Source organism: Enterococcus cecorum DSM 20682 = ATCC 43198, from assembly GCF_000407565.1.
In the GTDB taxonomy this organism is placed as follows: domain Bacteria; phylum Bacillota; class Bacilli; order Lactobacillales; family Enterococcaceae; genus Enterococcus_E; species Enterococcus_E cecorum.
This window is the reverse complement of the sequence record NZ_ASWI01000003.1, coordinates 57672-115342: the sequence shown is the minus strand read 5'-3', so window position 1 is coordinate 115342 and position 57671 is coordinate 57672. Positions and strand designations below refer to the sequence as shown.

Sequence of the window (57671 nt, the reverse complement as noted above, 5' to 3'; positions counted from 1 at the left end):
GTAGCAATTTTCATCAACGATATTTGTAGTAGCACTGAAAGTATGATCGCAATCTTTACAACGATATCGCTGCTTGTATAAACGAAGATAAGTGGGAACCATTTGATAGGGAATCATTTGAATTAGGCTAGCTTTGGGCGTATGTTTAATGACGGAAACAATTCCGCCACATTTAGGGCAACAGTATGGATTTTCAGGGTATGAGAGTAAGCCGGAAAAGACTTTAGAAGGAACACCATGTACTATCTCTTCAGAAAGTGCATCCGCAAAAGTAGAGAAAGTAATATTATCATCTTTAATCGAAAGAAGTTTTTTGATAAAAGTAGTTGTACTTAGACAGTTTTTTTTGATATTATTTAGTAAAGACATCTTGTTTTACTCCTTAATGGTTTTGGTCGACTTAATTATAGAGGAAACAGATGTCTTTTTCTATTATTATGATTATAAAAAAGATATTCAGTGTTATCCTCCATTTGAGTAACAACACTAAATATCATAGACTCGTAAAAGGTAGGTAGCTGATTTTTTATGAAAGGTGTGTGATATTTTTATTTGTTCCTACTTGAAAAATTTGTACCAATATGTTATAACTATTGTGTAATCAGAAAACGTTTGCATCTAGATGAAAGATGTGCGTAGGAGGAATTATTATGGCAAAAGAAACAATTATGTTATGTTGTGCAGCAGGGATGTCTACAAGTTTATTAGTGACAAAAATGAAAGAAGCTGCCGAAAAACAAGGAAAAGACGCAGAAATTTTTGCCGTTTCAGCGAGTGAAGCGGATCATGAATTAGATTCAAAGAAAATTGACGTGGTATTATTAGGCCCACAAGTTCGTTACATGCAAAACGACTTCAAGAAAAAATTAGCTGGCCGTAACAATGGCGCAGATATTCCTTTAGCAGTCATCGATATGCGTGCATATGGTATGATGGATGGTGCCGCAGTCGTTACTCAAGCCTATGAATTAATGGGTAAATAATTAGGTAAAGAGGGATAAAATGGCAGAGGAAAAAACAAAAGAACAACGCGACCAAGAACAATTAATGGCAACCATGGGGCTAATTATCAATGGTGGGAATGCCAAAAGTTTAGCATTTGAAGCGATTTATGCAGCCAAAGAAGGCAAATTTGACGAAGCACAAGAAAAGCTAAAAGAAGCTGATGAAGCTTTAGTAGAAGCACATAATTCACAAACAGAAATGCTAGCACAAGAAGCAGCTGGTCATCCAGTAGAAGTGCATTTATTAACAGTCCATTCACAAGATCACTTAATGAATGCAATTACTTTCAAGGATTTAGCTGGTGAAGTGGTGGCTATCCATCAAGAATTAGCTGAAATTAAAGCCAAATTAGCAGAATAAAATCAAATTGTAAAAGGGGGCAAATTTTTCGTCCCCTTTTTTGTTAGGAGGTATGATTTTGAAACGCGAATTAGGAGTTTCTATCTATCCAGATCACAGTGATGCCCAAAAAGACCGCCAATATCTCAAACGCGCAGCTGAATTAGGTTTTACGCGGCTATTTATGAGTATGTTAGAAGTCAGCGAAGGTAAAGAAGCAGTCAAGGCGAAGTTCCAATCGATTATCCATTATGCCAAAGAGTTAGGCTTTGAAGTGAGTTTGGATGTTTCACCGGCGATTTTCTCTCAGCTTGGTATATCTTATCAGGATTTAGGATTTTTTGCGGAACTAGGCGCAGATATTGTCCGTTTAGATGAAAGTTTTGATAGCGCTACCGAGGCGATGTTGACGTATAATCCATACCAATTAAATATCGAATTAAATATGAGCAATAACGTCTTACAACTGGAAAATATGCTTTCTTACCAAGCCAATCGCCCATTTATTTACGGCTGCCATAACTTCTATCCGCAACGCAATACCGGCTTAGGTTATGATTTCTTTATCGATTGTTCGCGTCATTATAAAGCACAAGGCATTAAGACCGCAGCGTTTGTTTCCAGTCATGTTGGCAATCTAGGCCCTTGGAATGTCAATGATGGTCTGCCTACTTTAGAAATGCACCGTGATTTACCGATTGACGTCCAAGCCAAACATTTATTTGCGACTGATTTAATCGATGTGGTGATTATCGGTAATGCTTATGCGAGTGAGGAAGAATTAGTGGCCTTATCGCAAGTCAATCGTTATCAAATCGAATTGACAGTTGAAACAGTGCCGGACATCTCGCCAATTGAAGAAAAAATTATTGATTATCCGCAACACGTGCGACGCGGAGACATCAATGAATTTGCGGTCCGTTCTTCTCAACCACGTGTCATTTACAAAGATGTGGCTAATCCTGCACATGACCATCAAGCGCCTTTTGCTTATGGGGATGTCGTGATTGGCAATGATGACTTTGATCGTTACAAGAATGAATTACAGATTGTCTTGACCGCGCACGAAGATTCTCGTAAAAATAAAGTCGGCAAAATCGCTAAAGAAGAGCAAATTTTACTACCATTTATTCAACCATGGACAAAATTCAAACTCAAACGCAAATAAAACCATTTCGGAAGTTTCTTTCAATAGAAGCTTCTTTTTTTGTACTGGGTGTTGTGAATTTTATTTTTAACCCTCTAAATAATGAAAACTGTTTTTTTAATATAATAAAACACATTATATAAAGCTTGATAATAGCCACTTGAATACTGATTATTTGATGAAATTTTATTTTTTAATTGATTAGCACTTGACTAATTTGTACCAATCAATTAAACTTATGGGTGTAATGAGAAAGCGTTTTACAAAAAGTGCTTAAGGAGCGAATTGTAATGACAAAATTACCAGAAAACTTTTTATGGGGCGGTGCGGTGGCTGCCCATCAATTAGAAGGTGCTTGGCAAGAAGGTGGAAAGGGAATGAGCGTTGCCGATGTGATGACTGCGGGTCGTCATGGGGTACCACGTGAAATTACTGACGGTGTCTTACCAGGTAAATATTATCCAAACCATGAAGCGATTGATTTTTATCATCACTATAAAGAAGATATCGCCTTATTTGCAGAAATGGGCTTCAAGTGTTTTCGTACTTCGATTGCTTGGACACGTATTTTTCCAAAAGGCGATGAGTTAGAGCCAAATGAAGCGGGTCTACAATTTTATGATGATTTGTTTGATGAATGCTTAAAACACGGCATCGAACCAGTCGTCACTTTATCTCACTTTGAGTTGCCATTCCATTTAGTCAAAGAATATGGTGGCTTTACGAACCGCAAGACCATTGATTTCTTTGTTCGTTTTGCAACGGTTTGTTTTGAACGCTATAAAGATAAAGTGAAATATTGGATGACTTTTAATGAAATCAATAACCAAGCAAATTATCAAGAAGATTTCGCCCCATTTACCAACTCAGGAATTGTTTATAAAGAAGGCGATGATCGTGAAGCGATTATGTATCAAGCCGCACACTATGAGTTAGTGGCATCAGCATTAGCAGTCAAAGCCGGTAAAGCAATCAACCCTAATTTTGAAATCGGTTGTATGATTGCGATGTGTCCGATTTATCCAGCTACATGTAAACCAGCTGATATCTTGATGGCGCAAAAAGCGATGGAAAAACGTTATTACTTCGCTGATGTTCATATCCATGGTTTCTATCCAAATCATATTTTGAAATACTGGGAACGTAAAGGGATCAAGGTCGACTTCACTAAAGAAGATGAACAAATCTTACGTGAAGGTACGGTTGATTATATTGGATTTAGTTATTATATGTCCTTTGCGATTGATAGTCATCGCAAAAATAATCCACACTTTGACTACCTTGAAACAGAAGACTTAGTGAAAAATCCATATGTCAAAGCGAGTGAATGGGATTGGCAAATTGATCCACAAGGCTTACGTTACAGCTTGAATTGGTTTACTGATATGTATCATTTGCCATTATTCATTGTTGAAAATGGTTTTGGTGCTATTGATAAGGTCGAAGAAGATGGTATGGTGCATGATGATTATCGTATTGAATATTTAGGTGCCCATATTAAAGAAATGATCAAAGCCGTGGATGAAGATGGTGTTGATTTGATGGGCTACACTCCTTGGGGCTGTATCGATTTAGTGTCAGCCGGTACAGGAGAAATGCGTAAACGTTATGGCTTTATTTATGTAGATAAAGACGATGAAGGTAACGGTACTTATGCGCGTTCACCTAAATTATCTTTCAACTGGTATAAAGAAGTCATTGCTTCAAATGGCGAAAATTTATTTTAGATTTTAAGTTGCTTCTATCTTTTAGTGAAGTAAACAATGATAAATGCTACTGGAGGAGTATGAGAATGGTTAATCAAGAAAAGATTGCTTTAAAACAAAGAAGACAGGAAACGAGCTTGAACACCATGTATTTCAATCGTTATTTGCTCATTCGCTACATGACGGCTGCTTACTTCTTCAGTAACATGCATTGGGCGTTTTTACTAATTGGTTATCATCAAATGACAGCCATTATACCAATCACGCTATTTTTAGTAGGGATTTTGGTGGTAATTGAACAAGTGAAAAAATATTGGCACAAGGAAAGTCGACTACCCTTTGCAAAATATTATTATTACGCTCAAGGTTTGGTCAATCTTGTGGGGATTTTAAGCTATTTGACGCCTTTTTCTGACCAACTATTTCCATTTATGTCTGCAAAAGGTATGCTACCGATGATTTTATGGCTTGGTTTAGGATTAGTTGGGTGTGTCATTTTAGAAAAAAGAATTCATGCGATTGAACAAAATAAAGATCGTGCGTTAACTATCATCAAAGAATATGAAGCAACTTTAAAATAAAAATTACAAAGGAGATTTTATTATGGAAAACAACAAGGCTTTTGCATTTTTAGAAAAGTACTTAATGGGTCCTATGGGTAAGATGAGTCAGTGGCGTATCGTACGCGGTGTGATGGCCGCTGGGATGGCATCAATTCCATTTACAATTGTCGGATCGATGTTCTTAGTATTGAATATTTTACCTGATACAATGGAATTTTTACGTGGATTTTTTGAAGCAACATTCTTCAAAGTAAGTTCGCTATACATGGTTGCCAATACCGCAACTATGGGTATATTGGCATTATATTTTTGTATTGTTTTCGCCTATGAATACACTAAAATTCATCATGATGAAGAAAAAGTAGATGTGAACCCTCTAACAGGGGCTTTACTTGCAATGTTTGCTTTCTTCATGTGTATTCCAGAATTGATTTTCAAAGATGGTACGATGACTTTATTACAAATTGTCGATGAAAAGAATGGAGCCTTCACCATTAACGGGGTAACAATGGGAAATACAATCTCTCGCTTAGGTTCAACAGGTATCTTTACAGGAATTATCGTGGGTATTATTGCTGTTAAAATTTATGTATTCTGTGTCAAACGTAATATCATTGTAAAAATGCCTGATACCGTTCCAGCAGGGGTTTCTCGGTCATTTACCGCCTTGATTCCAACATTCTTTATTGCTTTTGCGATGATACTCATTGAAGGAATTTTAGTCTTCTTCCAAACAGATGTATTCAAATTAGTAGCCATTCCATTTGGATTTGTTGTTAATTTAACCAACACTTGGATTGGGATAATGGTTATTTACTTTATTATCCATGCTTTATGGATTGTAGGGATACATGGTGCAAATATCGTAACTGGACTATTAACTCCAATTGTTTTATCAAATATGGAAGCAAACCAAGCAGGTGCACACATTCCGTTTGCTGGTGAATTCCAAAACTCATTCGTTGTAATGGGTGGTTCTGGTTCTACTTTAGGATTATGTATTTTTATCGCATTCTTTGCAAAATCAGCTCAATTAGGTGCGTTAGGTAAAGCGGCATTAGTTCCTTCATTCTTTAATATTAACGAACCAATTATTTTTGGGTTACCAGTAGTGTATAACCCATTTGTTGCTATTCCATTCTTCTTGGCACCAATGACAGCTGCTACAATTGGTTATTTTGCAATTAAATTACAAATGATTGCTCCTCCAATTGCGCAAGTGCCATGGCCAACTCCAATTGGTATCGGTGCATTTATTGGATCAGGTGGTGACTGGAAAGCGCTAGTTGTATCATTAATTTGTGGTATCGCAGCCTTCTTAGTTTACTTCCCATTCATTAAATTCTATGACAATAAATTATACAAAGAAGAACAAGCTGCAGCATAATGCTGAATTTGTTCAATAATAAAAGAGATAGCTCAATATCTGGGCTATCTCTTTTTTTACATAAAAAAACTTCTCATTATAAAACGAGAAGTTAAGATATTAATGTAAATAGTTACTAACATGGAAGTATATAGATAGTTCTTTTTGGAAGTAATAGGATATCGAATAGTTAAAAGCTTGTTCATTTTTTAAGTAATTTATTTCCTCTACCTGAATCGTAGCCTGCCCTGATTCGCTACCAGTTAATGCAGCTTCTTCATCAGTAATATAATGAATCGAAATGTATTCATCTCCACGTTGAACAGAGACATTATAATGTTGAAATATAAATTGGAAAATCGATTTTTCGCATATTTCAGCTGATAAATAAGGAATAACTGATTTAAGGTAATAGGCATTTTCTAAACAGATCAACTCTTTTTCTGTATATCTTAGCCGTTGGACATAGTATACAAGCTCACCCATTGAACAATTTAGATATTTAGCAATTTCTTCATTTGCAGGTATAACTTCCAAGTGTAATACTTTTGAGTAAACAAAAAGAGGATTGCCTATTTGGTTATGTCCGGATTTATTCGCCATATTCATAATAGTCGTGTTATTGTGAAGTGGTTGTGTGATAAAGTAACCACTTCCTTGAATTCGCTTAATAAGTCCTTGGTTATAAAGAATTCCAAGTGCGTTACGAATTGTATTACGGCTTACTTCATACTCTTCTAGCAATTCTCCTTCGCTAGGTAGCTTATCTGTATACGCTTTAGTAAATATTTTATGTGCTAAATCCTTAGCGACTTCTTGATATTTGAGAGCCATTTTTTTTTGACACCTGCCTTTTTTCTTTTGTTATACATTAATTATAACACAATATTGTTAAAACGCTACCAAAAAATTAAATTTGTCCCAACAAATTTAATTGAACCCCTTGACCTATTAAACTAAGAAAAGGTAAAATAGTATAGTAGAAAACGATTACAGATATGGAGTGATTCACTAATGAGTTTACGAGAAGATTTCTTATGGGGTGGGGCCACGGCAGCCAACCAATATGAAGGCGGCTATGACCAAGATGGGAAAGGACTAAATGCCATTGATGTAATGACTAATGGTTCGCATACCACACCTAGACAAGTCACTTGGAAAAAAGCAGATGGCCAAACCGGCACGACACCACTTGTTTGGGGCAAGCCATTTGCATTTCCAAAAGATGCCATCCCAACGATTTTAGATGACTATTATTATCCAAGCCACACAGGAACCGACTTTTATCATCATTTAGAAGAAGATTTAGGATTGCTAGCAGAGATGGGCTTTAAATGCTATCGTTTCTCTATTAACTGGTCACGAATTTTCCCAAATGGCGATGACGAACAAGTCAACCAAGCCGGACTAGCCTTTTATGATCGCGTGGTGGACACTTGCTTACGTTTAGGAATGGAGCCGCTGGTGACATTATCACACTACGAAACCCCACTAAGTTTGGTGATTCGTTATAATGGTTGGTCAGATAGAAAGATGATTCCAATTTTTGAAAAATATGCTAAAACACTTTTTAATCACTTCAAAGGACGCGTGAAATACTGGTTAACCTTTAATGAAATCAACGCAATGGATCATGCGCCTTATATGGGTGGTGGCCTGTTAGATACTTCCGCTCAAAATCGTGCGCAAGGAGCTCATAATCAATTTGTGGCCTCCGCATTAGCCGTTAAAGCAGCCCATGAAATCGATCCAAATATGCAAGTCGGCCAGATGTTGGCTTGTAGCGCGATTTATACCTATACTTGTGATCCAAAAGACGCGCTTAAAGTGATGGAAGCCCAACAAAATGAACTTTTCTATGCCGATGTGCAAACGGGCGGACGTTATCCAGAATACCGTTTGAAAAAATATGCGCGCGAAGGCATTGTGTTAGAGGATTGCCCAGAAGATTATGAACTTATTGCCAAATATCCCGCAGACTTCTTGAGTTTTTCTTGCTATGGCTCGCATGTAGTGACCACGCATGAAAATACCGCCCAAGCAGAAGGAAACCTAGGCATGAATGGGGTGAAAAATCCTTATTTAGAAACCAATGCTTGGGGCTGGACAATTGATCCTTATTGTCTGCGCCTGACCTTAAATACACTTTGGGACAGATATCATAAACCACTATGGATTGTAGAAAATGGCTTAGGTTGGAGCGATGAATTAACACCAGATGGCAAAATACATGATGATTATCGTATCAATTACCTCAAAGCGAATCTAAAATCAATGAAAGACGCTGTGGAAATCGATGGGGTTGATTTGCTTGGATATACGATGTGGAGTGCAATTGACCTAGTTTCTAATGGCACAGGTGAAATGAAGAAACGTTATGGCTTTGTTTATGTAGACCGTGATGACCGTGGCAATGGTAGTTTGAAACGCTATAAGAAAGATTCCTTTGACTGGTATAAACAAGTCATTGCCACAAACGGAGAAAGTTTAGATTAAAACATAAAAGAGGATTGTCAATTTTTGACAACCCTCTTTTTTATGCTTAATTTCTCACTTGATCTTGACCGTAGATGATGTATTTAATCGAGGTAAGTGCGTCTAATCCCATGGGTCCTCGCGCGTGAAGTTTTTGCGTAGAGATACCGATTTCTGCACCAAAACCAAAGACAAAGCCATCTGTAAAGCGGGTAGAGGCATTGACATAGACCGCCGCGGCATCGACTTCATTTAAGAATTTTTGAGCGACACTATAATTTTCGGTCACAATAGCTTCAGAGTGTTTGGTGTTGTATTGGTTGATATGGGCGATTGCTTCTTCAAGAGAATCGACTACCTTAATGGCTAAAATATAGTCCAAAAATTCGGTTTCCCAATCCGTTTCCGTTGCTTCACTTGCTTGCGTGAGATAGGCTAGGGCTTTTTGATCGGCACGAATTTCGACATTTTTTGCTAATAATTCTTTTTCCAACATAGGTAAGACTTCTGAGGCAATGTCTTTGTGGACTAGTAAAGTTTCAATCGCATTACATACGGATGGACGTTGTGTTTTCGCGTTCATGGTAATCTTCACCGCCATCTCCAAGTTCGCATCTTTATCAATGTAGACGTGATTATTCCCAGTTCCCGTTTCAATTACAGGGACCGTCGCATGATTTTTCACGTTTTGAATCAGACCAGCGCCCCCACGTGGAATTAAGACATCTAGATAGTCATTGAGGCGCATCATCTCTTGTACAACTTCCCGAGAGATATCATCCACAAACTGAATCGCCCCAGGATGAATGTCGTTTTGTGCTAAGACTGCTTGCATAATTTCCACCAATAACTGATTAGAGTAGAAGGCTTCTTTTCCTCCACGCAAGATGACCGCATTGCCTGTTTTAAAGCACAGACTCGCCGCATCGGTTGTTACATTTGGACGAGATTCATAAATCATGCCGACCACACCTAGGGGCACGCGTTTGGCACCAATCATGAGTTCATCGGCATTTTGCCACATTTTATCGACATTGCCAATTGGATCGGGTAAAGTTGCAACTTGGCGAATTCCGTTAGCCATCTCTTGAATACGCGCTTCATCTAATCTCAAGCGGTCCTTCATCGTTTCTTTAATCCCGTAATCATCGGCTTTGGCTAAGTCTTTTTGGTTCGCGGCGATAATTTTTTGGGTGTTTGCTTCCAGTGCCTCAGCCATTTGGTTTAAAATTTGATTTTTTTCTTTGGTCGAAAGCAGACTGAGTTGACTGGTGCTTGCTTTAGCTGTTTGTCCTAACATTTGAATATCTGTCATCGAATCTCCTCCTCATTAGTTATTTTTCATAAATAGTGTTCCAATCGGTGCACCCTCAATAATGTCAAAAATGATTTTCGGCTGTTTTCCGTTGGCTAATACCATGGCTAAATCATGGTCCAAAATGCGTTTGGCAGCTTTGAGTTTACTTGCCATACCGCCTGTGCCAAATTGACTGCCTTTGCCACCGGCTTGCTGGGTGATTTCCGGCGTGATTTCGCTGATATGGTGGTGCAAGGTAGCTTCAGGATTGGTGTTTGGATTATCGGAGTAAAAACCATCAATATCTGATAGCATCACTAATAGGTCCGCATGGGTTAATTGTGCGACGATGGCAGACAGTTGGTCATTATCGCCAAATTTCGTCAAGTGATCCAATTCATCGACCGAAACGGTGTCATTTTCATTGATAATCGGAATAATCTTCATCTGCAAAAGTTGTTCCAGGGTGTTGGTAACATTTTTGCGGCTTTCCGGATATTCAATCACATCGCGTGTAAGTAAGACTTGGCCAGCTAACTTGCCATAACTTGCGAGACGTTGGGAATAAATGTTCATCAAAGTGGCTTGCCCGAGACTGGCGACGGCTTGTTGCTCAGGAATTGTGCTAGGTCGCGTCTTTAACTGCAACTGATTCATTCCAACACCAATTGCACCAGAAGTGACGAGGAGGATTTCTTTTCCTTGGTTGCTCAAATCAGCTAAGACAAAGGCCAACGCATCAATACTAGATAAATTAATATTGCCATTTGGGTAAATCAGTGAACTTGTTCCTATCTTAATGACAATTCGCTTGCTATTTTTTAACTTTTCTCGAATCATTTCGTAATCTTTCCTTTATTATTGATTGTATCCATTTTACGCTAAAATCGCCCGTTCGTCATGCATTTTTTGCAAATTGTTGAAGAAAAGCAGATTCCCAATCAATTAGGAATCTGCTAAATACGTTTGTTTAAGATTGGTAGTCAATGCCAAGGATACAGTGATCATACATAAAATGAAACAGCTTTTTTTCTTGACTAGCCTGGTCGCTGTGGTAGTAATTGGATAGATATTTATTGAAAGTGATAAAATCAGTTTCAGGAATGGATAATAGTCCCATGCCATATTTGTACATCAACGCATTGGCTGAAATCAGTGCGCATCTTTATTTCCATCCCAAAAGATTTGATTTTTGCTCATATACAGAAATAATCGTAGGGCTTTTTCGGTGATAGAATAATCGCTATCTAATAATTTTTGAAAATCAGATTGGATAGTTGCTTCATCTTTCAATTTAGGGATATATTTTCCTTGTAATGTGCTGACCTCGACTCCTCCATTGCGAATTCGTCCCGGAAATAAGGCATCTTCACTAGCAACAATTGCGTTTATTTTTTTTGCTTTTTCCAGTAAAGGTTCATCCGTCGCTTTTAGCAAATACTCAAAGCCGCGTTTTAAATGAACGATGGTGAGGACTTCATCCACAGCGACATCTTTTGCCTGATTATATTTGATGATTTGTTTGATTTGTAAAGGAGTGGCTTTTAGATTTTCAAACTTTCCAGCCTGATAAATCCAAGTGACAAGATTATTTTTGAGTAAAAATTGCGATTCGTGCAAAGAAAGATGATACTTATCCATCAGCTTGTCGGTTGGATTCATTTTGACCCTCCTTTTTCGTCTTTTTCTCCATTTTAATCGTCATACAATCGAAAAGCAATCTGCAATCTAGTCTTGTCATTTTATCCAAAAAAGCGCCATTCATTTGAGTAATTTTATCCAAATTTAAAATTATCCATAAAAATAGAAGCGTTTTAGCGATAAATTGCCGCCGATATGTTAAAATATACTTATTCAATGATTATTTAAAAGGAGGTCCTTACGATTAGCAAGCGAGGATTTGAAATTATCACAAAGTATCAAGACCAAGGCCTACATTTACCAGTCCGGGCGACCCATCAAGCTGCTGGCTATGATTTTGAAGCGGCTGAAGATGTAGTGATTCCTAGCATTTGGAAAAGTGGCGCTGGCTTGATGACCATTAAAAACTTACTATTTGATGCTCAAAAAGCCCAACAAACACTCAAACCAACCTTAGTGCCAACAGGGATTAAAGCTTATATGCCAACAGATGAATTTTTACAACTGGCCAATCGTTCAAGCAATCCGTTGAAGCGCTTTTTGTTATTGGCCAACGGGGTGGGGGTCATTGATGCAGATTATTATAACAATCCTGATAACGAAGGCCATATCATGTTTCAATTTGTGAATTTTGGTGTAACAGATGTGACAATCAAAAAAGGAGAACGCATCGGTCAAGGGATTTTCCTACCATTTTTAAAAGCCGACCAAGATGAAACGATGAGTACGCGCACCGGTGGATTTGGTTCTTCTAATCAAGAGTAAAGGTGGATTTCAGTGGCAAAAAAAGCAAAAACACAATTTGAGTGTCAACATTGTGGCTATATTTCCCCACGTTATTTAGGGAAATGTCCGAATTGTAATAGTTGGAACTCGATGATGGAAGTCAAAATCGAAAATACCACCGATGTCCGTCAAGCTGTTTCGTTTACCGGAATCAAGAGCCAACCAACCAAAATTACCGAAGTGGTGCCGAAAAAAACACCGTGCGTCCAAACAGAAATTGGTGAGTTGAATCGCGTGCTAGGTGGCGGCGTGGTGCCAGGTTCCTTGATTTTACTAGGAGGCGATCCGGGTATTGGCAAGTCGACACTGTTATTACAAGTATCCGAGCAGCTAACCAAAGCCCACGGGAAAGTCTTGTACGTCTCAGGTGAAGAAAGTGCCGAGCAAATCAAGATGCGTGCGGAACGTCTAGGGGTCTTGCATGAGTCCTTTTATGTCTATGCGGAAAATGATATGGAGGCCATTCGTCAAGCCATCGAACAACTTTCGCCTGATTATGTGATTATTGATTCGATTCAAACCATGATTCAGCCAAGCATTTCTTCTGTGGCGGGAAGTGTCAGTCAGGTTCGCGAAACCACCGCTGAGTTGATGCGCATTGCTAAGAGTAATCAGATTGCCATTTTTATCGTTGGTCATGTGACAAAAGAAGGGGCACTAGCAGGTCCTAGAATGTTAGAACACATGGTTGATACCGTGTTATATTTTGAAGGAGAACGCCAACAGTCCTTTAGAATTTTACGTGCGGTGAAAAATCGTTTCGGTTCGACCAATGAAATCGGCATTTTCGAGATGCATGAAGATGGGTTGCATGAAGTCATCAATCCTTCGCAAGTCTTTTTAGAAGAACGTCTGCAAGGAGCGACTGGTTCGGCAATCGTGGTGACGATGGAAGGAACGCGCCCATTATTAGTGGAGATTCAAGCGTTGATTACACCCACCATGTTTGGAAATGCCAAGCGTACCACGACAGGTCTAGACTTTAATCGGGTATCTTTAATTATGGCGGTCTTGGAAAAGCGCGCTGGAATGTTATTGCAAAATCAAGATGCCTATTTAAAAGCAGCCGGTGGTGTGAAGCTAAACGAGCCAGCAATCGATTTAGCTATTGCGGTGAGTATTGCCTCTAGTTACAAGGAAAAAGGCACCCAGGCAACGGATTGTTTTATCGGTGAAATTGGCTTGACCGGTGAAATCAGACGCGTCAATGCCATCGAACAACGCATCAAAGAAGTGCAAAAGTTAGGCTTTAAACGGGTATTTGTACCTAAAAATAATTTAGCTAATTTAGAAATTCCAGCGGGTATTGAAGTTATCGGGGTTTCTACTTTGGCTGAAACGATGAAAAAAGTCTTTGGCTAAGAATAAGGATGTGAGGTAGCTTGGTCAGACATGAGAAAATTCGTGTATACCCACCGATGAGAAAATCAGTCAGAATTAAAGATTTTCTCAATCGGCGGGGCGAATTTTCAAAATGTCTAGCTACCAAGCACAGATTACACCAAGGATGCTTGGCTTATGCTGAGTGTCCGCAAAATACTTGAACAAGGGAGATTAAAGTATGCAGCGACGAATTATTAATATTTTATTCGTGCTTGCTGGAACGACACTAGGGATTTCCTTACTACCTTATGCCTGGCAAGCATTACAACAAGATAAGAATATGATGTTGAATAACAATGTGACCAACGGCTTAATCGGAGCAATTGTTTTCTTTATTTTATCATTATTATTAGCCGACAGCATTGCAACAGGAATTCAAAAAATTGAAAAGAAACTGAGCGAATTCAGCCTGATGTACCTATTATTTGGCACACTTGGTACGATTATCGGTCTGGTTTTAGGGGCGATTTTGTCCATTCCTCTTTATAACTGGAATATTCCGTTCGTAACAGGTTTTATGCCAGTTATTTTGATGGTGATTTTTGGTTATTTTGGTTTTCGTATCGGAACGACGCGAATTGAGGAGTGGAAAAAGTTACTCAATATTAAGACCAAAAAATCTGAAAACAAAGTGGAACAACAGATGCTTGATCGTAAAATTGAAGACCATTTCCACAAGTATAAGATTTTAGATACGAGTGTGATTATTGATGGTCGGATTTACGATATTGCCAAATCTGGATTTTTAGAAGGTGTTTTGCTGATTCCTAATTTCGTGTTATATGAGTTACAATATATTGCGGATTCAGGAGACAGTTTGAAGCGAGTGCGTGGCCGCCGGGGCTTAGATATTTTAAATGCTTTACAAAAAGAAGAAGACATTGCCGTTGAGATGTACGAGGGCGATTTTGAAGAGATTTCTGAAGTTGACAGCAAGTTAATCAAGCTAGCAAAATTATTGGATGGTATCGTGGTTACGAATGATTTTAATTTAAATAAAGTTTCAGAATTTCAAAATGTCCCTGTGTTGAATATCAATGAATTAGCCAATGCGGTCAAACCTGTCGTGATTCCAGGAGAAACGATGGAAGTCCAAGTGGTCAAAGCTGGGACCGAGCGTCAACAAGGGGTCGCTTATCTTGATGATGGTACGATGGTCGTGGTAGAAGACGGACAACATTATATGAATGAACGCTTAGAAGTGGTGGTAACTTCTGCTTTACAAACGGCAGCTGGACGCATGATTTTTGCCAAACCTTCCCATTCAAGACGCGGCATTAACTAAAGTGAAGAAATGATTTTGAAAATTTTTGGAGTTGATTAGATGTTTGAATTGAAAGATTGTACGGTGGAAGAATCTAAAATTGCTGGTTTGAAGATTATTCGTTCTAAAACGGTGACTGATGATCGAGGTACTGTACGCGAATTATACCGTGGTAGTCTATATACAACTTTTTTACCTAACACACTTTCTTCTTGGCAACAGATTAATTTAACTAGAACGAAAAAAGGGGCTGTTCGTGGGCTACATGGTGAGGCGATGGCAAAACTAGTTACTGTCGCTTTTGGTTCGGCTTTTGGTGTGTATGTAGATACGCGCTTAGATAGTCCAACCAAGAGAGAAGTTGTGACAGTGGATTTAAAACCAGGTGTGCAAGTTTTTGTCCCTCAAGGTGTTTGCAATGGATTCCAAGCTTTGGAAGATACGGAATATTTGTATTTCTTTGACAACGAATGGCAGCCAGGAATGTCGGGTGTCGCTCTTACACCACTAGATGCAGCTTTAAATATTCGTTGGCCAATTCCAATAGATGCACAAAATCGCGAACAAATTTCTGAAAAAGATAGTAAGGCGCCTACGTTAAAAGAAGTGCTTGGATAAGTATTTGTTAAAAGCTATTTTTCTCTCAATCAAACGGAGAAAAATAGCTTTTTTTACGCTTAGGAATGTGAGGAAGCTTTTTAAGGTATAAGTGGATAAGCTTTTTCCAGATAAACTAGCCAAGATACTCGGATTATTCGTGAGGCTATTCGCGCGCAAAAAGTGGTGGAGTGCAGCAAAAGACAGCGGAGTGCAGTGAAAAGCAGCGGATGAAATGAAAGTGAGTTGAGAAAGTGTATTGAAAAGTGATAGGATATATGTATAAAAAATTTTTTACGAAAGAAGTCTTAGTCATGATAGAAAAACTTTGCTATGTATGCATGATAGTACTGCTAATCATCCTACAATTGACGCAGGTTCTTTCAATTGCTGTTTTTTTCTTGGATTTAGGTGTTCTAGCGCTTATCTTAGCCCTGCGCATCGGTATTTTCCATCAAACGCAATTGGCATTACTCGTGAATGAAAACATGCCGGCCCAACTTCAGCAACAACGCAGGAAGCAAACAGCTATTTTGGCACTGTTACTGGCTGTTCTCTTTTTTGTGCTAGCTTATATTATCTAAAATGTTTCACGTGGAACAATTAAAACGATCGATACGAACTAAGACATCACAAAAAATGAAAAGGAATCATGAGCATACAAATACTTGAACTAGACCAACGTGATACGTACCTTCAACCCATTGTTCAATTATGGGAGGCAAATGTGAAGGTCACGCATACTTTTTTAACAGAAGAAGAAAATCAAAACGTTAAATAATATGTCCCTCAAGCTGTAGAATATGTGCCTCATCTTTGTATTGCATTATCCGAAAAAGGGGAACTACTTGGTTTTATTGGTGTTGCAGACCAGCGTTTGGAAATGTTGTTTATTCAAGTCAATGCGCGCGGTCAAGGCATCGGCAAACAGTTGCTAAGGTATGCGATAAAAAACTTTGACGTCAATGAATTAACCGTTAACGAACAAAACCCACAGGCAATTGGTTTTTATGAACATCTTGGCTTTGTAACCTATAAGCACACCGACCTAGATGAAGAGGGACAGCCTTATCTATTGTTATACATGAAACTTGCGCCAAACCATGAAAACGAGCGCCATTTCTCATAATTTTCACTTTACTATTTTCACGTTTGGGGGTACAATTTTAGCTGTATACTAAATTGAAACTTGTATAAAAATTTTTGTAAAGGATGAACAGAATATGTCAAAAATACGCGTAAGATATGCTCCAAGTCCAACTGGGCATCTACACATTGGAAATGCTCGTACTGCGTTATTTAACTATCTGTATGCACGTCACAATGGCGGCGACTTCATTATCCGTATTGAAGACACAGATTTAAAACGCAATATCGCGGATGGAGAAAAGAGCCAATTAGAAAACTTAGACTGGTTAGGAATGAACTGGGATGAGTCTGCTCAAAAACCAGGGAAAGTAGGTCCTTACCGTCAATCTGAGCGTAAAGAAATCTATCAACCTTTAATTGACCAACTACTTGCTAGCAACTTGGCTTACAAATGTTACTGTACAGAAGAAGAGTTAGAAGCTGAACGTGAAGCTCAACGTGCACGCGGCGAAATCCCTCGCTATGCTGGCACTTGTGCACACTTAACACCAGAAGAACAAGCGCAAAAAGAAGCACAAGGTATCAAACCAGTGATTCGTTTCCGTGTACCAAAAAATCGTGAATACCGTTTTGATGATATCGTAAAAGGTGAAATCGTCTTTGAATCAGACAATGTTGGTGGCGATTTTGTGATTCAAAAACGTGATGGCATGCCAACTTATAACTTTGCCGTGGCAGTCGATGATCACATGATGGGCATCACACATGTATTACGTGGCGATGACCATATTGCCAACACACCAAAACAATTGATGATTTACGAAGCATTTGGTTGGAAACCACCAAAATTCGGTCATATGACACTCATCATCAATAGCGAAACCGGTAAAAAATTAAGTAAACGTGACGAAACAATCCTACAATTTATCGAACAATATCGTGATTTAGGTTACCTACCAGAAGCGATGTTTAACTTTATCGCGCTTTTAGGTTGGTCTCCAGTGGGCGAAGACGAAATCTTTAGCCAAGAACAATTAATCGAAATGTTTGATCCAAATCGTTTGAGTAAGTCACCAGCGGCTTTTGATGCGAAGAAATTAGAATGGATTAACAACCAATACATGAAGAAAATGGATCTTGACCGTTTAACTGAAATGTGTGTTCCATTCTTGCAAAAAGCTGGCCGCATTAAAGAAGATTTATCAGCTGAAGATTTAGCTTGGGTGAAACAATTAGTCGCTTTATATCAACCACAAATGAGCTATGCAGCACAAATCGTGGAAGTTTCTGAATTATTCTTCATCGAACATCCTGTTTTAGATGAGGCAGCAAAAGAAGTGCTAGCAGGTGAAACAGTCCCAACTGTCCTAGCCGCCTTCAAAGCACAATTAGAAGCGATGGAAGAAGTAACAAGTGACAATGTTCGCGCAGCTATCAAAGCCGTCCAAAAAGAAACTGGCGTCAAAGGTAAGAACTTATTCATGCCAATTCGTGTCGCTGTTTCTGGACAAATGCACGGACCAGAATTACCAGACACTGTGGCTTTATTAGGTAAAGAAAAAGCCTTAAATCATTTAAATCAAGTCTTATAATCTCAAACACGAAGAACAGGCGAAGTAATCTGTAGCGTTTTAAAGAGAGGTTGCGGTTGGTGGAAGCAATCAAACAAGCAGATGAAATGCACCTGGGAGTGGTTTTAGCCCAAACTAAAAACGGCAAAATAGACCGTTATCTATTTAAGGCAGAAAATTTCTGTGAATAAAAGTGGAACCACGCCAAACAAGCGTCTTTTAACCAAACAAAACGGTTAAAAGACGCTTATTTAATTATAAGGATGTGAAGCGGGTCGATCAGCTCCAAGCGGAACGTTATTTTATAGTTCCTTGTTTGTTGTCGCGTTCCATGAAGAAGAGATACATAAAATATTTGAAAAAATAAAAGAAAGAAGGGATTCTATGGGATGGATGAAAGAAGCGATTGCCGCAACCAAGCGTAATGATCCTGCTGCGCGCACTACTTTAGAAATTGTCCTGACTTATCCAGGATTTCATGCGTTATTTTGGCATCGGTGGGAACACTTCTTATACCGTCACCATCTTTATCTGTTAGCCCGTATGCATGCTCAGATGACGCGATTTTTTACCGGAATCGAAATTCATCCTGGCGCTGTCATTGGCAAAGGTGTATTTATCGATCACGGCATGGGTGTAGTGATTGGTGAAACAGCAGAAGTCGGTGATAATGTGACGCTCTTTCATGGAGTCACACTTGGCGGTACGGGTAAAGACTGTGGGAAACGACATCCAACGGTCAAAGATGGCGCATTGATATCTGCCCATGCGCAAATTTTAGGGCCAGTCGTGATTGGTGAGAATAGTAAAATCGGTGCTTCATCAGTCGTTTTACAAGATATTCCAGCCAATGCCACCGCGGTTGGTACACCAGCCAAAATAGTTCGATTAAATGGAAAGAAGGTAGCTCATGATTAAAATATATAACACATTAACAAGACAAAAAGAAACGTTTAAACCTTTAGAAGCGGGTAAGGTCAAGATGTATGTCTGCGGCCCCACCGTTTATAATTACATCCATATCGGAAACGCCCGCAGCAGTATCGCTTTTGATACGATTCGCCGTTACTTTGAATATCGTGGGTATGAAGTCAATTATGTATCCAACTTTACCGATGTGGACGATAAAATTATTAAAGCAGCCAAAGAAATGCAAATCACTGCACCTGAAGTGGCGCAACGCTTTATCGATGCCTTCAAAGCCGATACCCACGCGCTAAATATCAAAGAAGCGACCTTGAATCCACGCGTTATGGATCACATTGAAGATATTATTGATTTTGTGCAAGTGTTGGTAGAAAAAGGCTATGCTTATGAATCGAATGGCGATGTGTATTACCGCACACGCAAATTCAAAGACTATGGAAAATTAAGTGACCAATCCATCGATGAATTAGAAATCGGTGCTAGTCAACGAACCGGCAGTGAACAAGCCCAAAAAGAAGATCCACTTGACTTTGCGTTATGGAAAAAAGCCAAAGAAGGCGAAATTTCTTGGGATTCACCATGGGGGCAAGGTCGTCCGGGTTGGCATATCGAATGTTCTGTAATGGCGATCAAACATTTAGGCGATACCATCGATATTCACGGGGGCGGTCAAGATTTGGAATTTCCGCATCATGAAAATGAAATTGCGCAAAGTGAAGCCAAGACAGGTCATCCTTTTGCCAATTATTGGATGCATAATGGCTTTGTGACCGTCGGCGAAACGCAAGAAAAAATGAGTAAATCACTTGGCAACTTTGTGACGGTTCATGAGATTATTCAAGAAATCGATCCACAAGTACTGCGCTTCTTCATGGCGACTACCCAATACCGTCGTCCAATCTGCTATAGTGAAAAAACATTACAAGAAGCAGAAAATAATTTACAAAAACTAAAAACAGCCTTGGAAAATGCGCAATTTAGATTAGACAATGCTAAAGATGAACTAGCTAACGATGCCATTCATTTAGATGAACTAGCGAAATTAGAAGAACAATTTGTCGCCGAAATGGATGATGACTTCAATGCCGCAAATGGGATTACTGTGGCCTATGAATTGGCTAAGTGGTTGAACGTTTATGCGAATAATGAAGAAGTTTCAAAACCAGTACTCCAACAAGCAATCCAACAATTACAAGGATGGTTAGGCGTTTTTGGTATTGAATTTAGCCAAGAATTATTAGATGATGAAATCGAAAAATTAATTGAAGAACGCAATCAAGCACGTAAAGAACGCAACTTTGCTCGTAGTGATGAAATTCGCGATTTGCTTAAAGCACAAGGCATTATTTTAGAAGATACTGCCCAAGGAACGAGATGGAGAAAAGGCTAATGAAAGATTTTGAACAATTAAACGGCCTGGCTTTGGCGTATATGGGCGATGCGATTTATGAGGTGTATATCCGCGAGTACTTATTAAATCAAGGAAAGACGCGTCCCAATCAGTTGCACCATACTGCGACTAAATACGTTTCGGCTAAAGCGCAGGCAAAGTTGATGCAAGCCATGCTAGATGCTGAACTGTTGACCGAAAAAGAAGTCGATTTCTATCGTCGGGGGCGCAACAGCAAGAGTCATACCAGTGCGAAAAATGCCGATATCTTAACTTACCGCATCTCGACGGGGTTTGAAGCATTGATGGGCTATCTGTATTTAACCAAGCAAATAGAGCGAATGGAAGAACTCATCCAATGGTGTATCAAAGAAATAGGAGGCGAATCATGACGAAATCAAGTAATAAACGAAATCCATATCAAAAAAGAACAGAAAAAGTAAAACGCCAACCAAGTGAAAATCAAGGACTCGCCAGCGATGAATTTGTTTTTGGGATGCATGCGACACTTGAGGCCATCCAGCAAGGCCGTGGCAACAAGCTATTTATCCAAGACAGTCTCAAAGGCGAAAAGGTCCAACAATTAAAAGACTTAGCCGCAGCACAACACCTACCAATCAAATGGGTACCCAAAGCCAAACTCGATAGTCTAAGCAATCAAGCGGTCCATCAAGGGGTCGTACTAACTATTACGCCTTATGAATATCTTTCTTTAGCGCAATTACTGGACCAAACAAAGGAAAATCCATTTTTCTTAATTTTAGACAGCTTAGAAGATCCGCATAACTTTGGCTCTATTCTTAGAACGGCTGATGCGACTGGCGTGGATGGTGTGATTATTCCGAAACACCGCGCTGTTGGAATCACGCCGATTGTGGTCAAGACTTCAACTGGGGCCGTCGAACATGTGCCAATCGCCCGCGTGACTAATCTCCAACAGACCATCAGCCAATTAAAAGAGCAAGGATTTTGGATTTTTGGGACCGATATGCAAGGCGTGAATTATCGGGATTGGAATGCTTCTGGTTCGGTAGCACTAATCATTGGCAATGAAGGCAAGGGGATGGCTCCCGGATTGAAAAAAGAAGTCGATCAAATGTTGACGATTCCAATGACCGGTCATGTGCAAAGCCTCAATGCTAGTGTCGCTGCGAGTCTATTAATGTATGAAGCCTTCTTTAAGCGAGGATAAATGATGAAAAAACAATTATTGATTGTCGATGGGTATAATATGATTGGTGCTTGGCCAGAATTAGCAGTTTTAAAGAAACAAGACCGTTTAGAAGAAGCCCGCGAAGATTTGCTGAACCGCTTGTCTAACTATGCCAAATATGAAGGCATTCAAATCATGGTGGTCTTTGATGCGCAATTCGTCCCAGGCATTACCCAAAGCTATGAAAAATACCAACTTGAAGTGATTTTCACTCAAGAAGGCGAGACCGCAGATAGCTACATCGAACGCACAGCCGGTCAATTAAATAACTTATTAACGCAAGTAACCGTAGCCACGAGTGACTTAGCGGAACAGTGGGTCATCTTCTCACAAGGCGCGCTGAGAACTTCGGCCCGTGAATTGTATAAATCGGTACAAAAGGTCGAAAAACAAATCCATCAGCACCAACAAGAAATTCATTACCAAGATTACCGCCGCAACTCACCTTGGAATGAAGACCAACTCGCCCAACTTGCGCAAAAACTAGCAGAATTAAGCAAACAAACGAAGAAAAAATGAGTTTAAAATAATTTTAGAATACGAATTTACTGCCGATTTTGGTGGTAGGTTCGTATTTTTTGATTTACTGGCAAAAATTGAACACTTAAATGAGAAAAACGTTTTCAAAAATGTGTTAAGATAGACGAGGGGGATAGGAAAGGTGTGAGGATGCTGAAACCACTAAAAAAAATCGAAGCAATGAGTGATACCGAGCTTTCCAATCAGTTTGCTCGTTTTCGTCCTTTATTAAATCGTTATCGGCGCAAGTATTATTTTGTGGATTATGATAAGGAGGATATCGAACAAGAGGCATGGATTGCTTTTGTAGAATCATATCGGACATATAATTACGAGCTAAATATTACTTTTGCGAGCTACTATAATAAGGTTTTGCGCAACCATCTAAATAGTGTCCTCCGTTATCAAAACGCCTATAAAAGAACTAGTAATATTGATAAAGTCAGTTGGGATCTCATAGAAGAAGAGACGAGTGATTATAACGTTCGGTTTGTGAATCAGCAGACACCAGTAGATGAAGTAATCAGTAAGGAGTTAGTAAAGACTTTATTGCTCAGTTTATCACAATTAGAGTTGACAGTTTTTAAAGAGCTACAGACAGGTAAGAGTATCCAAGAAATCGCGCAAATGATGCAGCTTCCAGAGAAAAAGGTGAAAAATGCGTATGACCGAATGATGAAAAAGAAGAATCTATTATTAGAATCAATGAAGGAAAGTTAGGTGAATGCATAGGCTTGTCTTATGGAAATGAATATACTTGGACTGATCATTTCAAGCAAAGAGCAAAAGAGCGCTTTTCAATTGAGGCAGATGGTTTAAAAAAATGGCTTAACCGTCAAATTCATACCTTGACCTTTCTGGATAATGGTGATTGTGAAAATAGGAAACGTTATATCTCAGATGAGAGCATTATTTTTGTTTGTGATATACAAAAGCGGCAATTTGTAACCTGTTATGCGGTCAATTCAGGAACTTTGAAAAATCATATCAGCGAGCAACAACTCCTTCATTATCAGCAATTCCTAGATGAAAAAGAGCAGTTGATTCGCCGTTACCATATGCAAGATGTGAAGCTCACCTTAGCCGAATTGATTCCTGAGATTGAAGTCTTTTTGCATTATGCGAATAAATTGGCTAATAGTAAACGCTACGTGAACTACTCACCACTTAGCTAAACCTAACAGTTCTTAACGCTTGAAGTGGGAGCTTCTTGGGAATAGAGCATACTTGATAGATTATTTCTTCACTAACAGAGGTTTCTCTTATTTACCAAGCTATCCCCGTAGTTCCTACGGTTTTTGATTGTACCTAAGCTAGTGTTTGTATTCTTAGACCTTCGGTCAGTATATTGATACTAGCGTTGATATCTCGGTCATGATGAGTATGGCAAATAGGGCAAGTCCATTCTCGAATATCGAGCGGTTTCTTACCGTCTTTATGTCCACATTCTGAACAAATTTGACTAGACGGAAACCACTGATTCACTTTGATGATTTCACGTCCATACCAGTCAGCTTTGTATTGCAACTTAGCCACAAAGCTAGACCAAGATACATCAGAAATACTTCTTGCTAATTTATGATTACGCAACATACCTTTTACGTTTAAGTCTTCAATACAGATAATATCGTGATTTTTGATAATTTCTGTACTTAACTTATTCAGAAAATCAGTACGTTGATTCATTACTTTTTCATGTAATCTAGCTACTTTGCGTTTTTGTTTTTGGTAATTTTTAGCTTCAGATAAAGGGATACCTTTTTTCTTAGCTAATAAGGCACGTCTAGATAACTTGCGTTGTTCACGTTTTAATTTCTTTTCCATTTTGGACGTGAATTTATGATTATCAATTTTTTGTCCATCTGAAAGAATCGCAAAGTCTGTAATACCTAAGTCGATACCAATGACAGAATTAGTTTTAGGTAACTCGCTAATTTCTTCTTTACACAACAAAGAAATATAGTATTTACCGCTAGAATGCCGTGATATTGTAGCAGATTTAATCATCCCTTTTGGTTGTCTATGAAGCTTAATTTTTACTAATGATTTCAATTTAGGAACTTTTATGAATTTACTATCAATCAAAGCAATGGTACCCTTTTGATTATTCGTTGTATAACTCTGAACAGGATTTTTCTTACTTTTGAAACGTGGAAAGCCAACAGATTTATCCCGAAAAAAATTCTTGTATGCTTTATCTAAATGAAGTTGGGCATTGGCCAAAGCGAGGCTATCGACTTCTTTCAGAAATGGAAATTCTTTCTTATATTTAGCCGGTGTTGGAAAAGTCATTTTTTTAGAAGAATCATTTTTAACTTCTTCGTATGCTTTTTTTCGATCATCAAGCATTAGATTGTAGACCTTACGAACGCAGCCGAAAGTCTTGGCAAAGAAGATTTCTTGTTCCTTTGTTGGATAGATTCTGAATTTGTATGATTTTAGTCGTTCCACAAAGTTCACCTGCTTTCTATTTATGATTGTTTCCTTGATTTTGGATGTATTGCTTTATCACATCAATTGGTGCTCCACCAGTCGTCAACAGACAAAAACTTTTAGACCAAAACTGTTCTTTCCAAAGAAACTGTTTGACTCTTGGAAAATCACGTTTTATCAATCTTGAACTAGCACTTTTATAGGCGTTGATGAATTTTGTCAATTCTGTTTTAGGATGAGCTTTGAACATGACATGAATATGGTCTTTATCGTGATTCCACTCCACTAAAGTAATGTGATACGATTCTGAAATTCTTTCAAAAGTAGCTTTAGCATAATCAGATATTTCATCATCAATCACTTGTCTACGGTATTTCGTTACTAAAATAAGATGGTAATAAAGAAGAAAGACTGAATGTTTATTTGTATCTAATTCCATTTTATATCAACTCATTTCTAATATATACTGATTATAACATAAAACAAAATGAAAAGACAGTATACTGTATTGTCGGTCTTCGAGTTACCAACAGTAACCCTCATACCGAATGGCATTCATCACCCACCTATAGAGGATGGGCGATGAATGCCTGAATTACGTTAAAGCAAAATCGTGAATAGTTCCAACAAGTCAATGAGCGTTTTTTGGTGATTCAAGAGGCCATGCATAGTCTAAATATCGCACAGAAAAACTACCGCAAATAAAAATCCCATGAAGCTGTTCATGACAGTCTCATGGGAATGCGCGTTTATAATTCGCTTAATTCTTTTGCCGTAATTTCAGTAAAGTGAGTGATGATTTTATCTGCACCATCTAAGGCTTCACCGGTAGAGACACCGACTGCATACATGCCCGCTCCTTTGATACCTTGGATTCCGGCTTGTGCATCTTCGAAACCGATTGCATCACCTGGAGCCACATGGATTAATTCACACGCTTTGACAAAGATTTCAGGATCTGGTTTGCCTTTTGTCAAGGTTGCAGGATCGACAATGGCATCAAATTCATCAATGACACCTAATTTTTCTAGGATAAATGGGGCATTTTTAGAAGCTGAAGCAATCGCACAAGGAATACCTAGCGCTTGAGCTTGGTCTAAAAAGTCTTTCACACCAAGTAATAAATCTTCGGGCGTTAATTTTTGTAGTAAAGTCACATAATGTTGATTTTTCTTTGCTGCGAGTTCTTCTTTTTGTTCCGCAGTAAAATCATTTTCGCGACCACCATGGACTAAGATTCGTTCAAGTGAATCCATGCGACTGATTCCTTTCAGTTGCTCATTAAATTGTAAATCAATCTCGATGCCTAATTCATGGCCTAATTCTTTCCAAGCGATATAGTGGAATTTTGCAGTATCGGTAATCACACCATCTAAATCAAATACAAAACCTTTTTTCATGATTCATCCTCTTTTCGTATTATTTGTCCTTATTATAGCAACCGGTTGCGTTAAAGTCAAAAGGAAAATGAAAGAACGCAAAATATCTTGTACGAACCATCTTGTAGTACTAAACTATAGTCAAAATAATGGCTTACGAGGAGTGGGTAGTATGTATCAAGAACAAACGAAGACTTTTCATTGTGATATTTGTAAAAAGCAAATCCAAGCTTATGAGGTGTGTTAGACCAAATGGCAATTTCCACCTAAGATAACCGTGCCCCAAGACATGCCCATCAAAGCATTAGCCTATCAAAAGGCAAAAATAATTTGTGAGGATTGTCAGTCAAAAGTTTTTGTGAAAGAGTATCAGTCCTTATAGTTACTGAGTGGCCTTATATTTTTCAAATTTCACAAAAAATATAAGCACTTTACTTGTGCTTTAGATTTTTTGTGTTATGATAGAGGTGTAACAAAAATTAAATAGAATCCACTCACAAAGGGGAGCCAATTTGGCTGAGATTGAGGAAACTCTAAACCCTTCGTACCTGTATCGGTTATGCGAGCGTAGGAATTGTGAAGTATGAGAAGAGCGACAACTTCTCCTTTGTGAATTGTGATGATTCTAAAGGAGGAGTTTTTTGTATGAATAAAAAGACGGAAATATTGTTAGAAGGGACGATTATGGCGGCTTTGGCGATGGTCCTACACTTTGTACCGCTGAATATCGGCAGTAGTTTTACGATTAGTTTGGGGCAAATTCCTTTGACTTTGTTTGCGTTACGACGGGGCACCAAACCAGCCTTATTTGCCGGTTTATTATGGGGGATGTTGTACTTTGTCACAGGAACAGCCTATATCTTAACGCCGGTTCAAGCTTTGATTGAATACCCAATTGCCTTTACCTTTGCGGGCTTTGCAGGACTTTATCATGAACCATTGATGCAAGCGATGCACGATCATAAAGATGCGACGGCCAAATTAGCGATTATTAAGGGAACTTTAGCTGGTGCAGGTGCGCGCTTCTTCTGGCATTTTGTTGCTGGATGGGTATTCTGGGGTGCCTATGCTTTATGGGGAATGAAGCCATGGTTATTCTCTTTAGTGATGAATGGGGCAAGTGGATTAGCCTCTGCTGCAGTGGCCGCAATCGCTCTATTAATCATGTATTCGACGGCGCCAAGTATTTTCCGTGCGTCTTTACACCGTACTTCTAAAGTTTAATGATAAGCGATTCTTCTAGTCAAAAAAAAGCCGTTCATCCAATGGTTGGGTGAGCGGCTTTTTGGTAAGTTAATTTTCGATTTGGCTGAGGCTAATTTCCCCAGAGGATAGTACCCTTTCCTGTCCGTTACAATCGACGACTAATTCGCCCTGTTCGGTAATGGCACAGGCTTTTCCACTATAATTTTGCCCATTTTGACTAAAGTGGACGATTTTACCTAGGACATAAGACTTCTCGCGATAGATTTGGAGATAATCTTGATGAGGTAGGGCAGCGATTAAATCAAAGAAATTCTGCCAGATTAACTGAATCAGCTCATTACGTGTAATATCGGGGTCTTTTTCATATAACGCACAAATCTTAGGCTGTAACTCTACTGGAATCTGACTCGGATCAATGCAAAAGTTTAGCCCGATACCGATAATGACATGACTAATACGTTGGGTTTCAAAATCGCTCATCGCTTCAGTTAGGATGCCGCAGACTTTTTTGCCCTCAATATAGATGTCATTTACCCACTTGATTTGCGTAGGCAGACCGGTTAATTGCTCGATTGCCTGACTGACCGCCACCGCAGAGAGCACGGTATATTGTGGCAATTCTTGAAAGTGTTGGTTAGGTGAAAGCAAAAGACTCATATAGATTTGGCCTTTAGGTGAAAAGAATGATCGTCCAAAGCGGCCGTGTCCTTGTGTTTGCTCCTCAGCGACAAAAAGGGCGAAATCAGTTTGCTTACTTATCGCGGCTTGTTTGGCTTGATGCATGGTTGAATCTACACTTTCACTATAGTAGATTGCACTTTTGGGTAAATAAGGATTACTCAGTGCGGCTGTTTCGATGACATCGCTAGCTAATAAACGATAGCCCATCTTTTGGTGCTCGATATTGTAACCTTGCTTTTCCAATTCACGGATCGCCTTCCAAATCGCAGTTCTAGACACGCCAATCTTTTGTGCCAAGTTTTCACCAGAGATAATTTCTTCATGTGCTTTTAAGTAAGATAAAACTTTTTCTTTTGTATTCATACATATAACCTCGGATGTTAGATAAGTTCATTGTAACATAAAAGCAGCAGGTTGTGGGTGTGGTTGTTTTATCTAAGTAAAGGTAAAGATAATGTTATTTATCAATTGTGTCATAAAAGTCATTTATTTAATCATCTTGATGTTGGAGAATACAGCTTTAAAATCTTGTTGAATTATTGTTGTGAATCAAGAAAATGAATATTTTGTATAAAAAATATGTATAAACTCTTTAGAAAATATAGTAAGAATATTATAAAGAAGAAATCGCTATGATATATAGGTTAGTAATAAAATTATTTTATATTTAAAAGGGGATATTTAAACATAAATGAAAAAAAGATGGTTTGAAAATAGAAAATAGAGATTCGTTTTGAATAAAAATATCACAGTATCCGGGATATTTTGGCACCTGTTATAAAAAATAATTCAATATTTCTGATTTATCAATTTTTTTTAATGTTAGTTTTTATATAGATAGGGGAAACATATCTGAAAGGAATGCTATCATTTAGCTATAAGGAAAATATGTTTCAATTTTTTTTGAATAAGCAAAGGCTGAAATTATACGAAAGCTTACAACACTTACCCCAAAAACAATATTTAAGTTATAAAGAAATCAGTAAGGAAACAGGAATAAGAAAAAAGGCTATTCAACAATTCTTTTTATGCTGTGATGCCACACTTATTGCATACACGATTGATATAGATGATCAAGGAATCAGTTATAAGGGAAATGATGACTTATATCCTTGGTGTATTTTTCAGATCTTGTTATCTGATAATTTGGCGTTTCAACTACTCTTTCAATTATTGAGCGGCGATTCTTTTAGCTGCATAATGAAAACGAGACGACCGGAGTCGTCTCGTAAAAAAGTCTAACTTTTGGGGGTCACCTCAAAACATGGTTGCATCCATTTCATATTTCTTTAAAGCATCAAGGTTCTGTGAAAGTAGAAGGTGATAGGTACCAGTTAGAATGGCTTAGAGTATGGATATCTCTAATTTCCAAACCTGAAAGCAATCCTATTTTACTTGGTGAGACACGGATATATGAACAAAGTGAGGCTTATCATTTGAATTTTCAATTATCACCAAGAGGAAAAGTCTTTTTACTGAAACAAATCATTGGCTTAGAGCAGTTAGTACTTGACGTCCAAAATAAAAAGCAATTGGAAAAGAGACTAAGCCATTTAGAAGACACCTATCCGCTGAGAATTATTCAAAAAGAGCGATGTTGTCAGTTGTTATGGCGCATTTGCTTATTTCAAAGATATGTATCAATGCAAAATTTAGCACCATTTCAAGCCAGCTATGAAAATTTAAGTACAGCATGGAACTGTTTTGCTGAAGAATTTACAGAATTACGCGCCTTAGAAAAGAATAATAAAAGTTTAGCAAGGTATTTTCAACGTTTACTAATGAATTGTATTGTTATGGAATAAAAAGTTGTTTGTTTCACAAGTATTGAATACTCCGGCTATTTTCGTTATAATGATTGGCAGTTTAGCAAATGAATATTAGGGGTAAAAATGAAAGATGAACGATTGAAAGTTGAAAAGCAGCTATCTTTGGCAAAGGTAATGGATAGGCTTGAAAGAAGTGTGTCCATTGAAAATGTTGTAAACGGATTCTATATTAATGGCTGTGCGTTTCCAGAGGATGATGGGGAAATGCTGGCAGTAATTGGGCTATCCATTCAAGGCGTATCTTATACAGTGTTGCTATCTGAAAAGTATGTCAGTTATCTTCGTATAGGTATAGATTTATTTTTTACACAATTGATTATGGCAGACTATTACTTAACTAGAAAAGAACAGCAAGAAATTTTTAGCCAGATGTTTAAAATACGTTTTTGTTCCGTTCCAGTCATAACCAGAGATTTAGTGCTTATTCCGGTAGTGTCGCATAAAGATTACAGTATCTGGGTGAATCCAAAAGTCATTGATCATTTATCACAAAATGGTATCCAGTTGTCAAATAACAAATGTCAATTAGATACTCAATTTAATCGAAAAAAACTGATCAAATACGGCTATTTTGCGTATCTCGGGCAAGCCATCCTCAAGCGTGATTTGGATTCTGAGAAGGTATATCAAAAATGCCATAGTTATGAGACCTTTTTAGAGATTCCTAAGACTTACTACAATCTAAAAGTAATCGAAAAGCTAAAGGAACAGACCTTTCATCTACAGCGGGGGAATTTCTTGCGTGAGTGGATGAAATATCTACCTTTTTAACGTAAGCTGCCAACAAGGAATTCGTTAAACCGCATTCATCATTTTCTTCATTAAATCTCTTTCATTTTCTAACATTCTTAGTTGAAATTTGATTTTGAACGTGGTAATATTGATTATTTTATCTATTTGTGTTACAATGGAGCTCGAGGTGAATGCGATGACAGCAACGGTAGCCAGCATTAAAAAAGATCTTCAAGCACATATTGGTAGCCAGATTCAAGTGGTCGTTCAAATAGGTCGTAAGCGTCAAAGCAAGCGTAAAGGGATTTTGACACAGACTTATCCAGCAGTTTTTGTCGTGGATTTAGATCCTGAGGAAAATGCTTTTGAACGCGTGTCTTATAGCTACTCTGATATTTTGACGAAGACGGTAGAAATAGAGTATCTACCAGCCATTTAGTAACAAGTAACACGAAAGACTGATTCTACATAGGGTTAGTCTTTTTTACTGCAATTTGTTTCAATAGACCGTATAATAGAGGCGAGGGGGGATCGCATGGATATTACAGCTAAGAAATTTAGTGATTTAACTACGATGGAATTATTCGAGCTGTATCGTTTGCGTAATCTAGTCTTTATTGTCGAGCAAAACTGTCCGTACCAAGATATTGATGAACACGATTTGTCAGCTTATCATATTTGTTTACGAATAGATGATGAGATGGTGGGTTATGCTAGGATTTATCATCAAGACGAGAAACTTAGAATCGGACGTGTCGTGGTGCATCCAAAAGTGCGTCATCAGCGTGTGGGGTGGCAATTGATGCGTGCGGCGATTGATTACAGTTCGTATCAGTATAAAGGCGAGGATGTCTATATCAGCGCCCAGACTCATGCGCGGAAATTTTATGAAGGTTTTGGTTTTGAGGCGATTTCAAATGCTTATTTAGAAGATGGCATTGAACATATTGATATGCGTTTAGCTTCAGAAAAAGTGTAAGACATGTCTTTATTTTGCCTTCAAACGGTAAAAAGTAATAAAAAATACCTAGCCGTAATGATTGGGCTAGGTTTTTTTATCTGGATTATTTTGCTTGTTCTTTTAATAAATCGCGAATTTCAGCAAGGTAATCTTCGGCAGTTGGTGCTGGATCGGCAACCACTTCTTCTTTCTCTTTCTTGCGAGCACTTTTCGCTTTGTTGGCAGCTTTCACAATAGTAAATAACACAAAACCAGTAATAATAAATGTAATAATTGCACTAATTACTAAACTAAATTGGAAAGTTACACCCTTAACAGGAGTCCAGTCAAGCACTGATAAGGCACCTTCAAAATCCTTTGTACCAGTGATTAAAGATACGACTAAACCTACTAAAGGTGTGATTAAACCATCAACCACGTTTTTCACGATAGCAGTGAAGGCACCCCCAATGACGATACCAACAGCCATGTCTAAAACGTCGCCTTTCATCATAAACTCTTTAAACTCTTTTAACATACCTTTCATTTTCAAACCTCTTTCAATAATTTTTTACAAAAATATTATATAAGAATGCTTGTGAAATTTGCAATCAATAAGGCTTGTAAATACAAGATTTTTTCAGATTTAAGGCACAAAAGGCGAGCTTTTATAAAAAATGTGTTATAATTAATCCAAATATCATTTTGCAATAGTTTTATTTAAAAGAAACCGATTTAGGAGGGGTTCTATGCTTGAGTTGCAAGAGGGAGTTACTTTAAGTGTGATTCCGACACAAAAATTCAAGACTGTACGTATTTTTATTCGTTTTACGACCACGCATGAAAGACGTCTAGCTAGTCAGCGTACTTTGCTTACTAGTGTGTTAGAAACGAGCAGTGCCAAATATCCGCGCCAAACGGATTTAAGTGCCCAGTTAGCGCAAATGTATGGGGCTAGTTTTGGCATGAATGTGACGAAAAAAGGCAATCTACATCAATTAAATGTAGCAATGAGTCTAGTTAATGGGAAGTATCTTTCAGATGAGCGCTTACTATCAGATGGCGTGGACTTTTTAGAAGAGGTGCTTTTTTCGCCATTAACCAAAGATGGGCTGTTTGATGAGGCGACCTTTGAGTTAGAAAAAGCGAATTTAATCGAATATATCGAAAGTGTGCAAGAGGATAAACAGGCCTTAGCTGGGTTGAAATTACAAGAGTTGTATTTTGATACTTCCAGTGATCAAGGTGTACCTAGCTTTGGTTTGGCCCAAGATTTGCGTGAAACAAGCAATGCCGATTTGATGAAAGCTTATCAAAAAATGATGGCAGAAGATCAAGTGGACATTATCGTAGTTGGCGATGTCACTCAAGAAGAGATGGCGCAATTATTTAGCAAGTGGCCTTTCAGTCAAACCAAACGCGTCCAACCAGACATTTTTTACCACCAAGATTTCCGTCCAGTCGTTTCTGAACAAGTCTTGCGTGAAAATGTTACTCAGTCTAAATTGAATTTGGCGTATCATACCGATATTTACTACACAGATGAAGAGGTTTATGCCTTAACGGTGTTTAATGGTTTGTTTGGCGGCTTCCCACATTCGAAATTGTTTATGAATGTGCGTGAAAAAGAGAGTCTCGCTTACTATGCGTCAAGTAGTATCGATTCTTTTAGAGGACTTGTGACCGTGCAGACCGGAATTGATGGCCAAAATCGGGAAAAAGTCATGCATTTAATCAGTGAGCAATTAACCGCTTTAGCCCAAGGAGATTTTTCTCAGCAAGCTTTACTACAAACCAAGGCGATGATTCAAAACCATCTCTTGCTTTCACTGGATAATGCCCAGGCGTTAAGCGAAATGGAGTATATGCACGCTTGGTTGCCAAATACACGTAAAACACCAGAAGAATATATCGAAAAAGTCATGCAAGTCACCAAAGAAGAGGTACAACAAATCGCGAAAAAACTGCGTCTCCAAGCGGTCTTTTTCTTAGAAGGAAGTGAAAAGCATGCATAAAAAACGCTACGAACAAATTAATGAAACTTTATACTATGAACGTTTAGACAACGGTTTGAAAGTTTATCTTTTGCCAAAAGAGGGATTTCATAAGACGTATGGATTATTTAGCACAAATTATGGTTCGATTGATAATCATTTTGGCTTTAAAGGTCAAGAATTGCATCAGGTACCAGATGGGATTGCTCACTTTTTAGAGCATAAGATGTTTGAAAAAGAAGAGGGTGATGTGTTCCAAAAATTTGGGCAACTAGGTGCTGCAGCCAATGCCTTTACGAGTTTTACGAGAACGAGTTATATATTTGCGGCGACCAATCATATCAAGGAAAACTTAGACACTTTACTTGATTTTGTCCAAGATCCTTATTTTACCCCTGAGACGGTTGAAAAGGAAAAAGGCATCATTGGTCAAGAAATCCAGATGTACGATGATGATGTCTATTGTCAACAGTTTTATGGTATGTTGCGCAACCTTTATGCCAATCATCCAATGGGAATTGATATTTTAGGTACAGAAGAAAGTATTGCCCAAATTACGGCGGATGATTTGTATTTGTGCTACCAAACCTTCTACCATCCAAGCAATATGACTTTGTTTGTGGTCGGCAATATTGATGTGGAGGAAACATTCGCTTGGATTAAAGCCAATCAAGAAGCGAAAACTTTTGCGCCGATTCAAGAGATTGTCCGCGTCTTTCCTGAGCAAACCTATGAAGAAGTCGTCTCTTACAGCCAGCTAAAAATGCCGGTGAATCGCAGTAAGTCGGTGTTAGGAATCAAAGGCTTGCCACAAAACTTGCCGCAAGATCCTAAAGAAAGAATGATTTTTAGAAGTGCGCTCCATCTATTACTCCAAATGCTTTTGGGCAATACTTCTGAGAATTTCTTGCGCCTGTATAATGAGGGGATTATTGATGATACATTCGGTTTTGAGTTTAACTTAGATCGCGAGTTTCACTGTGCGCTCTTTTCTTCGGATACCGATAAGTTAGACGATTTTGAACAAGAAGTGAAGCAAATCGTCTTGAATTATCGCAGTGATCCAACTGTGAATGAGGAAAATCTAGCGTTATTGAAGAAGAAAACGCTCGGCAAGTATTTCCAATCATTGAATTCTTTAGAGCATATTGCCAACCAATTTACCCAAGATTTATTTGGCGAGTTGACCTTGTTTGATATGCCAGACATCATTAAAGGCATTACATTAGAGGATGTTTATCAAGCAGCGGATCAATTTATCTGTGAAGCCGGTTTTAGTCGCTTTGATTTAATTCCAGAATAAGCTATATAAGTGGCGTCTTTCATTGCAAAGAGGTCACTTTTTTGGTACATCGATGGCACACAGTAAGCGAAATGTTTAATTTTTTGAAAATAGTTTAAATTTTTGATGGAAAATTACAGGAAAATGTTGTGATTTGTGATATTCTAATAGAGCTAAGAATTTTTAACAGACTGGGGTAGATAGTAAGTGGGTAAGGAAACAATCATTGGTGCAACATTGAGAGAAGCCCGTTTAAATAAAAAGATATCATTAGATGAATTGCAACAAATGACCAAGATTCAAAAGCGCTATTTGGAGGCTTTGGAGCAAGGTGCCTTTGACCGCTTGCCAGGAGATTATTATGTGCGGACCTTTATCCGTCAATATGCTCAAGCGGTAGGGATTAATGGTGAGAAATTAGTGGCGGCTTTTGATGGCGATGAGGATCAATTGTTGCCAGAATTGCCAAAGCGTGAACAAGTGGCAGAAGTTCAAAGTACCCGAACACAGGTGCACACCCAAATGAGCCGTCGTGGCAAACAAAAAGACTATATTCCGATTATTGTATTAGGTAGTATCGCTTTGGTTATCTTGATTATTGTAGGTTATACGACTTTACAAGATTATAAGAGTACGTCGATGATTGAAGCACCAAGCAGTGTGGAAAAGCAAGCAAGCAGCAAATCTTCTACTAGTCACACTTCTTCAAGTAGTAGCACAAGTGAAAGTACTAAAGAAAGCAGCACGACTAGCACAACGAAAGAAGAGAAGAATAAGCTAGAAATGTCTGTGACCCAACTTTCGGCAGCCCAAGCGCAAGTGGCTATCAATCAAGCCAAAGCACCGATTACCTTCCAATTTAAAGGCGTCAATGGTCCTTGTTGGGTAGGGGTGATGGTCAATGGTAGCTATTTATATCAATACACTTTGCAAGCCGGTGTCGAACAAACCTACACACTACCTGATCAAGTGACACAAGGTACGATTGTGTTAGGGGCAAGTGACAATGTCGAGGTTCAAGTCAACAGTCAAAAGCTAGATTTCAAGAACCCTGCTTATAAGGCAACGAAAAAGAATCTAGACTTTATCATCAGCTATCAAAATCAAGGCACTCAAGCCAATCAAACAACGACACAAGCACACTAAACGTATTTTTGTAAATAAAATGGAAAAATTCATGCATTTCATGTATAATTTGGAAATGTAATTATCAATTAAAGTGATGCCAATAAGGATTTAGAAAGACGGTGTAAGTGTTGAATTTACCTAATAAGTTAACGGTTTTACGTATTTTTATGATTCCGTTATTCATCATTATGTTAGCTGCGCCTATTCATTTAGGCAGTATCGAAGTCATGGGACAAACATTATTAATCACGCATTTATTAGCAGCCATTATTTTTGCGGTGGCGAGCTTTACAGACTGGCTGGACGGTCAGATTGCCAGAGCGCGTGGCTTAGTGACCAACTTCGGAAAATTTGCCGATCCACTAGCCGATAAGATGTTGGTGATGACAGCCTTCATTTTATTAGTCGAGTTAGGCAAGGCACCAGCTTGGGTCGTGGCGATTATCGTGTGCCGAGAATTAGCGGTGACTGGTTTACGTCTCTTGCTAGTAGAACACGGTGAGGTCATGGCAGCAGCGTGGCCAGGTAAGATTAAGACCGCAACGCAGATGTTTGCGATTATTTTCTTGTTATTGAATAATATTCCTTTTGCGGCTTTGAATATTCCGGTAGACTTAATCTTATTATATGCATGTCTAGTGTTTACCATTTATTCAGGAGCAGATTACTTTATCAAAAACAAGGATGTATTTAAAGGTTCAATGTAATTAAAAAAAGGTTCAGAAGTTTTCTGGCCTTTTTTTCGTATTTAATAAGTAGAGGTGAAAATGCATGAATGCAGAAATCATTGCAGTCGGAACAGAGATTTTGATGGGGCAAATCGTGAATTCTAATGCCGCCTATCTTTCAGAGCAATTAGCCAATTTGGGGATTAATGTTTATTATCATGTCGCAGTCGGAGATAATGAAAAGCGATTGACGGCCTGTCTTGAACGTGCCAAAAGTCGGAGTGATTTAATCGTGCTTTGTGGTGGGTTGGGGCCTACGCAAGATGATTTAACCAAGCAAACCGTAGCCAAATTTGTCAATCAAGAATTAGTCTATGATCCAACAGGGCATGCACGTTTGATGGATTATTTTGCCAAGACCAAGCGCGAAATGACCGAAAATAATTTATTACAAGCCCTCACTTTTAAGGATGGTCGGGGTATTGCCAATCCAAATGGTCTAGCGGTCGGTATTTATTATGAAGATAGCGATCATACCCACTATTTATTATTGCCTGGGCCACCGCGCGAGTTAAAGGCGATGTTTCGTCAAAATGTTGTGCCACTTTTGCGTGAAATTAACCCACAAGATACGAAACTCTATTCTCGGGTGTTGCGTTTTTATGGGATTGGCGAATCGCAGTTAGTCACGCTTTTAGCTGATTTCATTGACCATCAGACTAACCCAACGATTGCTCCTTATGCCAAAACCAATGAAGTAACGTTGCGCCTGACAGCCAATGCCCCTACCCAAGATGAAGCCGATGTGTTGCTGGATGAATTAGAGGAGAAAATTCAAGCTTTGGCCGGTGCTTACTTTTATGGTTATGGCGATGATTTTTCGTTAGCGGAGGCGATGATTGCGCAATTAAAAGAGAAAAATCGGACAATCAGTGTGGCTGAGAGTTTGACAGCCGGCCTTTTTGCTTCCACTTTAGGACAATATCCGGGGGTGTCACAGGTCTTTAAAGGTGGTGTGGTTACTTATTCCCTTGAGATGAAGGCGGCCTTATTAGATATTGATGCCGATTATTTACGAGAAGTCGGGACGGTGAGTGAAGCTTGTGTCACCTTAATGGCTAAAAATATGCAGCAAAAAGCGCAAACAGATTATGCCATTGCTTTTAGTGGCGTGGCAGGACCTGATCAATTAGAAGGCCAAGCAGTCGGAACGGTCTGGATGGCTTTGGCGACACCAAATGGGGTACAGACTTATTGCAAACAGTTCCCCCATGGACGTAATGAAATTCGCCAAGCCGCTGTCATGTTTGGGTTAAATCTCGTTTATCGCGCGCTTTTAGCTGAATAACAAGCCTAAAGATAGCTTGAAACAAAATCGAATACCTGTTCGTTTTTGCTTGCATTTTTACCTAGAAACGTTTATGATAAAAATGAGTTTGAATCGAGTAGAAGGATTCATGAAAGGGGAAGAATTATGGCCGATGATCGTAAAACAGCCTTAGATGCTGCATTGAAAAAAATAGAAAAAAACTTTGGTAAAGGCTCTATCATGAAGCTTGGTGAAAAAGCTGACCAACAAATCTCCACCGTACCAAGTGGCTCGCTAGCATTAGATGTCGCTTTAGGAGTAGGGGGTTATCCAAGAGGGCGGATTATTGAAGTATACGGCCCAGAAAGTTCTGGTAAGACGACGGTTGCTTTACATGCGATTGCCGAAGTTCAAAAACAAGGCGGAACTGCAGCCTTTATCGATGCCGAACACGCTTTAGATCCAGCCTATGCCAAAAAGCTAGGCGTGAATATTGACGAATTACTTTTATCACAGCCAGATACCGGTGAACAAGGTCTAGAGATTGCTGATGCCCTTGTTTCTAGTGGCGCGGTCGATATTATTGTCATTGACTCAGTTGCCGCTTTAGTGCCACGTGCCGAAATCGATGGCGAAATGGGGGATACACACGTTGGGTTACAAGCCCGTTTAATGTCTCAAGCCCTACGTAAATTATCTGGTACGATTAATAAGACTAAGACTATTGCGATTTTTATCAACCAAATCCGTGAAAAAGTCGGTGTGATGTTTGGTAATCCAGAAACCACACCTGGTGGACGTGCCTTGAAGTTCTATGCGACCGTTCGTTTAGAAGTGCGTCGTTCTGAACAATTAAAACAAGGTAGCGATATTGTCGGTAACCGTACCAAGATTAAAGTCGTGAAAAATAAAGTGGCGCCACCATTTAAAGTCGCTGAAATTGACATCATGTATGGCGAAGGAATTTCTCAAGAAGGGGAATTACTAGATATGGCGGTCGATGTTGATTTAGTTGATAAGAGTGGTGCTTGGTATTCGTACAATGGTGAGCGAATTGGACAAGGTCGCGAAAATGTCAAAAACTATATGAAAGATCACCCAGAGATGGTCAGTGAGCTTTTAGTCAAAGTTCGTGATGCCTATGGTATTGGTGATGGTACGACCATTGAAGCGACAGAAGAAACCGAACAAGAAACATTAGATTTAGAATAATGGACTGTTAAAGACCTCAATCGCCTAAGTTTTTTGGGCATCTGAGGTCTTTTTGTGTAACAAAGCACCAGTTTATAGAATAGCGATTTTTAAGTTGACACACCAAGTTGGAAACATTAGAATAAAACTGTGTATATTATTATGCACCTAAGTAGATTCATTTATTCTGAACAAGATTTAAAACTACATTAAAAAACGATAGTATGGAGGTGATTCAATGGTACTTTACATTCTCCTCGCTATCATCGTGGGGTTGGTTGTCGGTTTAGGGATTGGAATTTTTGTTGCGAATACTCGTCACACCAAAGAAATTGCTGATGCGCAAAATTCGGCTGTTGGGATTATCAACGCGGCGAATAAAGAAGCTGAAACTCTGAAAAAAGAAGCTCTATTAGAAGCCAAAGAAGAAAATCAAAAATATCGCAGTCAGATTGAAAGCGAAATCAAAGAAAGCAGACAAGAATTAAAATCACAAGAAAATCGTTTGCTTCAAAGAGAAAAGCTTTTAGATCGCAAAGATGACTCATTAGAAAAACGTGAGCACACTTTAGAAGGCAAGGAAACAAAACTTGCAGCAAAACAACACGTTATCGATGAGCGAGAAAAAGAAGTTGAAAAGTTAATTGAACAACAACAAACAGAATTACAGCGCATTGCTGAATTAACTAAAGAAGATGCCGCACAAGTCATCATGAAACAAACAGAAGAAGAATTAAGCCATGAGTTAACAATGATGGTGAAAGAATCTGAACAGCGCGCCAAAGAAGAAGCGGATCGTAAGGCGAAAAACTTACTTTCATTGGCTATCCAACGTTGTGCTGCTGACCAAGTTTCAGAATTGACAGTCTCTGTGGTCAATCTGCCAAATGATGAGATGAAAGGTCGCATCATTGGTCGTGAAGGACGAAATATTCGTACCCTTGAAACATTAACCGGGATTGATTTAATTATTGATGATACACCTGAAGCAGTGGTGTTATCCGGATTTGATCCGATTCGTCGCGAAATTGCCCGCATGACACTTGAAAAACTCATTCAAGATGGCCGTATTCATCCAGCGCGTATTGAAGAAATGGTCGAAAAATCACGCAAAGAAATGGATGAACGAGTTCGTGAATATGGAGAACAAGCTGCCTTTGAAGTGGGTGCACATACCCTACATCCTGATTTAATCAAGATTTTAGGTCGTCTACATTTTAGAACAAGTTATGGTCAAAATGTGTTAAATCACTCAGTTGAAGTCGCTAAATTAGCAGGCGTCTTAGCTGCTGAACTAGGAGAAGATATCCAATTAGCCAAACGTGCCGGTCTTTTACATGATATCGGTAAAGCGCTCGATCATGAAATTGAAGGCTCACACGTGGAAATTGGTGCCGAATTAGCAGCAAAATATCGAGAAAATAAAGTGGTGGTCAATGCCATTGCTTCTCACCACGGTGATACCGAAGCAACTTCTATCATCTCTGTTTTAGTAGCTGCAGCCGATGCTTTATCTGCTGCCCGTCCAGGTGCTCGTAGTGAATCATTAGAAAACTACATTCGCCGTTTGGAAAATCTAGAAAACATCTCTAATAGTTTTGAAGGAGTGGAATCTAGTTTTGCTGTACAAGCAGGTCGTGAAGTCCGCGTAATGGTTAAACCAGAAGAAATATCAGATTTAGACGCAGTTCGCCTAGTTCGTGACATCCGTAAGAAAATTGAAGATGAGTTGGATTATCCAGGTCATATCAAAGTTACGGTTATCCGCGAAACTCGTGCTGTGGACTATGCAAAATAAATAATCTCACCAGTCTAGTGAAGTTGCTAGGCTGGTTTTTTTGCTTTGAGAAAGGTTGAAAAAAATACGAACCTTCCTTCCTTTACTAGCGCCTTTGCCAAAAATGACAAAAAAACTTGTCAAAAATAATTGACAAGAATAGTTGTCAATGTTAGAGTGTAGATGACAAGGATATTTGTTAAAAATGATTCAAAAAAGAATATCGAGGTGGGAAAAGATGGGGTTGATTAACCATTTAAAAGAGTATCGTTCTTCTTTAGGATTGAATCAAACCGAGCTTGGTAAATTAGCGGGGGTATCCAGGCAAACCATTAGTCTCATTGAGCGTGGTGACTATTCACCCTCTGTGGCCCTTGCCCTAAAAATTGCTAAGATCTGCCAAGTCAAAGTAGAAGACATTTTTCAATTAGAGGAGGATGACGAAGATGAAAAAGGATAAGGTGTTGAAGAAATGGGTAGGCAAAACGATGAAATTTGCTTTATTAGGCGCTGTAGTTGGTCTGGGGGGGTCAATTATCGGAGGATTGAATCGTAGCTTTTGGCATATCGATTTAAATCAGCTCAAACTATTTTTACACCAAGTTTCTGTTTATCTCTTTTTGTTTGGATGTATCGTTGCGAATATCGTGTTGGGGATTTACTATGGAAAAACGAAGCGGACTGTACAAAGGATTGTCCAAGCAGAGGAAGAGGTATTAGATTTTTTAGAAGATAAATTTGAAATACAGTTTGCTCGTGGTCAGATTTTGGTGGTTGTGAGTATCTGTTTCTTCATCTTGGGTGCGTGCTTATTAAATACAATTATTGAGATAGATATCTATCTTATCATTGCGGTTTTATATATTTTCAATTTTTTCTATACCGACTATGTTGTTATCCAGTTGTATCGTTTATCCATTAAGGTTTATCCTGAAAAAAGTAAGGCTGATCCGACTTCGATGAATTATTTAGAGCAGTGGTTATCCTATAGTGATGAAGCCGAAAAAGAACTCACTTACCAAAGCGCCTATTCAACGTTTAGTAAAATGCAAATCGTTTTTATTATTGCGATGTTTCTTGCGTTTATCGGTCAATTACTTTTCGATACAGGATTTTTTGCAATACTGATAGTTACCGCGTTATTTGGGACGTTTAATATTATATTCCAAGTTTATTATTTGAAGTTACGTAAACAAAAATTAAATTGAAAGATGATTCATTAAAGAGGTGTTTGCTGTGTTAAGTGTACGAAATTTATCCAAGACTTTTGGGGATTACAAAGCGTTGGATCAGCTATCCTTTACCATTGAACCGGGCTCGATTTTAGGATTAATTGGCCAAAATGGTGCAGGGAAAACCACGACTTTCCGCTTGATTTTAGATTTTTTACAAGCAGATGAAGGTGAAGTGTTATTCAACGGTCATCCAATCGGGGAAGCAGACTATAATTTCATCGGCTATTTGCCTGAAGAGCGTGGATTGTATCCGAAGTTAACGATAGAAGAGCAATTATTATTTTTTGCAGAGTTACGGGGCAAATCAAGGAAAGAAATCGCCCCACAAATTGACGACTGGCTCGAAAAATTCCAAGTAAAAGGCAAGAAAACCGATAAAGTTCAGACGCTCTCAAAAGGGAACCAGCAAAAAATTCAGCTGATTGCGACCTTAATTCATCAGCCGAAGTTAGTGATTTTAGATGAACCATTTAGCGGCTTGGATCCGGTAAATGCTCAAATTATGAAAAATGCGATTATCGAATTGCGCCAATCCAATGCTTGTGTCATTTTTTCAAGTCATAATATGGACAATGTCGAGCAAATTTGCGACCAGTTAATTATGCTGAAAAATGGGCAAACTGTCCTAAATGGCAAAGTCAATGAAATCAGAGAATCCTTTGGTCGTAGTCGTTTATATTTAGAAGGCGATTATACCGAGTATCATTTTGAGACTTTACCAGGTGTGGCCAAAGTCGATACCCATCAAGCTAATCGCACTATTTTGCATTTATCAGATCCCAAGGTGGGAAAAGAAATCTTCCAAATGGTGACTAAAGACGGTTATATTCCGATGTTTATTCAGCAGCCACCAACCTTAGAAGAGATTTTCAAGATGAAAGCAGGTGCGGAAAATGAGTAAGTTTTGGATTATTGCATTAAATGTTTATAAAAAACAAGTACGTTCGGCCGCTTTTTTGATTATGGTTTTGGCGCCACTTGTGATTGGTGCTTTGTATTATGGCATGGGGAAATTTATGAGTGACGCGTCTAGCATTGACAAAATTGGCGTGTATGACCAACAGATGGTGCTTGCCAACGCCTTGAGCCAATCAAAGGAATTCGAGTTTATTGCGATGAAATCTGAAAAGTCCGGTGAAAAGCAACTGGCAGAAGATAAAATTGATGCCTTCTTGGTTTTAGATACTTCAAAAGAGGTCCTCGAAGCAAAATTATTGGCCAAAGATAGTGTGGAAACCAGTACGCAGCTAAAATTGCGCATGATGTTAAGTCAAATCCAACGCCAAGTCTCTGCCCAAAAGTTAGGATTAAGTGCCCAACAATTAGCTCAACTTGAACAACAAGTGCCACTTACGGTAAATAAAGTGACCGTCAATGATCAAGGCCAATTAACGAAAAAACAAGAAGATGGCGCAGCTGTTCAGATGATTATCGGATTTGCTTGTACGATTATTTTATTCTTGTTTATTGCGAATTATGCCAATATTATCGCCCAAGAAATTGCGACGGAAAAAGGTAGTCGGATTATGGAAATTATATTATCGAGTACCAAGGCAAGCACGCATTATTATGGAAAAATCATGGGTGTCATCTTGGTTGGTTTGACACAGATGGCTGTCTACATTCCCGTCTTTTTGTTTGGTTTATATCAATTCAAGGATAATGAGCAACTGGCGCCATTTTTAGCAAGTGTGGATTTTGGGGCGCATTTTAGTTGGACTTTATTTTTAAATATTGTCTTAGTGGCGCTGTTTGTCTTGACGGGAATTGTCCAATATGCGGTCTTATCAGCGGTGGCAGGCTCTCTTGTCAATCGCGCAGAAGAAACCTCCAAAGCCATTATGCCGGTGATGTATTTGGCGATGATTGGCTATTTTGGCGGCTTGGTCTTTAGCTTTACCAACACGCAAAGTCCGATTTTAACCATTACTTCTTATATTCCGTATTGGTCTAGTTTTGCGATGCCACTTAGAATTGTCAATGAAGTGGTCAGCTATCCAGGCGCTTTCATCAGTTTAGCGCTAAATATTGTGATTAGTACCGTGGTGATGGTCTTATCAGCGAAAATGTATAAAGCCAATGTTCTTGTTTACAATGACCGCGGTGTGTTGGCGGCTTTCAAACAATCCATCAAATTAATGAAAACCGTGAAATAACTCAAAAATGTGTAGTAAGGTGAAATATTCTTGCTACACATTTTTAACTCTTTGTGAATAAACTAAATAAAGAATAATCTCTGTTTTCATTTGTAGTTTCATACTAATTCATTCACTTTTATCACAATGAATGATATATTATAATTGAAATCAGCTTTTTTATTAAAAGAATGGAGCGATGAAAATGTCTGCAAAAGTGGATGAATTAACTAGGATGATTAATGGTCTCAATGCTGAAGAACTTGACTTAATTATTGAATATATCTATACACTAAAAGATTTAGAAAACATCAAAGCACGGTTAGACGTAGAAAGCGGAAATACAGAAGCGTTTGATAGTGTAGAAGAATGGTGGCAGAGTATCAATGAAGATTAGGCAAACTCCTGCATTTAAAAGAGACTTGAAAAGATACAAAAAGAAGCACTATGATATTACTAAAGTTAAAGTTGCTGTCGAATGCATTATTTCAAAGGATACTTATAAGTTAAAGACAGTCTATAAGGACCATTCGCTAAAAGGAAATTGGCAAGGATATAGAGAGCTACATATTGAAGATGATTGGCTTTTGATTTATAAAATAGAGAAAGAAAGTATAACTTTGGTGTTAACTAGAACGGGTAAACATGATGATTTATTTGATTGATACTTCAGAAAATAGCTTTCTTTTTGTGAAAGTATTATCATATAAACAAATAAACCATAGAATCGAGGCAGGCAATGAATTTCAACAATATGCATAATATTCGCCAATACAAAATCGAATTAACCGCAGATGCACCCAATATCGACATCGTGGCTTTGAAGAATTTTGGGGTCTGGATGAATCCCTATGATAAGTTTTACGTACTGACCTTAACAGATGCAGAAAGTTCTTATACACATTCGCAACTTTTTATTCAGGACTTTTTCAAAAAAACAGGCTTAAAGCAAAATCAAGTCACAATTCAAGCACAATATTAAGGCAAAAAATGCTCAACCTCATTTTCAAGGCTGAGCATTTTTTTTGTTAGATTAAACCTAATTTTTCAAAAGCATGGGCAAGTCCATCGTCTTCTACTGCATCGGTAATAAAATCGGCCATAGCTTTGATTTCTTCGCCACCATTGCCCATTGCGACACCGACTTGGCAATATTCAAGCATCGGAATATCGACCTTCGCATCTCCAAAGGCAATCGTATCTATCTTTGAAGCGTGCAGATGGTCAAGTAAAATATCAATGGCATGCGCTTTGGTAATGTCTTTCACACCTAAATCACCAAACAAGGCTGTTTCGCCAACACCACCCCATGTGCCAGCTTTTAGATGCGCAAAGGCTTGTTTGCTTGCTTCATGGTCTTCATAAGAGTTGAGGACAAAGCTGATTTTATTCACATCATCCCGATACAGCTCCCCACCGAAAACGACGCCATGTAGCACGTCTTCTACTTCTTGATCTTTTACTTCTTCTAGCTTTTTTCCTTTTTTCAGTGCGTATTTTTTCATGACTGGACGCGCCACTTCACGAAAGTTTTCACTCGCAAAAAGCCCGTTATTGCTCTCGATGTAAAATTCTAATTGCCGCTCATGCAACCAATCGACAATTTCACGGACATCTTTGGCAGACAACATTTGATGCATAATCACCTTGCCGTCATGTTCGACATAGGCCCCGTTGCCCCCAATCATCCCATCCAGTCCGATATTTAAAATATAATCGGGCATTTCCGCTTTACTTCGCCCAGTGCATGCGTAAACTAGATGCCCATTTGCCCGTGCCTTTTGAATAGCCAGTTTGGCAGATTCAGGCAACGTGTTATCATAATCGACTAAAGTCCCATCAACATCGAGAAAAATAATTTTTGACATAGTACCTCTTCCTTTGTTGTTTTCTTATCTTTATCGTATCAAAAGGTGTGTGAATTGATAAGCGTTTACAGTGGAATTCAAATAGTATTTACAAAATAATAGCAAAAAATATATGCAATTTGTAAATGTTGTTTCGCCAATGGCAGATATTTTGGGGATTTTTTGTGGTTATGTTATACTCAAAGCAAATATTCAACCAAAAAGTGTTGAAAATAATTTTTTAAGGTGATGTAAATGAGTATACCAACTTATGATTATATTGTTATTGGTGGCGGGAGTGGTGGAATTGCCTCTGCGAATCGAGCTGCGATGCGTGGCGCCAAAGTGTTATTGATTGAAGGTCGTCATCTAGGGGGGACCTGTGTGAATGTCGGCTGTGTCCCTAAAAAAGTGATGTGGCAAGCGAGTCATGTGATTGAAGCTGTGGAAAAAGAAGCGGCGGGCTACGGCATTTATGCACATGTGGATAAGTTTGATTTCGCAAAACTTGTGGAAAACCGTGAGAATTATATTGAATTTCTACATGGTGCGTACCAAAGAGGCCTTGATAGCAATAAAGTTGAAGTTATCCACGGTTATGCACAATTTGTGGATAACCATGTGATTTCTGTGGACAACCAACAATTTTATGGGAAAAACATTTTGATTGCGACCGGAGCTAGACCGATGCCATTAGCAATTCCTGGTGGCGAATATGCGAAAAACTCCGATGATTTCTTTGCTTTGACGGAGTTACCTAAGCATGTTTTGATTTTAGGGGCTGGTTATATTGCGGCAGAATTAGCAGGTGTGATGCATGGTTTAGGTTCACAGGTGACTTGGGCGTATCGCAAAGCACGACCATTGCGCCAGTTTGACACCCAAATAATCGAATCTTTAGTGAATTTATATCAAGCGCGCGGCATTACGACTAAGGCCAATCATGTACCAGCCAAAATCGAAAAGACAGCTAGCGGTTATGAAGTGACTTTTGAAAATGGTGCGGTTATTGCGACAGATTATGTATTGTTTGCCGGAGGACGCGTGCCAAATGTGGAAAAGATTGGTTTGGAAAATACGGATGTCAAGCTGGATGACCGGGGTTTTATTGCAGTGGATAAATATCAAAAGACAAGTGTGGATCATATTTTTGCGGTGGGCGATGTGATTGGCAAACTAGAATTAACCCCAGTGGCAATTGCGGCTGGACGTCGATTGTCTGAGCGTTTATTCAATGGTCAAACCGATGCCCATTTAGATTACAATTTAGTACCAACTGTGATTTTCACGCATCCAGCTATTGCAACAATTGGCGATAGTGAAGAAGCAGCCATTGAAAAATATGGTGCCAAAAATATCAAAGTGTATCGCTCTACTTTCACACCGATGCATTATGCGTTAAGCGACTTCCGCGAAAAATCTGTGATGAAACTAGTCTGCTTAGGTAAAGAAGAAAAAATTATCGGACTTCATGGCATTGGCGTAGGTGTTGATGAAATGCTTCAAGGATTTGCGGTGGCGATTAAAATGGGCGCAACCAAAGCCGATTTTGACAACACCGTAGCCATCCACCCAACCGGCGCCGAAGAATTCGTCACGATGAAATAAAGGATGTGAGGTAGCTTGGGCAAATACGAGAAAATTCATGTATTACCTTCTGCTAAGAAAATCGGATGAAAGGAGATTTTCTTAAGCAGGAGGGTGAATTTTCCGAGTATTTAGTTGATTGATACTGATAAAGCTAAGTTTTCCGGAATGTCAGGAAAATCCATATTTTTTAAGATTTTCCAAGACAGGCCGGCTTAGATGCACAGGAGCTACTCGGTGAACACGGATTAATAAAGATTATGGGGTAGCTTGCTTAGACGCGAGTTACGAAGCGTGATAGATAAAGGCTATCAAATGAAAGTCTAGAAGTGGTTCACAAACGAGCAGATAAACAGGTATAATGGGAAAAAAGGAAGGTAAAAAGGTGGTTTTAGGATGAATATTCAACAAATGCGTTATGTGACGGCGATTGCGAATAATGGGAGTTTTCGAGAAGCAGCCAAAAAACTCTATGTTTCGCAACCGAGTCTGTCCCATGCGATTAAAGAATTAGAACAAGAATTAAATGTGCAGCTATTTGAACGCACGAGTCAAGGGGCCTATCTGACTAAAGAAGGTAGCGATTTTTTCCAATATGCGCAACAAATTTTATCGCAAGTGGAGTTGCTTGAAAATCGTTACGCCACGAAAAGCGATCATACCAAGCATTTTTCGATTGCCAGTCAGCACTATGATTTCTTATCTATTATTCTAAGCGAGATGATTCAGGATTTTCCAGAGTGTGAATCTTTCCGTATTTACGAAAATACGACCTTAAGCGTGATTAAAGATGTGGAAGAATATCGTAGCGAATTAGGCATTTTATATCTGAATGCTTCCAATAAAGTGGCTTTAGAGCGAATGTTTAAGGCTAGTGAACTGACTTATGAGGTGTTGCATGAGTTTCAAACGCATATCTTTTTAGGTGAAAATCATCCTTTAGCGACCAAAGCAGAGATTACCTTAGATGATTTAATGCCTTATCCGCAAATTCGTTTCTCACAAGAAAGTGACCATTATACTTATTTTTCAGAGGATTTATTGGATTTTCCAGAGGTGGTGCAGGTCATTCATGCTTCTGACCGTGCGACATTAACCGGTATCTTAACACGAACAAATGCCTATGGTTCTGGCTCTGGCTTGGTTGAAGATGGGCCTTCCCAGGGGATTTTACTGATTCCGCTAGCCAATGCGCCGAAAAGTCAGTTAATTGCGATTCATCAAAAAGACCGTGTCCTTTCAGATATGGCGGAAAGCTTTTTGTCGCGACTGAAAGACTATTTACAACATTTTCATCAATCAAAATAAACCAGGGACTTGTTCTCTGGTTTTTTGTAAGTATGGAAAATAAATCAAAAAATAGCCATTCCTCTAACTTAACTTTTTCGCTACGGTTAGAATGGCTATTTTGCCTAAATAATTATGCGCCCGTCAAAAATGGACGATTGCTTCCACTCACATTATAGCAAATTTTTGAGAAATAACTAGACATTGTAGAAAAAATTCTCTCCTAATAAGAAAAGCCCCATCAGAATGGCCCTGGCTGCTATTTAAATACTGATATCTACATGTTTATCTCTGTTCAAAAACAAATAAATGTTATCTTAAATTTTCATAAAGTTGAAAAATGGGGATAAATTTGATAGGTTGATAAAATTTATAATTATTCTAACTAAAAAATAGATAACGTACATTAAAATATCTTTTGTTTTGTATTTTTATGAAAATGGGTCAAATGATAAAATTTTTACATAGCAATTGTTCTTTTTATTTGATATTTCAATAAAAACTTATGATAAAGTGCGAAATAAAATCTTTGAAAATATAAGAAAAAAGTATACAATAAAGCTATAGAGTGAATGTATTTTCATTATTTTTATCACTCGGACAAACTTTTTGTTGATTTCACTGATAAGCCGTTTGAAATAAGTGAGTACAGCGAAAAGCCGTTTGTTTGTAGCAAGTCCGTCTGATGATGAGATTTGCTTTATTCGTCACTGCTTGAAGTTTTCAAGCAAATCATTTTATATTGGAGGATTTGAAATGGATATTGTGTCATTAGCACGTTTCCAATTTGCGATGACAACAGTGTTTCACTATTTCTTCGTACCCTTTTCTATCGGTACCGCTTTAGTAATTTCTGTGATGGAAACACTGTATGTTGTTAAAAAGGACGAAATGTACAAAAAGATGGCTAAATTCTGGGGAAATATTTTTCTTCTAAGCTTTGCGGTCGGTGTCGTTACTGGTATTATTCAAGAATTCCAATTCGGGATGAACTGGTCAGATTATTCTCGATTCGTTGGTGATATTTTCGGTGCACCGCTAGCTGTTGAAGCTCTATTAGCTTTCTTTATGGAATCAACTTTCTTAGGATTATGGATGTTTACTTGGAAGCGAGTAAGTCCTAAACTTCACGTAGTCTTTATTTGGTTGGTAACATTAGGTTCGATGTTATCTGCCTTGTGGATTTTAATTGCCAACGCGTTCATGCAACACCCAACAGGCTATGCACTACGTAATGGTCGCGCGGAAATGACTGATTTCTTCGCTTTAATTAAAAACCCACAAACTTGGTATGAATACTCACACGTCATTGCTGCGGCGATTACGATGGGTGGGATTATTGTTGCTGGATTAACGGCTTTCCAATTATTACGCAACAAAAATCTTACAGACAAATTCAAAGACTTCTACCGCAAATCTATTCGTATAGGGTTAACCGTTGCTTTAGTCGGTTCATTAGGCGTGTTACTTGCTGGGGACTTACAAATGAAAGACTTAGTAGAAACACAACCAATGAAATTGGCTGCCACTGAAGGAGCTTACGAAAAGACCAATGCTTGGACCATCGTTGGCTGGGCAGATGAATTAAAAAAACAAGAAGTCTTTGGGGTGAAAGTGCCTTACATGTTAGGGATTTTAGCTTTCAATAACCCAAATAAAGAAATCAAAGGGATGAACGAATTAAACGAACAATTCCAAAAAGATTTCAAAGATCAAGTAGCAGCTTACAAAAAATCAACGGGTGAAGATTTGAACTTCTACCCACCAGTAAATGCTTTGTTCTGGAGTTTCCGTGTGATGGCTGGCTTTGGCGTATTGATGCTTTTAGTTTCAATCGTTGGCCTAGTGATGACAAGAAAACCAGATCCAAGCTTATTTAAGAAACGTTGGTTAGTATGGGTCATGGCTTTAACCACATTTGCGCCATTCTTAGCTAATACAACAGGTTGGTTAATTACTGAATTAGGTCGTTATCCATGGACAGTTTATGGTTTATTTACCATCATGGATAGTGTGTCACCAAATGTATCTACTACTTCATTATTAATTTCTAATACGATTTATTTCTTACTATTTACAGGATTAGCGGCTGTGATGGTGGCTTTAGTGGTCAAAGAAGTGCGCAAAGGTCCTGAATTAGAAGAAGTCGCAGTAGAAAGTCCGGTCGATCCATTTGAAGGAGGTGCCGTTCATGAATAATTTACAACTTTTATGGTTCTTCTTAATTGGTGTGTTATTCTCAGGTTATTTCTTTTTAGAAGGTTTTGACTATGGTGTGGGCATGTCTATGCATACATTAGCCAAAAATGAAAAAGAAAGAGATCAATTAGTTGCGACAATCGGCCCAGTTTGGGATGGGAATGAAGTTTGGTTAATAACTGCTGGTGGAGCGATGTTTGCGTCATTTCCTTTCTGGTATGCCTCATTGTTCAGTGGTTATTACCTACTATTGTTCACGATTTTATTTGGTTTAATCATCCGTGGGGTTTCATTTGAATTCCGTCACAAAGTCGAACCAAGTAAAAAGAATTTCTGGAACTGGACATTAACGATTGGTAGTTTTATCGTGCCATTCTTCTTTGGGATTATCTTTATCAGTATGATTCAAGGAATGCCTTTAGATGCCAATGGAAATATGACTGCTCACTTTACAGATTACTTTAATATTTTCTCTATTGTGGGTGGGGTCGCTTTAACCTTACTTTGCTACTTACACGGCTTAAACTATATCGCGCTAAAAACAGATGGCCCAATCCGTCATCGTGCACGCGATTATGCAAAAGTATTATACTATGTGCTTTACGCAGGTTTAGTCGTATTTGCGATTCTTTTATACTTACAAACAGACTTCTTTAAACTACACTTTGCAACAACTTTAGCTTTAGTGGTGTTAATCGTCTTATTAACGGTTTTTGCAAATATTTCGGTCTTAAAAGGAAAAGAATTAGCAGCCTTTTTAGCCAGTGGTTTAACTTTAGTCTCACTAGTGGCTTTACTATTTACTGGTTTATTCCCACGTGTGATGATTAGTTCAATCAGTTCTAAATTCGACTTATTGATTAAAAATGCCTCTTCAACACCTTACACCTTGAAGATTATGAGTATTGTCGCAATTACTTTATTACCATTTGTCTTAGCTTACTTTGCTTGGACATACTATATCTTCAGAAAACGTGTGACTGCTGATGTAGCGGGGTATGAAGAATGATAGATAAGGCAATTATGCGCCTTGAAAAAATTAGACAAATGTTTGGGTTGCTTGCAGGATTTGCTTTCTTGCAAGCAATCTTTATCATTGGCCAAGCATGGATGTTAAGTGCGGCGATTACTCATCTATGGGAAGGTCACACACTTAAAGAAGTCGGACTTTACGTGCTTGGTTTTTTCCTATTTTTCATGGCTCGACATGTGATTACTTACTTGCGTGAACGACTTTTAGATAATTATGCGCAAGAACAAGCCAAAAAGCTACGTACCCAATTATTGCAAAAAATCTTTAAACTTGGTCCTACCGTGGTTCAAGCACATGGTACGGGAAATGTAACGACCATGACCGTAGATGGTATCAGTCAAGTCGAAAATTATATTCATCTGATTTTAGCCAAGATGATGAATATGATGATTGTGCCTTGGGTGATTTTAGTGGTGGTCTTTTACTATGACTGGGTGAGCGGTGTGATTTTGCTTTTAGTATTCCCATTGATTATTATCTTTATGATTGTGTTGGGATATGCTGCTCAAGCCAAGGCCGACCGTCAATATCGTTCCTTCCAAATTTTGTCGAATCACTTTATTGACTCTTTGCGGGGAATTGATACGTTGAAACTGTTTGGTATGAGTAAGTCTTATGAAAAAGGCATCTATCAGACCAGTGAACAATTCCGGAAAGCGACCATGTCTACATTACGAATCGCGATTTTGTCTACCTTTGCTTTAGATTTCTTTACGACATTATCAGTAGCGATTGTGGCGGTCTTTTTAGGGTTACGTTTGTTAAATGCGGAAATCTTATTGTTCCCAGCATTGACGGTTCTAATCTTAGCGCCAGAATATTTCTTGCCTGTTCGAGATTTTTCAAGTGATTATCATGCGACTTTAGATGGAAAAAATGCAATGACAGCGATTCGCGAAATTTTAGAATTACCCGAAAATGAAGTGGAACAAATCGCCATTGCTCCTTGGAATGAATCCTCAACGCTTGATTTAAGTGAGCTGTCCTTTGATTATGGTCAAGGCTCAGGCTTACAACCAGTGAATTTACAAGTAAGTGGCTACCAAAAAATTGGCGTCATTGGGATGAGTGGTTCAGGGAAGTCCACGCTGATGAATGTCATGAGTGGCTTTTTAACACCTAAGCAAGGCTCAATTCTCTTTAATGGCGAAGAAACGACTAGCTTTAAACAAGAAGATTGGCAAAAGCAGTTGATTTATATTCCGCAAAATCCTTATGTTTTCCGGGCAAGTTTGCGAGAAAATATTGCCTTTTATACGCCAGAAGCTGATGATGCGGCGATTATGCAAGCCATTGAAGTTGCTGGACTTAGCGAATTATTAGCCCAGTTACCAGATGGCCTGGATACCTTAATCGGTGAAGGCGCACGGAGTCTAAGTGGGGGTCAAGCACAGCGAATTGCCTTAGCGCGGGCCTTTTTAGATAAGAATCGCAAAGTGTTGATTTTAGATGAACCAACTGCCCATTTGGATATTGAAACCGAGGTCGAATTAAAGAATCAGATGTTACCGCTAATGGAAAATCGTTTGGTCTTTTTTGCGACTCACCGTATGCACTGGATGCACCAAATGGATTATATTTTAGTCTTAGAAGAAGGAAAATTAGTCGAGGCGGGAACATTTAACGAATTAACCGAAAAACGTGGCGCCTTCTTTGAACTAACGAAGAAAATGCGAGGTGAACGTCATGTCTAAAATTCCTATCCTAAAAGCTTTTGAAAAGGATACCTGGGTTAAACCATACCTTCAACGTTATAAAGCACCTTTGATGTTGGCAATTTTCTTAGGATTTTGTACGTTCTTTAGTGCCGGCGCTTTAATGTTCAACTCAGGATACTTAATTAGTAAGTCGGCTTCATTACCGGAAAATATTTTACTCGTTTATGTGCCGATTGTCTTAACGCGGGCCTTTGGGGTGAGTCGTCCGGTCTTTCGCTATATCGAACGCTTAACAAGTCATAACTGGGTATTGAAGATGACCTCTAAACTTCGCCGCAAACTGTACCATACTTTAGAAAAAGATGCGATGGTCTTTAAGCAAAAGTATCGTATGGGAGATATTTTGGGCTTATTAGCGGAAGATATTCAATATATTCAAAACCTTTATTTGCGCACGATATTCCCATTGATTATTGCTTTGATTTTATATGCCTTTATCGTCATCGCAGTCGGTGTGTTCTCTATCTTTTTTGCCTTGTATTTAGCCTTGTTGCTCTTTATCTTGGTCATTGTTTTGCCTGTTTGGTCCGTGGTGGTCAACGGGGCGCGCCAAGAAAGAGAAAAAACGCTTAAAACAGAACTATATACGGATTTAACCGATAATGTGTTAGGGGTTGCAGATTGGATTTTCAGTCAACGTGGAAGTGAGTATGTTGATACGCATTTACAAGTCGAGCAAGAACTCTATCAAGTGCAAGATCAAAAACGGCTTTTTAATCGTCGGGTGCAGGTCTTATTCCAATTGATTTATAGTTTTGTCGTGATTGGTTTAATCGTTTGGACTTCGCAGCGTTTTGTTGGAAATCATGGGGGCGCAGCGAACTGGATTGCGGCTTTTGTATTAAGTGCTTTTCCAGTAGTGGATGCTTTTGTGGTGTTACCTGAAGCGATGCAAGAAAGCAATGTCTATAAAGATTCCATCAATCGTTTAAATGCTCTAGATGAAACGCCTGATGAAGCGCCAAAAAACATTGAAGTTACTGATACGCGTATTCAAGTGGAGGATTTAAGTTTTAGCTATGATCATCATCTTGTTTTAGATCGTTTGGACTTAACGATTGAACCAGGTGAAAAAATTGCGATTTTAGGTAAGAGTGGCTCAGGTAAGAGTACGTTGGCTAGTTTGATTCGTGGGGATTTAAAACCGCAAAATGGACTGTTAACGCTTGGTGGTGTGCCGACTTATCAGTTTGGTGATGCGATGAGTCATTACATCAGCGTCATTCAGCAAGCGCCTTATTTATTCCATACGACGATTTTAAATAATGTCCGTATGGCAAACATGAATAAGAGTGAAGAAGAAGTTTGGCAAGTGCTAGAACGAGTTGGTTTGAAAAAATTAGTCGAACAATTGCCAGAAGGATTACATACAATGGTGGATGAAGCGGGCTTGCGTTTTTCAGGCGGAGAACGTCATCGAATGGCTTTAGCACGTATTTTATTACAAGATACTCCGATTGTTTTACTCGATGAACCAACTGTCGGCCTTGATCCGTTAACTGAACAAGCCTTAATCGATACTTTCTTTAGTCAGCTGCAAGATAAGACAGTGATTTGGATTACCCACCATTTACAAGGAATCGAAATCATGGATCGCGTCATTTTCATTGAAGATGGCCGCCTAGAAATGTCTGGTACCCCCGCTGACCTAGCCCAAAACAACGCACGCTTCCAACAACTCAAAGCCATAGATGAAGGAAAGGTCGTGCAGCGACTTGGTTAGCCACGAGCGGATAAGGTTTCCAGAATGGCTGGAAAGTCCAAAAAGTATAAAGACTTTCCGAGCCAGGCTGGCTTATACGTCGAAGTGGTTAGTCGATGCACGCCGAAGGAAAGGTTGTGAACCAGCTCGTTTAGACATGAAGAAATTCGTGTGGTTACCTTCCGCTGAGAAAATCGGATGGTAAAAAGCTAGGTTCATAATAATCATAAAAAATCGTTGCATTTTCGGGTGTAACGATTTTTTTGCGGTGTATAAAGGATTTTCGGTCAATTTACACTATTTTCATCCAACGATTCCGCTATTTTCGTGGCAAATTATCCAACGATTATGCAACCAAAAATTTACGTTGGGGAAAATTTGCAACGATTTATAAAATTTCAGATGCTATGTATATTCGAAAGGCTTCCAATTTTCAGATTATTAAGACAACAAGTGTAATAAATAACTAATTGTTGATATAGAATAATAATTATTAAAAAAATATCGAATAAAAATGAATGAATTATTATAAAAAATAATTTTCTTTCATATAAAAATGTCTATACAATAAAAATAATGGATTTTTTTTGAGATGAAAGTCGTGATAAATTAAGATATTCTCCTTTTTGTTACATAACACTATATTTAAGAGTAAAATATTTATTGTCTTTTTTTCTATTTGGCTGAATCTACTCAGTCAGTACATAATTATTGTATAGGAGGTTTTCGATGCAAAACGAAGAAAAAACTTTTTTAGGTCAACCTAGAGGACTCGCTACCTTGTTCTTTACGGAAATGTGGGAACGATTTTCATATTATGGGATGCGTGCGATTTTACTGTACTTCATGTATGATCAAGTGACGAATGGCGGTCTAGGCTTACCTAAATCAACAGCCGTAGCCATTATGTCGGTTTACGGTGCGTTAGTATATATGTCTAGTATTCTAGGTGGTTGGTTATCAGACCGATTATTTGGTTCGCATAAGACCGTCTTTTATGGTGGCGTCTTTATCATGCTTGGGCACATTGTCTTAGCCTTGCCTTTAGCAATTATCGGACTTTTCGTTTCCATGATTTTAATCGTGATTGGTACCGGGATGCTTAAGGCCAATGTTTCAGGTATGGTTGGACATTTATACTCTAAAGAAGATTTACGCCGCGATGCAGGTTTTTCGATTTTTTATATGGGCATTAATATCGGCTCGCTACTTGCCCCGATTATTGTCGGAACAGTTGGTCAAGGCTACAGCTACCATCTAGGCTTTGGGATTGCTGCGGTAGGGATGTTTATCGGACTGTTAGTTTATTACTTCCAAGGCAAATCTACGTTAAATGGCATTGCGACTCAGCCAACGAATCCAATTGAAGGCACAGAGCGTCAAAAAGTATTTCGTACCATTGCGCTATTAATTGTAGCTGTCTTAGTTATTTTTGTCGGTGCCTATGCTTTAGGTGTGCTAACAATTGATTTCTTTGTGAACTTTGTCAGCGTAGTGGGTATTGCGATTCCGATTATCTACTTTACTCGTATGTTAGTTTCGGATGAAGTGACTGCCGATGAAAAATCAAAGGTACGTGCCTATATTCCACTATTTCTTGCGGCGATTATTTTCTGGTCCTTAGAAGAACAAGGCTCATCGATTTTAGCTTTATTTGCCAGTGAAAGAACCCAAGCAACCTTCTTTGGCTTTACCATTCCAGCTAGTTGGTATCAAACGCTCAACCCATTATTCGTTGTATTAATGACACCGTTCTTTGTGTGGTTATGGTCTAAAATGGGCAAGAAACAACCATCAACCGTTGTGAAATTCTCAATTGGTTTAGTCTTAGCCGGCCTTTCTTTTGTGTTATTAATGTTACCAGGGATGCTTTATGGCGTAGAAGGTCGTGTCAGTCCATTATGGTTAATCGGCAGCTTCTTCATTATGATTGCGGGGGAAATGTGCCTATCTCCAGTTGGCTTATCCGTAACGACTAAATTAGCACCAAAAGCCTTTGAAGCGCAAACTTTAGCGATTTGGCTATTAGCGGATGCATCTTCACAAGTCATCAATGCGCAAATTGCTCGCTTTTACACTCCACAAACCGAGTCCGCTTATT

Annotated in this window: 58 protein-coding genes, 1 pseudogene, 1 riboswitch and 1 other annotated feature (2 of these 61 cut by a window edge); of the genes and pseudogenes, 48 read left to right on the top strand and 11 right to left on the bottom strand. The window is 38.6% G+C overall.

Annotated elements, in window-relative coordinates:
* Positions 1-369, bottom strand: a pseudogene (locus tag I567_RS13140) (ISL3 family transposase); it reaches 993 nt to the left of the window's first position.
* A gap of 281 nt (positions 370-650) precedes the next feature.
* On the opposite strand from I567_RS13140, the gene I567_RS01240 reads away from it, so the two are divergent.
* The 6 genes from I567_RS01240 to celB all read left to right on the top strand — a co-directional run bounded on the left by I567_RS01240 (position 651) and on the right by celB (position 6147).
* Positions 651-983 (top strand): PTS sugar transporter subunit IIB, encoded by a 333-nt coding sequence (locus I567_RS01240; protein ID WP_016250439.1) that lies wholly within the window; start codon positions 651-653, stop codon positions 981-983.
* A gap of 19 nt (positions 984-1002) precedes the next feature.
* The gene (locus I567_RS01235; RefSeq protein WP_016250438.1) at positions 1003-1365 is read left to right on the top strand and encodes a PTS lactose/cellobiose transporter subunit IIA; all 363 of its coding nucleotides are present in this window, start codon (positions 1003-1005) and stop codon (positions 1363-1365) included.
* A gap of 58 nt (positions 1366-1423) precedes the next feature.
* Positions 1424-2512, top strand: a complete 1089-nt coding sequence (locus I567_RS01230) for a DUF871 domain-containing protein (protein WP_016250437.1) — start codon at positions 1424-1426, stop codon at positions 2510-2512.
* A 269-nt stretch (positions 2513-2781) separates the two neighbouring features.
* On the top strand, positions 2782-4218 hold the full coding sequence (locus I567_RS01225) for a 6-phospho-beta-glucosidase (protein WP_016250436.1): 1437 nt from the start codon (positions 2782-2784) through the stop codon (positions 4216-4218).
* Positions 4219-4283: 65 nt separating this feature from the next.
* On the top strand, positions 4284-4778 hold the full coding sequence (locus I567_RS01220) for a hypothetical protein (protein ID WP_016250435.1): 495 nt from the start codon (positions 4284-4286) through the stop codon (positions 4776-4778).
* A gap of 22 nt (positions 4779-4800) precedes the next feature.
* Positions 4801-6147: a PTS cellobiose transporter subunit IIC gene (gene celB, locus I567_RS01215; RefSeq protein WP_016250434.1), complete on the top strand. Its 1347-nt coding sequence runs from the start codon at positions 4801-4803 to the stop codon at positions 6145-6147.
* Between the two features lie 99 nt (positions 6148-6246).
* On the opposite strand, the gene I567_RS01210 is transcribed toward celB, so the two are convergent.
* A complete protein-coding gene (locus I567_RS01210; RefSeq protein WP_016250433.1) occupies positions 6247-6960 on the bottom strand; it encodes a GntR family transcriptional regulator in 714 nt (237 codons plus the stop codon).
* A gap of 180 nt (positions 6961-7140) precedes the next feature.
* Between I567_RS01210 and I567_RS01205 the strand changes: the two genes are divergently transcribed.
* Positions 7141-8622 (top strand): glycoside hydrolase family 1 protein, encoded by a 1482-nt coding sequence (locus tag I567_RS01205; protein ID WP_016250432.1) that lies wholly within the window; start codon positions 7141-7143, stop codon positions 8620-8622.
* A 46-nt stretch (positions 8623-8668) separates the two neighbouring features.
* Here the strand turns inward: I567_RS01205 and I567_RS01200 are convergent, their stop codons facing one another.
* The 3 genes from I567_RS01200 to I567_RS01190 form a co-directional block, all read right to left on the bottom strand.
* Positions 8669-9916, bottom strand: a complete 1248-nt coding sequence (locus I567_RS01200) for a glutamate-5-semialdehyde dehydrogenase (RefSeq protein WP_016250431.1) — start codon at positions 9914-9916, stop codon at positions 8669-8671.
* A gap of 15 nt (positions 9917-9931) precedes the next feature.
* Positions 9932-10735, bottom strand: coding sequence for a glutamate 5-kinase (gene proB / locus I567_RS01195; RefSeq protein WP_235426847.1), 804 nt, complete (start codon positions 10733-10735; stop codon positions 9932-9934).
* Between the two features lie 315 nt (positions 10736-11050).
* A complete protein-coding gene (locus I567_RS01190) occupies positions 11051-11560 on the bottom strand; it encodes a hypothetical protein (protein WP_016250429.1) in 510 nt (169 codons plus the stop codon).
* A 222-nt stretch (positions 11561-11782) separates the two neighbouring features.
* On the opposite strand from I567_RS01190, the gene I567_RS01185 reads away from it, so the two are divergent.
* From I567_RS01185 to I567_RS01120, 15 genes are all read left to right on the top strand, one after another.
* Positions 11783-12304: a dCTP deaminase/dUTPase family protein gene (locus tag I567_RS01185; RefSeq protein ID WP_026209954.1), complete on the top strand. Its 522-nt coding sequence runs from the start codon at positions 11783-11785 to the stop codon at positions 12302-12304.
* Positions 12305-12316: 12 nt separating this feature from the next.
* Complete coding sequence (gene radA / locus I567_RS01180) at positions 12317-13687, top strand: DNA repair protein RadA (RefSeq protein ID WP_016250427.1); 1371 nt, start codon at positions 12317-12319, stop codon at positions 13685-13687.
* 199 nt (positions 13688-13886) lie between these two features.
* Positions 13887-14993 (top strand): PIN/TRAM domain-containing protein, encoded by a 1107-nt coding sequence (locus tag I567_RS01175; protein ID WP_016250426.1) that lies wholly within the window; start codon positions 13887-13889, stop codon positions 14991-14993.
* Between the two features lie 39 nt (positions 14994-15032).
* Positions 15033-15590 carry a dTDP-4-dehydrorhamnose 3,5-epimerase family protein gene (locus tag I567_RS01170; RefSeq protein WP_016250425.1) on the top strand — a complete coding sequence of 186 codons (558 nt, stop codon included), beginning with the start codon at positions 15033-15035 and terminating at the stop codon, positions 15588-15590.
* Between the two features lie 293 nt (positions 15591-15883).
* Positions 15884-16153: a hypothetical protein gene (locus I567_RS01165; RefSeq protein ID WP_231482343.1), complete on the top strand. Its 270-nt coding sequence runs from the start codon at positions 15884-15886 to the stop codon at positions 16151-16153.
* 68 nt (positions 16154-16221) lie between these two features.
* Positions 16222-16350 (top strand): hypothetical protein, encoded by a 129-nt coding sequence (locus I567_RS13005; RefSeq protein WP_018345333.1) that lies wholly within the window; start codon positions 16222-16224, stop codon positions 16348-16350.
* A 24-nt stretch (positions 16351-16374) separates the two neighbouring features.
* A complete protein-coding gene (locus tag I567_RS01160) occupies positions 16375-16698 on the top strand; it encodes a GNAT family N-acetyltransferase (protein WP_016250423.1) in 324 nt (107 codons plus the stop codon).
* Positions 16699-16792: 94 nt separating this feature from the next.
* Positions 16793-18250: a glutamate--tRNA ligase gene (gltX, locus tag I567_RS01155; protein WP_016250422.1), complete on the top strand. Its 1458-nt coding sequence runs from the start codon at positions 16793-16795 to the stop codon at positions 18248-18250.
* A 2-nt stretch (positions 18251-18252) separates the two neighbouring features.
* Positions 18253-18452: a binding site (T-box leader), on the top strand.
* A 161-nt stretch (positions 18453-18613) separates the two neighbouring features.
* Positions 18614-19147 carry a serine O-acetyltransferase EpsC gene (gene epsC, locus I567_RS01150; protein WP_016250421.1) on the top strand — a complete coding sequence of 178 codons (534 nt, stop codon included), beginning with the start codon at positions 18614-18616 and terminating at the stop codon, positions 19145-19147.
* Entirely contained in the window at positions 19140-20546 is a 1407-nt protein-coding gene (gene cysS / locus I567_RS01145) for a cysteine--tRNA ligase (RefSeq protein WP_016250420.1), read from the top strand. Before epsC ends, cysS begins: the two co-directional genes overlap by 8 nt.
* Positions 20546-20938 (top strand): Mini-ribonuclease 3, encoded by a 393-nt coding sequence (locus I567_RS01140; RefSeq protein ID WP_016250419.1) that lies wholly within the window; start codon positions 20546-20548, stop codon positions 20936-20938. Before cysS ends, I567_RS01140 begins: the two co-directional genes overlap by 1 nt.
* Positions 20905-21738: a 23S rRNA (guanosine(2251)-2'-O)-methyltransferase RlmB gene (gene rlmB / locus I567_RS01135; RefSeq protein WP_026209955.1), complete on the top strand. Its 834-nt coding sequence runs from the start codon at positions 20905-20907 to the stop codon at positions 21736-21738. The genes I567_RS01140 and rlmB overlap by 34 nt, the downstream gene beginning before the upstream one ends.
* A 3-nt stretch (positions 21739-21741) precedes the next feature.
* Positions 21742-22278, top strand: coding sequence for an NYN domain-containing protein (locus I567_RS01130; protein WP_016250417.1), 537 nt, complete (start codon positions 21742-21744; stop codon positions 22276-22278).
* Between the two features lie 150 nt (positions 22279-22428).
* Positions 22429-22998: a sigma-70 family RNA polymerase sigma factor gene (locus I567_RS01125; protein WP_016250416.1), complete on the top strand. Its 570-nt coding sequence runs from the start codon at positions 22429-22431 to the stop codon at positions 22996-22998.
* A gap of 14 nt (positions 22999-23012) precedes the next feature.
* A complete protein-coding gene (locus I567_RS01120) occupies positions 23013-23453 on the top strand; it encodes a hypothetical protein (RefSeq protein WP_016250415.1) in 441 nt (146 codons plus the stop codon).
* A gap of 133 nt (positions 23454-23586) precedes the next feature.
* Here I567_RS01120 and tnpB read toward each other — a convergent pair whose 3' ends face one another.
* The 3 genes from tnpB to pgmB all read right to left on the bottom strand — a co-directional run bounded on the left by tnpB (position 23587) and on the right by pgmB (position 26111).
* Positions 23587-24729 carry an IS200/IS605 family element RNA-guided endonuclease TnpB gene (tnpB, locus tag I567_RS01115; protein WP_016250414.1) on the bottom strand — a complete coding sequence of 381 codons (1143 nt, stop codon included), beginning with the start codon at positions 24727-24729 and terminating at the stop codon, positions 23587-23589.
* A 16-nt stretch (positions 24730-24745) separates the two neighbouring features.
* Positions 24746-25150 carry an IS200/IS605 family transposase gene (gene tnpA / locus I567_RS01110; RefSeq protein ID WP_016250413.1) on the bottom strand — a complete coding sequence of 135 codons (405 nt, stop codon included), beginning with the start codon at positions 25148-25150 and terminating at the stop codon, positions 24746-24748.
* Between the two features lie 310 nt (positions 25151-25460).
* Entirely contained in the window at positions 25461-26111 is a 651-nt protein-coding gene (gene pgmB, locus I567_RS01105) for a beta-phosphoglucomutase (protein ID WP_016250412.1), read from the bottom strand.
* Between the two features lie 469 nt (positions 26112-26580).
* Positions 26581-26681: riboswitch (TPP riboswitch) on the top strand.
* A gap of 54 nt (positions 26682-26735) precedes the next feature.
* Between pgmB and thiT the strand changes: the two genes are divergently transcribed.
* Entirely contained in the window at positions 26736-27314 is a 579-nt protein-coding gene (gene thiT, locus I567_RS01100; protein WP_016250411.1) for an energy-coupled thiamine transporter ThiT, read from the top strand.
* A 69-nt stretch (positions 27315-27383) separates the two neighbouring features.
* Here thiT and I567_RS01095 read toward each other — a convergent pair whose 3' ends face one another.
* Positions 27384-28340: a biotin--[acetyl-CoA-carboxylase] ligase gene (locus I567_RS01095; protein ID WP_016250410.1), complete on the bottom strand. Its 957-nt coding sequence runs from the start codon at positions 28338-28340 to the stop codon at positions 27384-27386.
* A 1073-nt stretch (positions 28341-29413) separates the two neighbouring features.
* Here I567_RS01095 and I567_RS01085 point away from each other — a divergent pair.
* The 4 genes from I567_RS01085 (at position 29414) to I567_RS01070 (ending at position 31517) form a co-directional block, all read left to right on the top strand.
* Positions 29414-29782 carry a hypothetical protein gene (locus tag I567_RS01085; protein WP_016250408.1) on the top strand — a complete coding sequence of 123 codons (369 nt, stop codon included), beginning with the start codon at positions 29414-29416 and terminating at the stop codon, positions 29780-29782.
* 87 nt (positions 29783-29869) lie between these two features.
* Positions 29870-30577, top strand: a complete 708-nt coding sequence (locus tag I567_RS01080) for a hypothetical protein (RefSeq protein ID WP_016250407.1) — start codon at positions 29870-29872, stop codon at positions 30575-30577.
* 157 nt (positions 30578-30734) lie between these two features.
* Positions 30735-30977: a Veg family protein gene (locus tag I567_RS01075; protein WP_016250406.1), complete on the top strand. Its 243-nt coding sequence runs from the start codon at positions 30735-30737 to the stop codon at positions 30975-30977.
* Positions 30978-31073: 96 nt separating this feature from the next.
* Positions 31074-31517 (top strand): GNAT family N-acetyltransferase, encoded by a 444-nt coding sequence (locus I567_RS01070; RefSeq protein WP_016250405.1) that lies wholly within the window; start codon positions 31074-31076, stop codon positions 31515-31517.
* Positions 31518-31602: 85 nt separating this feature from the next.
* Here I567_RS01070 and mscL read toward each other — a convergent pair whose 3' ends face one another.
* Positions 31603-32016: a large conductance mechanosensitive channel protein MscL gene (gene mscL / locus I567_RS01065; protein WP_171302455.1), complete on the bottom strand. Its 414-nt coding sequence runs from the start codon at positions 32014-32016 to the stop codon at positions 31603-31605.
* A gap of 211 nt (positions 32017-32227) precedes the next feature.
* Here mscL and yfmF point away from each other — a divergent pair, with 211 nt between their 5' ends.
* The 14 genes from yfmF to I567_RS00995 all read left to right on the top strand — a co-directional run bounded on the left by yfmF (position 32228) and on the right by I567_RS00995 (position 45179).
* On the top strand, positions 32228-33493 hold the full coding sequence (gene yfmF, locus I567_RS01060) for an EF-P 5-aminopentanol modification-associated protein YfmF (protein ID WP_016250403.1): 1266 nt from the start codon (positions 32228-32230) through the stop codon (positions 33491-33493).
* Positions 33486-34775: an EF-P 5-aminopentanol modification-associated protein YfmH gene (gene yfmH, locus I567_RS01055; protein ID WP_016250402.1), complete on the top strand. Its 1290-nt coding sequence runs from the start codon at positions 33486-33488 to the stop codon at positions 34773-34775. Before yfmF ends, yfmH begins: the two co-directional genes overlap by 8 nt.
* A 186-nt stretch (positions 34776-34961) precedes the next feature.
* Positions 34962-35900 (top strand): helix-turn-helix domain-containing protein, encoded by a 939-nt coding sequence (locus I567_RS01050; protein WP_016250401.1) that lies wholly within the window; start codon positions 34962-34964, stop codon positions 35898-35900.
* 110 nt (positions 35901-36010) lie between these two features.
* Positions 36011-36589 (top strand): CDP-diacylglycerol--glycerol-3-phosphate 3-phosphatidyltransferase, encoded by a 579-nt coding sequence (gene pgsA / locus I567_RS01045; RefSeq protein WP_026209940.1) that lies wholly within the window; start codon positions 36011-36013, stop codon positions 36587-36589.
* A 64-nt stretch (positions 36590-36653) separates the two neighbouring features.
* Positions 36654-37898 carry a competence/damage-inducible protein A gene (locus tag I567_RS01040; RefSeq protein WP_016250399.1) on the top strand — a complete coding sequence of 415 codons (1245 nt, stop codon included), beginning with the start codon at positions 36654-36656 and terminating at the stop codon, positions 37896-37898.
* Positions 37899-38024: 126 nt separating this feature from the next.
* A complete protein-coding gene (gene recA, locus I567_RS01035) occupies positions 38025-39071 on the top strand; it encodes a recombinase RecA (protein WP_016250398.1) in 1047 nt (348 codons plus the stop codon).
* Positions 39072-39288: 217 nt separating this feature from the next.
* Entirely contained in the window at positions 39289-40848 is a 1560-nt protein-coding gene (gene rny, locus I567_RS01030; protein WP_016250397.1) for a ribonuclease Y, read from the top strand.
* Between the two features lie 217 nt (positions 40849-41065).
* A complete protein-coding gene (locus tag I567_RS01025) occupies positions 41066-41287 on the top strand; it encodes a helix-turn-helix transcriptional regulator (RefSeq protein WP_016250396.1) in 222 nt (73 codons plus the stop codon).
* Complete coding sequence (locus tag I567_RS01020; protein ID WP_016250395.1) at positions 41274-42035, top strand: DUF3169 family protein; 762 nt, start codon at positions 41274-41276, stop codon at positions 42033-42035. The genes I567_RS01025 and I567_RS01020 overlap by 14 nt, the downstream gene beginning before the upstream one ends.
* Positions 42036-42063: 28 nt before the next feature.
* Entirely contained in the window at positions 42064-42963 is a 900-nt protein-coding gene (locus I567_RS01015) for an ABC transporter ATP-binding protein (RefSeq protein WP_016250394.1), read from the top strand.
* Positions 42956-44218, top strand: a complete 1263-nt coding sequence (locus I567_RS01010; protein ID WP_016250393.1) for an ABC transporter permease — start codon at positions 42956-42958, stop codon at positions 44216-44218. The genes I567_RS01015 and I567_RS01010 overlap by 8 nt, the downstream gene beginning before the upstream one ends.
* A gap of 184 nt (positions 44219-44402) precedes the next feature.
* Positions 44403-44594: a hypothetical protein gene (locus I567_RS01005; RefSeq protein WP_016250392.1), complete on the top strand. Its 192-nt coding sequence runs from the start codon at positions 44403-44405 to the stop codon at positions 44592-44594.
* Positions 44584-44862 (top strand): type II toxin-antitoxin system YafQ family toxin, encoded by a 279-nt coding sequence (locus I567_RS01000; protein WP_016250391.1) that lies wholly within the window; start codon positions 44584-44586, stop codon positions 44860-44862. The genes I567_RS01005 and I567_RS01000 overlap by 11 nt, the downstream gene beginning before the upstream one ends.
* Positions 44863-44936: 74 nt before the next feature.
* Complete coding sequence (locus I567_RS00995; RefSeq protein ID WP_016250390.1) at positions 44937-45179, top strand: hypothetical protein; 243 nt, start codon at positions 44937-44939, stop codon at positions 45177-45179.
* Positions 45180-45225: 46 nt separating this feature from the next.
* Here the strand turns inward: I567_RS00995 and I567_RS00990 are convergent, their stop codons facing one another.
* A complete protein-coding gene (locus I567_RS00990) occupies positions 45226-46065 on the bottom strand; it encodes a Cof-type HAD-IIB family hydrolase (RefSeq protein ID WP_016250389.1) in 840 nt (279 codons plus the stop codon).
* Positions 46066-46305: 240 nt separating this feature from the next.
* On the opposite strand from I567_RS00990, the gene gor reads away from it, so the two are divergent.
* The 7 genes from gor to I567_RS00955 form a co-directional block, all read left to right on the top strand.
* Complete coding sequence (gor, locus tag I567_RS00985) at positions 46306-47652, top strand: glutathione-disulfide reductase (RefSeq protein ID WP_026209941.1); 1347 nt, start codon at positions 46306-46308, stop codon at positions 47650-47652.
* A gap of 375 nt (positions 47653-48027) precedes the next feature.
* Positions 48028-48939, top strand: coding sequence for a LysR family transcriptional regulator (locus I567_RS00980; protein ID WP_016250387.1), 912 nt, complete (start codon positions 48028-48030; stop codon positions 48937-48939).
* A 735-nt stretch (positions 48940-49674) separates the two neighbouring features.
* On the top strand, positions 49675-51117 hold the full coding sequence (locus I567_RS00975; protein WP_016250386.1) for a cytochrome ubiquinol oxidase subunit I: 1443 nt from the start codon (positions 49675-49677) through the stop codon (positions 51115-51117).
* Positions 51110-52126 carry a cytochrome d ubiquinol oxidase subunit II gene (gene cydB / locus I567_RS00970; RefSeq protein WP_016250385.1) on the top strand — a complete coding sequence of 339 codons (1017 nt, stop codon included), beginning with the start codon at positions 51110-51112 and terminating at the stop codon, positions 52124-52126. The genes I567_RS00975 and cydB overlap by 8 nt, the downstream gene beginning before the upstream one ends.
* Positions 52123-53844 (top strand): thiol reductant ABC exporter subunit CydD, encoded by a 1722-nt coding sequence (gene cydD, locus I567_RS00965; RefSeq protein ID WP_016250384.1) that lies wholly within the window; start codon positions 52123-52125, stop codon positions 53842-53844. Before cydB ends, cydD begins: the two co-directional genes overlap by 4 nt.
* On the top strand, positions 53837-55591 hold the full coding sequence (gene cydC, locus I567_RS00960) for a thiol reductant ABC exporter subunit CydC (RefSeq protein WP_016250383.1): 1755 nt from the start codon (positions 53837-53839) through the stop codon (positions 55589-55591). Before cydD ends, cydC begins: the two co-directional genes overlap by 8 nt.
* Before the next feature lie 708 nt (positions 55592-56299).
* On the top strand, positions 56300-57671 hold the 5' portion of the coding sequence (locus I567_RS00955) for a peptide MFS transporter (protein WP_016250382.1). The gene runs 92 nt beyond the window's last position; 1372 of the gene's 1464 nt are visible here — the first part of the coding sequence; the start codon lies at positions 56300-56302; the stop codon falls past the right edge of the window.

Bases quoted from the DNA above. Each gene is read 5' to 3' on its own strand.
- I567_RS01240 (WP_016250439.1), top strand. From the start codon at position 651: ATGGCAAAAGAAACAATTATGTTATGTTGTGCAGCAGGGATGTCTACA.
- I567_RS01235 (WP_016250438.1), top strand. From the start codon at position 1,003: ATGGCAGAGGAAAAAACAAAAGAACAACGCGACCAAGAACAATTAATG.
- I567_RS01225 (WP_016250436.1), top strand. From the start codon at position 2,782: ATGACAAAATTACCAGAAAACTTTTTATGGGGCGGTGCGGTGGCTGCC.
- I567_RS01220 (WP_016250435.1), top strand. From the start codon at position 4,284: ATGGTTAATCAAGAAAAGATTGCTTTAAAACAAAGAAGACAGGAAACG.
- celB (WP_016250434.1), top strand. From the start codon at position 4,801: ATGGAAAACAACAAGGCTTTTGCATTTTTAGAAAAGTACTTAATGGGT.
- I567_RS01210 (WP_016250433.1), bottom strand. From the start codon at position 6,960: ATGGCTCTCAAATATCAAGAAGTCGCTAAGGATTTAGCACATAAAATA.
- I567_RS01205 (WP_016250432.1), top strand. From the start codon at position 7,141: ATGAGTTTACGAGAAGATTTCTTATGGGGTGGGGCCACGGCAGCCAAC.
- I567_RS01200 (WP_016250431.1), bottom strand. From the start codon at position 9,916: ATGACAGATATTCAAATGTTAGGACAAACAGCTAAAGCAAGCACCAGT.
- I567_RS01190 (WP_016250429.1), bottom strand. From the start codon at position 11,560: ATGAATCCAACCGACAAGCTGATGGATAAGTATCATCTTTCTTTGCAC.
- I567_RS01175 (WP_016250426.1), top strand. From the start codon at position 13,887: ATGCAGCGACGAATTATTAATATTTTATTCGTGCTTGCTGGAACGACA.
- I567_RS01170 (WP_016250425.1), top strand. From the start codon at position 15,033: ATGTTTGAATTGAAAGATTGTACGGTGGAAGAATCTAAAATTGCTGGT.
- I567_RS01165 (WP_231482343.1), top strand. From the start codon at position 15,884: ATGATAGAAAAACTTTGCTATGTATGCATGATAGTACTGCTAATCATC.
- I567_RS13005 (WP_018345333.1), top strand. From the start codon at position 16,222: ATGAGCATACAAATACTTGAACTAGACCAACGTGATACGTACCTTCAA.
- gltX (WP_016250422.1), top strand. From the start codon at position 16,793: ATGTCAAAAATACGCGTAAGATATGCTCCAAGTCCAACTGGGCATCTA.
- epsC (WP_016250421.1), top strand. From the start codon at position 18,614: ATGGGATGGATGAAAGAAGCGATTGCCGCAACCAAGCGTAATGATCCT.
- cysS (WP_016250420.1), top strand. From the start codon at position 19,140: ATGATTAAAATATATAACACATTAACAAGACAAAAAGAAACGTTTAAA.
- I567_RS01140 (WP_016250419.1), top strand. From the start codon at position 20,546: ATGAAAGATTTTGAACAATTAAACGGCCTGGCTTTGGCGTATATGGGC.
- rlmB (WP_026209955.1), top strand. From the start codon at position 20,905: ATGGTGTATCAAAGAAATAGGAGGCGAATCATGACGAAATCAAGTAAT.
- I567_RS01130 (WP_016250417.1), top strand. From the start codon at position 21,742: ATGAAAAAACAATTATTGATTGTCGATGGGTATAATATGATTGGTGCT.
- I567_RS01125 (WP_016250416.1), top strand. From the start codon at position 22,429: ATGCTGAAACCACTAAAAAAAATCGAAGCAATGAGTGATACCGAGCTT.
- tnpA (WP_016250413.1), bottom strand. From the start codon at position 25,150: ATGGAATTAGATACAAATAAACATTCAGTCTTTCTTCTTTATTACCAT.
- pgmB (WP_016250412.1), bottom strand. From the start codon at position 26,111: ATGAAAAAAGGTTTTGTATTTGATTTAGATGGTGTGATTACCGATACT.
- thiT (WP_016250411.1), top strand. From the start codon at position 26,736: ATGAATAAAAAGACGGAAATATTGTTAGAAGGGACGATTATGGCGGCT.
- I567_RS01095 (WP_016250410.1), bottom strand. From the start codon at position 28,340: ATGAATACAAAAGAAAAAGTTTTATCTTACTTAAAAGCACATGAAGAA.
- I567_RS01080 (WP_016250407.1), top strand. From the start codon at position 29,870: ATGAAAGATGAACGATTGAAAGTTGAAAAGCAGCTATCTTTGGCAAAG.
- I567_RS01075 (WP_016250406.1), top strand. From the start codon at position 30,735: ATGACAGCAACGGTAGCCAGCATTAAAAAAGATCTTCAAGCACATATT.
- I567_RS01070 (WP_016250405.1), top strand. From the start codon at position 31,074: ATGGATATTACAGCTAAGAAATTTAGTGATTTAACTACGATGGAATTA.
- mscL (WP_171302455.1), bottom strand. From the start codon at position 32,016: ATGTTAAAAGAGTTTAAAGAGTTTATGATGAAAGGCGACGTTTTAGAC.
- yfmF (WP_016250403.1), top strand. From the start codon at position 32,228: ATGCTTGAGTTGCAAGAGGGAGTTACTTTAAGTGTGATTCCGACACAA.
- yfmH (WP_016250402.1), top strand. From the start codon at position 33,486: ATGCATAAAAAACGCTACGAACAAATTAATGAAACTTTATACTATGAA.
- I567_RS01040 (WP_016250399.1), top strand. From the start codon at position 36,654: ATGAATGCAGAAATCATTGCAGTCGGAACAGAGATTTTGATGGGGCAA.
- recA (WP_016250398.1), top strand. From the start codon at position 38,025: ATGGCCGATGATCGTAAAACAGCCTTAGATGCTGCATTGAAAAAAATA.
- rny (WP_016250397.1), top strand. From the start codon at position 39,289: ATGGTACTTTACATTCTCCTCGCTATCATCGTGGGGTTGGTTGTCGGT.
- I567_RS01025 (WP_016250396.1), top strand. From the start codon at position 41,066: ATGGGGTTGATTAACCATTTAAAAGAGTATCGTTCTTCTTTAGGATTG.
- I567_RS01020 (WP_016250395.1), top strand. From the start codon at position 41,274: ATGAAAAAGGATAAGGTGTTGAAGAAATGGGTAGGCAAAACGATGAAA.
- I567_RS01010 (WP_016250393.1), top strand. From the start codon at position 42,956: ATGAGTAAGTTTTGGATTATTGCATTAAATGTTTATAAAAAACAAGTA.
- I567_RS01005 (WP_016250392.1), top strand. From the start codon at position 44,403: ATGTCTGCAAAAGTGGATGAATTAACTAGGATGATTAATGGTCTCAAT.
- I567_RS01000 (WP_016250391.1), top strand. From the start codon at position 44,584: ATGAAGATTAGGCAAACTCCTGCATTTAAAAGAGACTTGAAAAGATAC.
- I567_RS00995 (WP_016250390.1), top strand. From the start codon at position 44,937: ATGAATTTCAACAATATGCATAATATTCGCCAATACAAAATCGAATTA.
- I567_RS00990 (WP_016250389.1), bottom strand. From the start codon at position 46,065: ATGTCAAAAATTATTTTTCTCGATGTTGATGGGACTTTAGTCGATTAT.
- I567_RS00980 (WP_016250387.1), top strand. From the start codon at position 48,028: ATGAATATTCAACAAATGCGTTATGTGACGGCGATTGCGAATAATGGG.
- I567_RS00975 (WP_016250386.1), top strand. From the start codon at position 49,675: ATGGATATTGTGTCATTAGCACGTTTCCAATTTGCGATGACAACAGTG.
- cydB (WP_016250385.1), top strand. From the start codon at position 51,110: ATGAATAATTTACAACTTTTATGGTTCTTCTTAATTGGTGTGTTATTC.
- cydD (WP_016250384.1), top strand. From the start codon at position 52,123: ATGATAGATAAGGCAATTATGCGCCTTGAAAAAATTAGACAAATGTTT.
- cydC (WP_016250383.1), top strand. From the start codon at position 53,837: ATGTCTAAAATTCCTATCCTAAAAGCTTTTGAAAAGGATACCTGGGTT.